50 protein-coding genes and 1 riboswitch are annotated in these 51,477 nt (G+C 71.8%); of the genes, 26 read left to right on the top strand and 24 right to left on the bottom strand.

Going from position 1 to position 51,477, the window contains the following annotated elements; all coding sequences use genetic code 11:
• Both IE321_RS22685 and IE321_RS22680 read left to right on the top strand, forming a co-directional pair.
• Positions 1-3,496: multifunctional oxoglutarate decarboxylase/oxoglutarate dehydrogenase thiamine pyrophosphate-binding subunit/dihydrolipoyllysine-residue succinyltransferase subunit (locus tag IE321_RS22685; RefSeq protein WP_190224309.1), on the top strand; the 3,496-nt coding region annotated here is incomplete at its 5' end.
• Between the two features lie 83 nt (positions 3,497-3,579).
• Complete coding sequence (locus IE321_RS22680) at positions 3,580-3,765, top strand: DUF6104 family protein (RefSeq protein WP_043224942.1); 186 nt, start codon at positions 3,580-3,582, stop codon at positions 3,763-3,765.
• 154 nt (positions 3,766-3,919) lie between these two features.
• On the opposite strand, the gene IE321_RS22675 is transcribed toward IE321_RS22680, so the two are convergent.
• Entirely contained in the window at positions 3,920-4,735 is an 816-nt protein-coding gene (locus IE321_RS22675; protein ID WP_190224308.1) for a hypothetical protein, read from the bottom strand.
• A 188-nt stretch (positions 4,736-4,923) separates the two neighbouring features.
• Here IE321_RS22675 and IE321_RS22670 point away from each other — a divergent pair, with 188 nt between their 5' ends.
• Both IE321_RS22670 and IE321_RS22665 read left to right on the top strand, forming a co-directional pair.
• A complete protein-coding gene (locus IE321_RS22670) occupies positions 4,924-5,835 on the top strand; it encodes a DUF4097 family beta strand repeat-containing protein (RefSeq protein ID WP_190224307.1) in 912 nt (303 codons plus the stop codon).
• A 1-nt stretch (position 5,836) separates the two neighbouring features.
• Positions 5,837-6,799 (top strand): PadR family transcriptional regulator, encoded by a 963-nt coding sequence (locus IE321_RS22665; protein WP_190224306.1) that lies wholly within the window; start codon positions 5,837-5,839, stop codon positions 6,797-6,799.
• A 19-nt stretch (positions 6,800-6,818) separates the two neighbouring features.
• Here the strand turns inward: IE321_RS22665 and IE321_RS22660 are convergent, their stop codons facing one another.
• From IE321_RS22660 to IE321_RS22650, 3 genes are all read right to left on the bottom strand, one after another.
• Positions 6,819-8,231 carry a cellulase family glycosylhydrolase gene (locus IE321_RS22660; protein ID WP_372470204.1) on the bottom strand — a complete coding sequence of 471 codons (1,413 nt, stop codon included), beginning with the start codon at positions 8,229-8,231 and terminating at the stop codon, positions 6,819-6,821.
• 85 nt (positions 8,232-8,316) lie between these two features.
• Positions 8,317-9,282, bottom strand: coding sequence for a zinc-binding dehydrogenase (locus tag IE321_RS22655; protein ID WP_043224948.1), 966 nt, complete (start codon positions 9,280-9,282; stop codon positions 8,317-8,319).
• Between the two features lie 182 nt (positions 9,283-9,464).
• A complete protein-coding gene (locus IE321_RS22650) occupies positions 9,465-10,676 on the bottom strand; it encodes an NAD(P)-dependent malic enzyme (RefSeq protein WP_190224305.1) in 1,212 nt (403 codons plus the stop codon).
• Between the two features lie 548 nt (positions 10,677-11,224).
• On the opposite strand from IE321_RS22650, the gene IE321_RS22645 reads away from it, so the two are divergent.
• Genes IE321_RS22645 through IE321_RS22635 form a run of 3 tightly spaced genes read left to right on the top strand, consistent with a single transcriptional unit; the run spans position 11,225 to position 13,940 of the window.
• Complete coding sequence (locus IE321_RS22645) at positions 11,225-12,184, top strand: ABC transporter substrate-binding protein (RefSeq protein ID WP_043224951.1); 960 nt, start codon at positions 11,225-11,227, stop codon at positions 12,182-12,184.
• Between the two features lie 41 nt (positions 12,185-12,225).
• The gene (locus IE321_RS22640; protein WP_043224953.1) at positions 12,226-13,176 is read left to right on the top strand and encodes an amino acid ABC transporter permease; all 951 of its coding nucleotides are present in this window, start codon (positions 12,226-12,228) and stop codon (positions 13,174-13,176) included.
• Positions 13,173-13,940, top strand: coding sequence for an amino acid ABC transporter ATP-binding protein (locus tag IE321_RS22635; protein WP_043224955.1), 768 nt, complete (start codon positions 13,173-13,175; stop codon positions 13,938-13,940). Before IE321_RS22640 ends, IE321_RS22635 begins: the two co-directional genes overlap by 4 nt.
• A 58-nt stretch (positions 13,941-13,998) precedes the next feature.
• Here IE321_RS22635 and IE321_RS22630 read toward each other — a convergent pair whose 3' ends face one another.
• Positions 13,999-14,748, bottom strand: coding sequence for a class I SAM-dependent methyltransferase (locus tag IE321_RS22630; protein ID WP_190224304.1), 750 nt, complete (start codon positions 14,746-14,748; stop codon positions 13,999-14,001).
• A gap of 115 nt (positions 14,749-14,863) precedes the next feature.
• On the opposite strand from IE321_RS22630, the gene IE321_RS22625 reads away from it, so the two are divergent.
• Positions 14,864-15,493, top strand: coding sequence for a CGNR zinc finger domain-containing protein (locus tag IE321_RS22625; RefSeq protein WP_043224957.1), 630 nt, complete (start codon positions 14,864-14,866; stop codon positions 15,491-15,493).
• On the opposite strand, the gene sodX is transcribed toward IE321_RS22625, so the two are convergent.
• Positions 15,397-15,822 (bottom strand): nickel-type superoxide dismutase maturation protease, encoded by a 426-nt coding sequence (gene sodX, locus IE321_RS42165; protein ID WP_226651352.1) that lies wholly within the window; start codon positions 15,820-15,822, stop codon positions 15,397-15,399. The genes IE321_RS22625 and sodX overlap by 97 nt on opposite strands.
• 142 nt (positions 15,823-15,964) lie before the next feature.
• Here sodX and sodN point away from each other — a divergent pair, with 142 nt between their 5' ends.
• Positions 15,965-16,360, top strand: coding sequence for a superoxide dismutase, Ni (sodN, locus tag IE321_RS22615; protein WP_030207400.1), 396 nt, complete (start codon positions 15,965-15,967; stop codon positions 16,358-16,360).
• Positions 16,361-16,419: 59 nt separating this feature from the next.
• Here the strand turns inward: sodN and IE321_RS22610 are convergent, their stop codons facing one another.
• A complete protein-coding gene (locus tag IE321_RS22610) occupies positions 16,420-17,397 on the bottom strand; it encodes a LysR family transcriptional regulator (protein WP_190224302.1) in 978 nt (325 codons plus the stop codon).
• Positions 17,398-17,586: 189 nt separating this feature from the next.
• Here IE321_RS22610 and snpA point away from each other — a divergent pair, with 189 nt between their 5' ends.
• Positions 17,587-18,246, top strand: a complete 660-nt coding sequence (gene snpA, locus IE321_RS22605) for a snapalysin (RefSeq protein ID WP_190224301.1) — start codon at positions 17,587-17,589, stop codon at positions 18,244-18,246.
• 61 nt (positions 18,247-18,307) lie between these two features.
• Here snpA and IE321_RS22600 read toward each other — a convergent pair whose 3' ends face one another.
• The 5 genes from IE321_RS22600 to IE321_RS22580 all read right to left on the bottom strand — a co-directional run bounded on the left by IE321_RS22600 (position 18,308) and on the right by IE321_RS22580 (position 22,315).
• Positions 18,308-18,724, bottom strand: a complete 417-nt coding sequence (locus IE321_RS22600) for a DUF6304 family protein (RefSeq protein ID WP_043224970.1) — start codon at positions 18,722-18,724, stop codon at positions 18,308-18,310.
• Positions 18,725-18,766: 42 nt separating this feature from the next.
• Entirely contained in the window at positions 18,767-19,021 is a 255-nt protein-coding gene (locus IE321_RS22595) for a hypothetical protein (protein ID WP_190224300.1), read from the bottom strand.
• A gap of 36 nt (positions 19,022-19,057) precedes the next feature.
• Positions 19,058-19,645, bottom strand: a complete 588-nt coding sequence (locus IE321_RS22590) for a dihydrofolate reductase family protein (protein WP_190224299.1) — start codon at positions 19,643-19,645, stop codon at positions 19,058-19,060.
• 104 nt (positions 19,646-19,749) lie between these two features.
• Positions 19,750-20,802, bottom strand: coding sequence for a family 2 encapsulin nanocompartment cargo protein polyprenyl transferase (locus tag IE321_RS22585; protein WP_043224974.1), 1,053 nt, complete (start codon positions 20,800-20,802; stop codon positions 19,750-19,752).
• Between the two features lie 100 nt (positions 20,803-20,902).
• The gene (locus tag IE321_RS22580; protein WP_190224298.1) at positions 20,903-22,315 is read right to left on the bottom strand and encodes a family 2B encapsulin nanocompartment shell protein; all 1,413 of its coding nucleotides are present in this window, start codon (positions 22,313-22,315) and stop codon (positions 20,903-20,905) included.
• A gap of 250 nt (positions 22,316-22,565) precedes the next feature.
• Between IE321_RS22580 and IE321_RS22575 the strand changes: the two genes are divergently transcribed.
• Both IE321_RS22575 and IE321_RS22570 read left to right on the top strand, forming a co-directional pair.
• Entirely contained in the window at positions 22,566-23,156 is a 591-nt protein-coding gene (locus IE321_RS22575) for an N-acetylmuramoyl-L-alanine amidase (RefSeq protein WP_043224977.1), read from the top strand.
• Between the two features lie 223 nt (positions 23,157-23,379).
• Positions 23,380-24,285, top strand: a complete 906-nt coding sequence (locus IE321_RS22570) for a 1-aminocyclopropane-1-carboxylate deaminase/D-cysteine desulfhydrase (protein WP_190224297.1) — start codon at positions 23,380-23,382, stop codon at positions 24,283-24,285.
• On the opposite strand, the gene IE321_RS22565 is transcribed toward IE321_RS22570, so the two are convergent.
• A complete protein-coding gene (locus IE321_RS22565; RefSeq protein WP_043224979.1) occupies positions 24,264-25,859 on the bottom strand; it encodes a Na+/H+ antiporter in 1,596 nt (531 codons plus the stop codon). The genes IE321_RS22570 and IE321_RS22565 overlap by 22 nt on opposite strands.
• Before the next feature lie 79 nt (positions 25,860-25,938).
• Between IE321_RS22565 and IE321_RS22560 the strand changes: the two genes are divergently transcribed.
• From IE321_RS22560 to IE321_RS22550, 3 genes are all read left to right on the top strand, one after another.
• Positions 25,939-26,199: a UBP-type zinc finger domain-containing protein gene (locus IE321_RS22560; RefSeq protein ID WP_043224980.1), complete on the top strand. Its 261-nt coding sequence runs from the start codon at positions 25,939-25,941 to the stop codon at positions 26,197-26,199.
• 308 nt (positions 26,200-26,507) lie between these two features.
• Positions 26,508-26,921, top strand: coding sequence for an ATP-binding protein (locus IE321_RS22555; RefSeq protein ID WP_043225060.1), 414 nt, complete (start codon positions 26,508-26,510; stop codon positions 26,919-26,921).
• Positions 26,918-27,973: an RNA polymerase sigma factor SigF gene (locus IE321_RS22550; protein ID WP_372470196.1), complete on the top strand. Its 1,056-nt coding sequence runs from the start codon at positions 26,918-26,920 to the stop codon at positions 27,971-27,973. The genes IE321_RS22555 and IE321_RS22550 overlap by 4 nt, the downstream gene beginning before the upstream one ends.
• Before the next feature lie 2 nt (positions 27,974-27,975).
• On the opposite strand, the gene IE321_RS22545 is transcribed toward IE321_RS22550, so the two are convergent.
• Positions 27,976-28,389 carry a hypothetical protein gene (locus IE321_RS22545; protein WP_190224296.1) on the bottom strand — a complete coding sequence of 138 codons (414 nt, stop codon included), beginning with the start codon at positions 28,387-28,389 and terminating at the stop codon, positions 27,976-27,978.
• Positions 28,390-28,559: 170 nt separating this feature from the next.
• On the opposite strand from IE321_RS22545, the gene IE321_RS22540 reads away from it, so the two are divergent.
• Both IE321_RS22540 and IE321_RS22535 read left to right on the top strand, forming a co-directional pair.
• On the top strand, positions 28,560-29,528 hold the full coding sequence (locus tag IE321_RS22540) for a diacylglycerol/lipid kinase family protein (protein WP_043224982.1): 969 nt from the start codon (positions 28,560-28,562) through the stop codon (positions 29,526-29,528).
• 318 nt (positions 29,529-29,846) lie between these two features.
• Positions 29,847-30,104: a WhiB family transcriptional regulator gene (locus IE321_RS22535; protein WP_003953983.1), complete on the top strand. Its 258-nt coding sequence runs from the start codon at positions 29,847-29,849 to the stop codon at positions 30,102-30,104.
• 180 nt (positions 30,105-30,284) lie between these two features.
• Here the strand turns inward: IE321_RS22535 and IE321_RS22530 are convergent, their stop codons facing one another.
• Both IE321_RS22530 and IE321_RS22525 read right to left on the bottom strand, forming a co-directional pair.
• Complete coding sequence (locus IE321_RS22530; protein ID WP_043224983.1) at positions 30,285-31,751, bottom strand: sensor histidine kinase; 1,467 nt, start codon at positions 31,749-31,751, stop codon at positions 30,285-30,287.
• Between the two features lie 468 nt (positions 31,752-32,219).
• Positions 32,220-32,816: a TetR/AcrR family transcriptional regulator gene (locus IE321_RS22525; protein WP_190224295.1), complete on the bottom strand. Its 597-nt coding sequence runs from the start codon at positions 32,814-32,816 to the stop codon at positions 32,220-32,222.
• 81 nt (positions 32,817-32,897) lie between these two features.
• On the opposite strand from IE321_RS22525, the gene IE321_RS22520 reads away from it, so the two are divergent.
• Together IE321_RS22520 and nagB are read left to right on the top strand one after the other, a co-directional pair.
• Complete coding sequence (locus tag IE321_RS22520) at positions 32,898-33,647, top strand: SDR family oxidoreductase (protein ID WP_190224294.1); 750 nt, start codon at positions 32,898-32,900, stop codon at positions 33,645-33,647.
• A gap of 331 nt (positions 33,648-33,978) precedes the next feature.
• Positions 33,979-34,764 (top strand): glucosamine-6-phosphate deaminase, encoded by a 786-nt coding sequence (gene nagB, locus IE321_RS22515; RefSeq protein WP_043224985.1) that lies wholly within the window; start codon positions 33,979-33,981, stop codon positions 34,762-34,764.
• Positions 34,765-34,840: 76 nt separating this feature from the next.
• Here nagB and IE321_RS22510 read toward each other — a convergent pair whose 3' ends face one another.
• The 4 genes from IE321_RS22510 to IE321_RS22495 all read right to left on the bottom strand — a co-directional run bounded on the left by IE321_RS22510 (position 34,841) and on the right by IE321_RS22495 (position 39,693).
• The gene (locus IE321_RS22510; protein WP_190224293.1) at positions 34,841-36,367 is read right to left on the bottom strand and encodes a glycoside hydrolase family 3 protein; all 1,527 of its coding nucleotides are present in this window, start codon (positions 36,365-36,367) and stop codon (positions 34,841-34,843) included.
• Positions 36,368-36,376: 9 nt separating this feature from the next.
• Entirely contained in the window at positions 36,377-37,213 is an 837-nt protein-coding gene (locus IE321_RS22505; protein WP_051842201.1) for a carbohydrate ABC transporter permease, read from the bottom strand.
• 41 nt (positions 37,214-37,254) lie between these two features.
• Positions 37,255-38,277 (bottom strand): carbohydrate ABC transporter permease, encoded by a 1,023-nt coding sequence (locus tag IE321_RS22500; protein ID WP_043224987.1) that lies wholly within the window; start codon positions 38,275-38,277, stop codon positions 37,255-37,257.
• Positions 38,278-38,403: 126 nt separating this feature from the next.
• Positions 38,404-39,693 (bottom strand): extracellular solute-binding protein, encoded by a 1,290-nt coding sequence (locus IE321_RS22495; RefSeq protein WP_043224988.1) that lies wholly within the window; start codon positions 39,691-39,693, stop codon positions 38,404-38,406.
• Positions 39,694-39,975: 282 nt separating this feature from the next.
• Between IE321_RS22495 and IE321_RS22490 the strand changes: the two genes are divergently transcribed.
• From IE321_RS22490 to IE321_RS22460, 7 genes are all read left to right on the top strand, one after another.
• Positions 39,976-40,740 carry a GntR family transcriptional regulator gene (locus tag IE321_RS22490; RefSeq protein WP_043224989.1) on the top strand — a complete coding sequence of 255 codons (765 nt, stop codon included), beginning with the start codon at positions 39,976-39,978 and terminating at the stop codon, positions 40,738-40,740.
• A 192-nt stretch (positions 40,741-40,932) separates the two neighbouring features.
• A complete protein-coding gene (locus IE321_RS22485) occupies positions 40,933-41,196 on the top strand; it encodes a DUF3311 domain-containing protein (RefSeq protein ID WP_043224991.1) in 264 nt (87 codons plus the stop codon).
• Positions 41,193-42,794: a monocarboxylate uptake permease MctP gene (gene mctP / locus IE321_RS22480; protein WP_190224292.1), complete on the top strand. Its 1,602-nt coding sequence runs from the start codon at positions 41,193-41,195 to the stop codon at positions 42,792-42,794. The genes IE321_RS22485 and mctP overlap by 4 nt, the downstream gene beginning before the upstream one ends.
• Positions 42,795-42,874: 80 nt before the next feature.
• The gene (locus IE321_RS22475) at positions 42,875-43,378 is read left to right on the top strand and encodes a GNAT family N-acetyltransferase (protein ID WP_190224291.1); all 504 of its coding nucleotides are present in this window, start codon (positions 42,875-42,877) and stop codon (positions 43,376-43,378) included.
• 89 nt (positions 43,379-43,467) lie between these two features.
• A riboswitch (cobalamin riboswitch) is annotated at positions 43,468-43,597 on the top strand.
• 131 nt (positions 43,598-43,728) lie between these two features.
• Positions 43,729-46,104, top strand: coding sequence for a ribonucleoside-diphosphate reductase subunit alpha (locus IE321_RS22470; protein WP_190224290.1), 2,376 nt, complete (start codon positions 43,729-43,731; stop codon positions 46,102-46,104).
• Entirely contained in the window at positions 46,104-47,120 is a 1,017-nt protein-coding gene (locus IE321_RS22465; protein WP_043224999.1) for a ribonucleotide-diphosphate reductase subunit beta, read from the top strand. The genes IE321_RS22470 and IE321_RS22465 overlap by 1 nt, the downstream gene beginning before the upstream one ends.
• A gap of 88 nt (positions 47,121-47,208) precedes the next feature.
• On the top strand, positions 47,209-47,352 hold the full coding sequence (locus IE321_RS22460) for a hypothetical protein (RefSeq protein WP_158983351.1): 144 nt from the start codon (positions 47,209-47,211) through the stop codon (positions 47,350-47,352).
• A gap of 60 nt (positions 47,353-47,412) precedes the next feature.
• Here the strand turns inward: IE321_RS22460 and def are convergent, their stop codons facing one another.
• The 4 genes from def to IE321_RS22440 form a co-directional block, all read right to left on the bottom strand.
• Positions 47,413-48,063: a peptide deformylase gene (gene def / locus IE321_RS22455; protein WP_043225002.1), complete on the bottom strand. Its 651-nt coding sequence runs from the start codon at positions 48,061-48,063 to the stop codon at positions 47,413-47,415.
• 66 nt (positions 48,064-48,129) lie between these two features.
• Positions 48,130-49,110 carry a tetratricopeptide repeat protein gene (locus IE321_RS22450; protein ID WP_043225003.1) on the bottom strand — a complete coding sequence of 327 codons (981 nt, stop codon included), beginning with the start codon at positions 49,108-49,110 and terminating at the stop codon, positions 48,130-48,132.
• An 80-nt stretch (positions 49,111-49,190) separates the two neighbouring features.
• A complete protein-coding gene (locus IE321_RS22445; protein ID WP_190224289.1) occupies positions 49,191-50,447 on the bottom strand; it encodes an HD-GYP domain-containing protein in 1,257 nt (418 codons plus the stop codon).
• The coding region (locus tag IE321_RS22440; protein WP_190224288.1) for an HD-GYP domain-containing protein at positions 50,444-51,477 on the bottom strand (1,034 nt) is incomplete at its 5' end. The genes IE321_RS22440 and IE321_RS22445, both read right to left, overlap by 4 nt.

Genomic DNA, 51,477 nt, shown 5'->3' with positions numbered 1-51,477 from the left:
GGCCGCTCCGGCCGCCGTGAAGCCGGCCCGGGCCGCCGCCGCTCCGGCGCCCGCCAAGTCCGGTGCAGGCACCGGCTCCACTGGAGCGGCTGGCGCCGCGCCCGCTGCTGCGGCCGCCGAGGCACCCGCCGGCCCCGAGCTGATCACGCTCCGCGGCCCGGCCGCCGCCGTCGCGAAGAACATGAACGCCTCGCTGGAGGTGCCGACGGCCACGTCCGTCCGCGCCGTCCCGGTGAAGCTGCTCTTCGACAACCGGATCGTCATCAACAACCACCTGAAGCGCGCCCGGGGCGGGAAGATCTCCTTCACCCACCTCATCGGCTACGCCATGGTGCAGGCGATCAAGGCCATGCCGTCGATGAACTACTCCTTCGCGGAGAAGGACGGCAAGCCGACCCTGGTCAAGCCGGAGCACGTGAACTTCGGCCTCGCCATCGACCTGGTGAAGCCCAACGGCGACCGCCAGCTCGTCGTCGCGGGCATCAAGAAGGCCGAGACGCTCAACTTCTTCGAGTTCTGGCAGGCGTACGAGGACATCGTCAAGCGCGCCCGCGTGGGCAAGCTGACGATGGAGGACTTCACCGGCGTCACGGTCTCCCTGACCAACCCCGGCGGCCTCGGCACCGTCCACTCCGTCCCGCGCCTGATGCCCGGACAGTCGGTCATCATGGGCGTCGGCTCGATGGACTACCCGGCGGAGTTCCAGGGCACCTCCCAGGACACCCTGAACAAGCTCGGCATCTCCAAGGTCATGACGCTGACGTCGACCTACGACCACCGGGTCATCCAGGGCGCCGCCTCCGGCGAGTTCCTGCGCGTCGTCGCCAACTTCCTCCTCGGCGAGCAGGGCTTCTACGACGACGTCTTCCAGTCGCTGCGGATCCCCTACGAGCCGGTCCGCTGGCTCAAGGACATCGACGCCTCGCACGACGACGACGTCACCAAGGCCGCCCGCGTCTTCGAGCTGATCCACTCCTACCGGGTCCGCGGCCACGTCATGGCCGACACCGACCCGCTGGAGTACAAGCAGCGCAAGCACCCCGACCTGGACATCACCGAGCACGGCCTCACCCTGTGGGACCTGGAGCGGGAGTTCGCGGTCGGCGGCTTCGCCGGCAAGTCGATGATGAAGCTCCGCGACATCCTCGGCGTGCTGCGCGACTCGTACTGCCGCACCACCGGCATCGAGTTCATGCACATCCAGGACCCGAAGCAGCGCAAGTGGATCCAGGACCGCGTCGAGCGTCCCCACGCGCGCGTGGAGCGCGAGGAGCAGCTCCGCATCCTCCGCCGGCTGAACGCGGCCGAGGCGTTCGAGACCTTCCTGCAGACGAAGTACGTCGGCCAGAAGCGCTTCTCCCTGGAGGGCGGCGAGTCCGTCATCCCGCTGCTCGACGCGGTCATCGACTCCGCCGCCGAGTCCCGCCTGGACGAGGTCGTCATCGGCATGGCCCACCGCGGCCGGCTCAACGTCCTCGCGAACATCGTGGGCAAGTCGTACGCGCAGATCTTCCGCGAGTTCGAGGGCAACCTCGACCCGAAGTCGATGCACGGCTCCGGCGACGTCAAGTACCACCTGGGCGCCGAGGGCACCTTCACCGGTCTCGACGGCGAGGAGATCAAGGTCTCCCTCGCCGCGAACCCCTCCCACCTGGAGGCGGTCGACCCGGTCCTGGAGGGCATCGTCCGCGCCAAGCAGGACGTCATCAACAAGGGCGGCACGGACTTCACCGTCCTGCCCGTCGCCCTCCACGGCGACGCGGCCTTCGCGGGCCAGGGCGTGGTGGCCGAGACCCTGAACATGTCGCAGCTGCGCGGTTACCGCACCGGCGGCACGGTCCACATCGTCATCAACAACCAGGTCGGCTTCACGGCGGCTCCCGAGTCGTCCCGCTCCTCCATGTACGCCACCGACGTGGCCCGCATGATCGAGGCGCCGATCTTCCACGTGAACGGCGACGACCCGGAGGCCGTGGTCCGCGTCGCGCGGCTCGCCTTCGAGTTCCGCCAGACGTTCAACAAGGACGTCGTGATCGACCTCATCTGCTACCGCCGCCGCGGTCACAACGAGGGCGACAACCCGTCGTTCACCAACCCGCAGATGTACAACCTGATCGACAAGAAGCGCTCGGTGCGCAAGCTCTACACCGAGTCCCTCATCGGTCGCGGCGACATCACCCTCGAAGAGGCGGAGCAGTCGCTCCAGGACTTCCAGGGACAGCTGGAGAAGGTGTTCGCGGAGGTCCGCGAGGCCACCGCCGCCCCGGCGGCGACGACGGTCCCGGACGCCCAGGCGGAGTTCCCGGTCGCCGTCACCACCGCGGTCTCCCAGGAGGTCGTGAAGCGGATCGCCGAGTCGCAGGTCAGCATCCCGGAGCGGATCACGGTCCACTCCCGCCTGATGCCGCAGATGCAGCGCCGCGCCGCCTCCATCGACGACGGCACCATCGACTGGGGCTTCGGCGAGACCCTTGCCCTCGGCTCCCTGCTGATGGAGGGCACCCCGGTCCGCCTGTCGGGCCAGGACTCCCGCCGCGGCACCTTCGGCCAGCGCCACGCGGTCCTGGTCGACCAGGAGACCGGCGAGGACTACACCCCGCTGCTCTACCTGACCGAGGACCAGGCCCACTACAACGTCTACGACTCGCTGCTCAGCGAGTACGCGGCGATGGGCTTCGAGTACGGCTACTCGCTGGCCCGCCCGGACTCCCTGGTCATCTGGGAGGCCCAGTTCGGTGACTTCGTCAACGGCGCGCAGACCGTCGTCGACGAGTTCATCTCCTCGGCCGAGCAGAAGTGGGGCCAGACCTCCGGCGTCACCCTGCTCCTGCCGCACGGCTACGAGGGCCAGGGCCCGGACCACTCGTCCGCTCGCCCGGAGCGCTTCCTCCAGATGTGCGCCCAGGACAACATGACGGTCGCCATGCCGACGCTGCCGTCGAACTACTTCCACCTGCTGCGCTGGCAGGTCCACAACCCGCACCACAAGCCGCTCATCGTCTTCACCCCGAAGTCGATGCTGCGCCTGAAGGCCGCGGCGTCCAAGGTGGAGGAGTTCACCAGCGGCGGCTTCCGCCCGGTCATCGGCGACGAGACGGTCAACCCGGCCGACGTCCGCAAGGTCGTCTTCTGCGCCGGCAAGGTCTACTACGACCTGGAGGCCGAGCGGCAGAAGCGCGGCGACACGGAGACCGCGATCATCCGTCTGGAGCGCCTGTACCCGCTGCCGGGTGCCGAGCTCCAGGCCGAGATCGCCAAGTACCCGAACGCCGCGAAGTACATCTGGGCGCAGGAGGAGCCGGCGAACCAGGGTGCGTGGCCGTTCATCGCGCTCAACCTGATCGACCACCTCGACCTGGCGGTCGGCGCGGACATCCCGGCGGGCGAGCGCCTGCGCCGGATCTCCCGTCCGCACTCCTCGTCCCCGGCGGTCGGCTCGGCCAAGCGTCACCAGGCGGAGCAGCAGCAGCTGGTCAACGAGGTCTTCGACGCCTGACGTCGGCACCTCGTGCGGAGGCCCGGCACCCCTGGTGGGGTGCCGGGCCTCCGGCCTGTCCGGGCGGGCCTATCCTGGACGGCATGTACTTCACGGACCGTGGCATCGAGGAACTGGAGAAGCGGCGCGGCGAGGAGGAGGTCACCTTCGAGTGGCTCGCCGAGCAGCTGCGGACCTTCGTCGATCTCAACCCCGACTTCGAGGTGCCGGTCGAGCGCCTCGCGACCTGGCTGGCCCGCCTCGACGACGAGGACGACGACGACGCGTAGCCGTCACCGCGCGACGCCCCCTTCCGTACGGCCGTACGGGAGGGGGCGTCGTCGCGTCCGGGGTACGGCCCCGGGGGGTGCGGGCGGTATGGCTCCGGTGCGGGGCCGCGGGGTCCGGCACCGGGCTACGGCTCCGGTGCGGGGCCCGGTGTCGTCAGTGGGCGCGGAGGCGGTCGTAGACGAGGCCGGTGGCGCCGTGGGCGACCAGGAGGGCGCCCGCGGCGGTCCAGCCGCCGCTGCGGCGGCCGAGGCCCCACAGGAGCAGCGGGAGGCCCGCGGCGAGCTGGGCGACGCCCAGGGCGCGTGCCTTGGGGCCGCGGACGTACGGGCCGAGGGGGCCCTCCTCCACGACGTCGAGCTCGGCGCGGACGGCGTCCCTCCAGCCGGGCCATTCGAGCTGCTCGGCGCCGGCCGCGAGCGCGGCCTCGCGGAGCCGGTCGGGGCGCTCGCCGGGGTCGATGCCGGTGGGCAGGGCGAGGCCGACCCGGGCGAGGACGGCGACGAGGCCGAGGAGGCGGGTGCGGGAGTCCGCCTCGGGGTCGGGCAGGGTCAGCGGCTCCAGGGCCTGGACGTCGAGGACGGGGTCGAGGGCGAGCCGTTCGGCGAGGGTCCGCATGGCCTCGTCCTCGCCGGCCGGGGTGCCGTCCGCGAGCCAGGTGTAGCCGACGGTGCGGCGGAAGCCGGCGGCGAGGGTGAGTCCGGCGCGGTCCCCGTCCCACCAGAGGGCGAGGACGGGCCAGCCGGCGGCGGAGACGGCGAGGGCGGTGGCCCAGCCGGTGACGACCCGCTCGACCGGCTCCTCGCCGCCCTGCCACGGCTTCCCCTCCGGTACGAGGACGCTCCAGTCGGCTCCGGCGGGGGCGAGGAGCAGCGGCTCCCGCAGGAGCTGGGCGGGCGGCCGGACCGTCGGGGGGTCGGCTCGGCACAGCAGCAGCGCCCCGGCGGGGCTCGGTCCGGATGTCGCGTTCATGGGCCCTACGCTAGGCCAGTTTGTCCGTGTACGGCGGTGATTGCACCGACCCTGTCAGGGTTCAATCAGGGTTGACTCCACCACACCGCGATATATCGTGAATCTCGAAGTCGCGACAGGGTGTCGCGATGTGTTGCGTCGCCGGGCGTCGCTCGACGAGAGCTTCGAGGAAACGGGAGGTCAGCACCATGACCGAGTGGTCCGTCACCGAGCCGGTGAAACTCGCGCCCGCCGACCCCGTGACACGGCTGCGCGTCCGCGTCGTGGGCGGCGCGGTGAACGTGGTGGGCACCGAGGAGAGCACGGCACGGGTGGAGATCGCGGAGATCGAGGGCCCGCCCCTGATCGTCACCCAGGAGGGCTCCACGCTGACCGTCACCTATGAGGACCTGCACTGGAAGGGTCTCCTCAAGTGGATCGACACCAGGTCCCACAAGCGGCGCGCGGTGGTGTCGGTCGCCGTCCCGGCCGGTGCCGAGGTCGAGGTGGGGGCGGTCACGGCGGACACGGTGGTCTCCGGCCTGCGGGGCCGCACCGAGGTGCGCGGGGTGACCGGCTCCACGACGCTGCTCGGGCTCTCCGGCCCGGTCCGCGCCGAGAGCGTCTCGGGCGCCCTGGAGGCCCAGTCGGTGACGGGCGCGCTGCGGGTCGTCTCGGTGACCGGTGACGTGACCGTGATCGAGGGCTCCGGCTCGGCGGTCCGCGCGGAGACCGTCAGCGGGGACATGGTGCTGGACCTGGACCCGGCTCCGGCCGGGGCGCCGCCGGCCGACATCCGGCTCACCAGCGTCTCCGGCGAGGTCGCCATCCGGCTGCCGCACCCGGCGGACGCCCGGGTCGAGGCGAGCACCACGAGCGGCGCGGTGTCGAACGCCTTCGAGGACCTGAGGGTGGGCGGCGAGTGGGGTGCCAAGTCCATCACCGGAACCCTCGGCGAGGGCAGCGGCACGCTCAGGGCGACCACGGTCTCCGGCTCGATCGCGCTCCTCCGCCGCCCCGACTCCGCCGACGCGCCCGACGCCCCTGAGGACCCCGGCGGCCCCGGGGCCGCCGGAGCCTCCGCCGATCCCTCCGCCCCCGCGCCCGGAAAGGTGCTCTGACATGTCCCCCGTCTTCGCCCACGGCCGACTCCGTCTCTACCTCCTCAAGCTGCTCGACGAGGCCCCCCGCCACGGCTACGAGGTGATCAGGCTCCTGGAGGAGCGCTTCCAGGGCCTGTACGCCCCCTCCGCCGGCACGGTCTACCCGCGGCTGGCCAAGCTGGAGGCCGAGGGGCTCGTCACCCACACCAGCGAGGGCGGCCGGAAGGTCTACTCGATCACCGACGCGGGCCGTGCCGAGCTGGCCGGCCGGGACGCCGAGCTCGACGCCCTGGAGCGGGAGATCCGGGACTCCGTCTCGGAGCTGGCCGCCGAGATCCGCGAGGACGTGCGGGGCGCGGCCGGCCGGGTGCGCAGCGAGATGCGCGCGGCGGCGAGCCGGAGCCGGACGGCGGAGGGGGGCTCCTTCGCCGAGGTCAAGGAGGAGCTGCGCAAGGCCAAGCGGGAGTGGAAGGAGCAGGCCCGCCAGGCGAAGGAGGAGGCCCGTTCGGCGACGCTCCGGGCGAGCGAGTTCCAGCGGGTCGCCCAGCAGGTGCAGGACGAGGTCCAGAACCGCTTCGCCAAGGGCGACTGGCCGCAGGCCGTCCGGGAGAGCCTGTCGGGAATCACCGCCCAGCTGGGCGACCTCGTCTCGGGCCACCCCAAGGCCCGGTCCGGCGCGGCGGACACGCCGCCGGCGGACGCGACCCCCACGGACGCGACCCCGGCGAACGTGGCCCCGATGGACGTGACCCCGCCGGACGCGGCCGGGGAGGCCGGGCTCCCCTCGTGGGCGTGGGACGGGGCCGGGTCGGGCGACCCGGCCCGGGACCTGGACCGACTGCTCGACCGCTTCCGGGACGAGGTGCGGGACGCGGCCCGCGACCACGGGGTGACGGACGCCCAGCTCACGGAGGCCCGTCACCACCTGGCCGGGGCGGCCGGCCGCATCACCGGGATGCTCCGCCCCCGCGCGGAGTCCTGAGCGGAGGCCCGCCCCAGGGTCAGTGGGCCGCCGGACCGGTCCGGGTCACCGTCACGGTGACCCGGGCGTCGGGGAGGGCGAGGACGCGGGCCTTGCCGCGGGCCCGGTCGCGCAGGACGAGCGCGCCGCGGGCCGTGACCTTCCAGTCGCCGGGCGGCAGCGCCAGCTCGGTGACGCGGGAGCCGCGGCGGCCGGCGGCGTCGTACTCCAGGCGGTAGACCCCGGTGCCCGGCTCGTACGCCGCGGAGCGCACCCGCCCGGCGACGGCCTCCGCGTACGGTTCGGCGGTCAGCTCCTTGTTGGTGCGGAAGGCGCCGGTGCCGTCCACGGCGCAGTAGCCGCCGCCGTAGCACCACTCCCAGCCGGTCCAGCCGGAGCCGTAGCGGCCGAGGGAGGCCATGGCCTCGCGGTAGAAGCGGTTCATGTTCGGGAGGGAGTTGTTGAGCGGCCCCCACTCCCCCACCACCACGGGGACCTTGTACTCCTTGGGGTAGAGGGTGACCGCCGCCTCGTAGTTCTCGATCCAGCGGGCCGAGGGGTCGTAGTCCCCGCCCACCTCCATCGCGCTGTTGTAGAAGTGCGGGGCGTAGACGACCTTCGGGTCGTCGATCCTGCCCAGCCCGGTCGGCACCCCCTCGCCGACGATCGGGGTCGGCTCGACGAAGATCCAGGAGTCCCGGTCGACCGTCCGGATCTCGTCCGCGATCCGGTTGTACATCGGGGTGATCTGCTCGCGCTCGATGCGCCGGGCGGCGGTGGCGAGGTCCTCGCCCTCGCGCAGTTCGCCCATCGGCTCGTTGATGAGGTCGTAGCCGAGGAGGGCCGGGTGGTCCTCGAAGCGGTCGGCCAGCACCCGCCACATGCGGGCCTGGGCGCGCCGCAGGTCCTCGTCCTCGTAGAGGTGGGTGAAGGCGCGCTGGACGGCGGGCTCGAAGTACTCGGAGAACCAGTCGTCGGGGTGCGGGGTGAAGGGCAGGCCGTCGGTGCGGGTCGCCCAGGCGGGGATGCCCCGGTAGTCGAAGGCGGGGCCGAAGACGTCCTGGTGGGCGTCGAGGATGACCTTGACGTCGTGGGCGGCCGCCCAGTCCAGGACCCGTTCGATCTTGCGGAGGTAGTCCCGGCTGTACTGCCCGGGGCGGGGCTCCAGGTCGTCCCAGAAGACCAGGACCCGGGCGGTGTTGAAGCCCTTGGCGCGCATGTCCCGGAAGTGCTTCTCGGTGATCGAGGAGAGGGCGGCGTCGCCGGTGTGCGCCTTGTCGCCGACGTTCCAGCCGCGCAGCGTGAGGACGCGGCCCCGGGAGTCGGTGAGGGCGGGGATGCCGTCGCCGCCGGGGGCGGCGCCGGTGCGGGCCGCGGTGGCGGTGGCGGTGGGGGCGAGGGTGGCGAGCAGGGAGGCGGCGACGGCGGTCGCCACGAGGGTGGTGCGCGACAAGCGGGACACGGGGCCTCCGGCACGGGGAAGTGAGCGTTGTTCACGTTTCACGTGCCGGAGATCCCATCAGGTCGACCGACCCGTATCAAGAGGTCGTCAGCACGATCTTTCCGAAGAGGTCGCCGGCGGCCATCTTCTCGAAGCCCTCGCGGGCCCGGTCCAGCGGCAGCACCTCGTCGATCACCGGGCGGACCCCGGTGGCCGCGCAGAAGGAGAGCAGGTCCTCCAGCTCGTCCTTGGACCCCATGGTGGAGCCGACCACCTTCAGCTCCAGGAAGAAGATCCGGGTCAGTTCGGCGTGCGGGGGGCGGTCGCCGCTGGTGGCACCGGAGATGACCAGGGTGCCGCCGGGGCGCAGGGACTTGACCGAGTGCGACCAGGTGGCGGCGCCGACGGTCTCGATGACGGCGTCCACCCGGTGCGGCAGCCGCGCCCCGGGCTCGTACGCCTCGATCGCGCCGAGCTCCACGGCCCGCTTCCGCTTGGCCTCGTCCCTGCTGGTGGCGAAGACCCGCAGACCGGCCGCCTTGCCGAGGACGATCGCGGCGGTGGCGACACCGCCGCCCGCGCCCTGGACGAGGACCGAGTCGCCGGGGCGGACGCCGGCGTTGGTGAAGAGCATCCGGTAGGCGGTCAGCCAGGCGGTGGGGAGGCAGGCGGCCTCCTCGAAGGAGAGCTCCTTCGGCTTGGGCAGCACGTTCCAGCGGGGGACGGTGACGCGCTCGGCGAAGGTGCCCTGGTAGCGCTCGGTGAGGATCGAGCGGGGCTCGTCCGGCCCGACGCCGTGGCCGGTCTGGCCGATGACGGAGTGCAGGACGACCTCGTTGCCGTCCTCGTCGATCCCTGCGGCGTCGCAGCCGAGGATCATCGGCAGCTTCTCCTCGGGCAGTCCGACCCCGCGCAGCGACCACAGGTCGTGGTGGTTGAGCGAGGCGGCCTTGACGGTGACGGTGGTCCATCCGGGACGCGCGCCGGGCTCGGGGCGTTCGCCCAACTCAAGGCCGTTCAGCGGCTGGTCACGGTCGATTCGGGCGGCGTAGGCAGCGAACATGACGCCGACCCTAGGCGTCGACGGGGACCACGCGGAACCACACGCCGGTGTGACGCGCGTCCCCTCGGCGGCCCCCGGCCGGCCCGTCGCCCCGGCAGGCCACGGGCATGCGAAAGGGCCCCGTCCGGGTCCGATGCGGCGGACTCGGGCGGGGCCCTCCGGGGGCCTTCCGCGGACCGGGGTCAGCGGCGGGCGACGCCCTCGGCGCCCGCGGCGGCGGCGACCGCGGCCGCGACGGCCGGGGCGACCCGGTCGTCGAACGGCGACGGGATGACGCAGTCGGCGGCGAGCGCGTCACCGACGACACCGGCGATGGCGTCGGCGGCGGCGATCTTCATGCCCTCGGTGATCCGGGAGGCCCGGACCTGGAGCGCGCCGGCGAAGATGCCGGGGAACGCGAGGACGTTGTTGATCTGGTTCGGGTAGTCCGAACGGCCGGTGGCCACGACCGCCGCGTACTTGTGGGCGACGTCGGGGTGGACCTCGGGGTTCGGGTTGGCCATGGCGAAGACGAAGGCGTCCTTGGCCATGGAGGCGACGGCCGCCTCGGGGACCGTGCCGCCGGAGACGCCGATGAAGACGTCGGCGCCGGCGAGGGCGGTCTCCAGGGAGCCGGACAGGCCCGCCTTGTTGGTGAGCCCGGCGATCTCGCGCTTGACGTCCGTGAGGTCCTCGCGGTCGCTGCTGACGACACCCTTGCGGTCGGCGACGCAGACGTCGCCGATGCCGGCCTCCAGGAGGAACTTGGCGATGGCCACGCCGGCCGCGCCCGCGCCGGAGATGACGGCGCGCAGGTCGCCGAGGGTCCGGCCGGTCAGCTTCGCCGCGTTCCGCAGGGCGGCGAGGGTGACGATGGCGGTGCCGTGCTGGTCGTCGTGGAAGACCGGGATGTCGAGGCGCTCCTGGAGCTTGCGCTCGATCTCGAAGCACCGCGGCGCCGAGATGTCCTCCAGGTTCACGCCGCCGAAGGACGGGGCGAGCCGGACGACGGTCTCGACGATCTCGTCGGTGTCGGTGGTCGCGAGGGCGATCGGGACGGCGTCCACGCCGCCGAACTGCTTGAAGAGGATCGCCTTGCCCTCCATGACCGGGAGGGAGGCCTCCGGGCCGATGTCGCCGAGGCCGAGCACGGCGGTGCCGTCGGTGACGACGGCCACGACCTGGGACTTCCACGTGTAGTCGTGGACCAGCTCGGGATTCTCGGCGATCGCGGTGCACACCTTGGCGACGCCGGGGGTGTACGCGAGGGACAGGTCGTCCTTGTTGCGGACGGGGACGGTGGCCTGAATGGCCATCTTGCCGCCGCGGTGGAGGGCGAAAGCCGGGTCGAAGGGCTCCTCCGGAGCTCCTTCCGTGCCGCTCTCGCTCGGGGGATTGACGATCTCCGCTGCCATTGGGATGAGACCCCTTTATGTCTGTTGTCGAGGGTTGCCGCTCCTGGTGTGGAGCGGTGGGCGGGTCCCGCGGCCGCCGTGTCGGGCAGCCGCGCGGGCGCGCCGCACAACGCGCCCTGAGCCCCGGATGAGGGGTGTAAGGATCCTTCTTACCGGACAGACGGCACCGCAGACGAGTCCGTATCCACTCGGTGACGCGACTCATACCGAGTGCTTCCGGACGCGGACGGAGAACGACTCGTCACCCGTTATCAGGAAAGATGCCGCCAGCGCCCGTTTGGCTCTGTTCGTGCCGTCCGAATGGCGAGATCGGCCGCAGATTCTTCGGTGAACGGGTAGGCCTACGAAAGATGATCCGGCCCTGATGTACCGGCCTGTCGTGGTTCGGTCGTCACCCGTTACCCGATTTTGACATCCGTGGCCGTCGGTTTGAGGCGGTCCGAATGGCAAGATGCCGTAATCACACGAGGTCGCGACACTCGAAGACGCGTACGCGACCCATTGGCAACGCCTATGGCAACTCCCTCATACGCCGGAGGATCCCGACCATGACCGCACGCTCCACGCGCTGTACGACCGCTGCCAAGACCCGCACGTCCCGTCTTGCCGCGGTCGCCGCCATCGCGGTCGCCGGCTCCGTGCTGCTGACCGCCTGCGGTGACCAGACCGACAGCGGTTCCACCAAGGAGGGCGGCACCGCCGCCAACTCCGCCCCGCTCTTCTCCAAGCTGCCCGCCGACATCCAGAAGGCCGGCGTCATCAAGGTCGGCACGGACGCCTCGTACGCGCCGATGGAGTTCACCGAGAACGGCAAGATCGTCGGTGTCGACCCCGACGTCGCCGCCGCCCTCGCCAAGCAGCTCGGCGTGAAGCTCGAGTTCACCTCGGGCACCTTCGACGGCCTGATCACCGGCCTGGAGTCCGGGCGCCACAGCCTCGTCATGTCCTCGATGACGGACAACAAGAAGCGCCAGGAGGGCCTGGACGACGACGGGAAGAAGATCGGCAAGGGCGTCGACTTCGTCGACTACTTCTCCTCCGGCGTCTCCCTGCTGGTCAAGAAGGGCAACCCGCAGGGCATCAACTCCCTCGACGACCTGTGCGGCAAGACCGTCGCCGTCCAGCGCGGCACGATCTACGAGGACACCTTCAAGGCGCAGGCCACGAAGTGCGGAGCGAACAAGCTCACGATCCAGGCGTTCGACACCGACGCCGAGGCCCAGACCCGGGTGAAGGCCGGCGGCGCGGTCGCCGACCTGAACGACTACCCGGTCGCCGCGTACATCGCGAAGACCTCCGGCGGTGGCAACGACTTCGAGGTCGTCGGCAACCAGACCGACGTCGGCCTCATGGGCATCGCCGTCTCCAAGGACGACACCCAGCTGCGCGACGCCGTCAAGGAAGCGCTCGACGCGATCATCAAGGACGGCACCTACGCCGAGGCCCTGAAGAAGTGGGACGTCGAGGACAGCGCGGTCAAGTCGGCCACGATCAACGCCGGCAAGTGACCTGCCCGCTTCCCCCCTCGCACCACTGAAGGGCAGTCGTCATGACTGACAAGCTCAGCAAGGACCCGGCCCCCACGCCGTCCGGGTCCGGCTCCCCCGCCACGCCGTACGAGGCCATCAAAGCCGTGCCCGTACGCCACTACGGCCGCTGGATCAGCGCCGTGGTGGTCGTGGTCCTCCTCGGATGGCTCGTCTACGCCTTCTCCCAGGGCAACATCATCTGGGACACGGTGTGGGACAAGCTGTTCGACTCGTCGATCATCGACGGCCTGTGGAACACGATCATCATCAGCGTCGCCTCGATGGCGCTCGGCCTGGTGCTCGGCATCGTCTTCGCCGTCATGCGCCTGTCGAAGAACCCGGTCACGGGCGCGGTGGCGTGGCTCTACATCTGGTTCTTCCGCGGCACGCCGGTCTACGTCCAGCTGCTGGTCTGGTTCAACCTGTCGCTGATCTTCGAGTACATCAACCTCGGGCCGATCTACAAGAACGAGACCGTGGACGTCATGACGCCGTTCATGGTCGCCCTCCTCGGCCTCGGCCTGAACGAGGGCGCGTACATGGCGGAGATCGTCCGCGCCGGCATCCAGTCGGTCGACGAGGGCCAGACCGAGGCGGCGCACGCGCTCGGCATGTCCCAGACGAAGACCATGCGCCGGATCGTGCTGCCGCAGGCGATGCGGGTCATCGTGCCGCCGACGGGCAACGAGTTCATCAACATGCTGAAGACCTCGTCGCTGGTCTCGGCCGTGCAGTACACCGAACTGCTCCGCGCCTCCTCGAACATCGGCAGCACCTCCAGCGCCGTGATGGAGATGCTCTTCGTGGCCTCCATCTGGTACCTGGCGCTGACCAGCGTCTTCAGCGTCGGCCAGTACTACCTGGAGCGTCGTTTCGCCCGGGGTTCGCTCCGCAGCCTGCCGCCCACCCCGTGGCAGCGGGTCAAGACGAACCTCACCACCTTCAAGCGCTCCCCGGAGGCGACGCGATGACCGGTCAGCTGATGGTCAAGGCGGAGGGCGTCCACAAGTCCTACGGCCCCGCCCACATCCTCCGGGGCATCGACCTGGAGGTCCGCAGCGGGGAGGTGTTCTGCCTGGTCGGTCCGTCCGGCTCCGGCAAGTCGACCTTCCTGCGCTGCATCAACCACCTGGAGCGCATCGACGGCGGCCGGCTCTCGGTCGACGGGGAGCTCGTCGGCTACCGCCAGAAGGGCGACAAGCTGTACGAGCTGAAGGACAGCGAGGTCGCGGCCCAGCGCCGGGACATCGGCATGGTCTTCCAGCGCTTCAACCTGTTCCCCCACATGACGGCCCTGGCCAACGTGATGGAGGCACCCGTCCAGGTGAAGGGCGAGTCCAAGGCGGTCGCCCGGGAGCGGGCCGAACGCCTGCTCGACCGGGTGGGCCTCGGCGACAAGATGGGCAACTACCCGTCCCAGCTCTCCGGCGGCCAGCAGCAGCGCGTCGCCATCGCCCGCGCGCTGGCGATGGAGCCGAAGCTGATGCTCTTCGACGAGCCCACCTCGGCGCTCGACCCGGAGCTCGTCGGTGACGTCCTGGACGTCATGCGGGACCTGGCCGAGTCGGGCATGACGATGATCGTCGTCACCCACGAGATGGGCTTCGCCCGGGAGGTCGGCGACTCGCTGGTCTTCATGGACGGCGGCGTGGTGGTCGAGTCCGGCCACCCGCGGGAGGTCCTGGGCAACCCGCAGCACGACCGGACGAAGGCGTTCCTGTCCAAGGTGCTGTAAGGCGTACGGGAAGGGGCGGTACGGGCACGGCCCGTACCGCCCCTTCCGGCGTCCCCGGCTACTTCACGGCGAGCAGCAGCGTGTCCGAGGGCGAGCACCACACCGGCCGGGCCTCGCCGAATCCGGCGGCCCGCAGGGTGTCGGCGTGCCAGCCGGCCGAGGGCATGTCGCCGTCGGCGTGGTCGCCGTAGATCTCGAAGCGGCGGGCGGTGGGTCCGGCGAGCGCGGGGTCCTTCGCGGCGAGCGCCCACCACTCGGTCCAGTCGAGGACCCCGGCGGCCTTCTCCTCGTCCATCCGGGCGTGTCGCTGGGCCCGCTCGGCGGCGTTGATGCGCGGGGTGGCCGTGTCGATCATGTGGTCGGCGTTCATGAAGACCCCGCCGTCCCGGACGAGACCGGCGACCTGCCCGTAGAGGGCGGTCAGGGGCCCGCTGTGGAGCCAGTGGAGGGCGGTGGCGGTCAGGACGGCGTCGTACGTGTCGTACGGCAGCTCCTTCGTCCATTCGGGGTCCTTGAGGTCCGCCGTCACGAAGGTGACGCGCCCGTCGCCCTCGAAGGTGCCGCGGGCGATGGCGAGCAGCGCGGGGTCGAGGTCGACGCCGGTGGAGACCGCGTCCGGGAACCTCTTGAGGAGCCTGTCCGTGATACTTCCCGTACCGCAGGCGAGGTCGAGCACGCGGGGCTTCGGCCCCACCAGTGCCTCGACCATGTCGAGCATGACGCGGAACCGCTCCTCGCGGTCCGGCATGTACCACTCCTGCTGACGGTCCCAGCTCTGCTGCCAGCCCGCCCAGTCGGTGTCGCTCATGCCCGTACCCTCCGTCGTCGACGCCACAGAAAACCCGAGAACGTAATACCCTCAGAGGGGGAACACCGGTTACCCCCTCGACGCCGACCCTAGCCCGCCACCGTAAGGACTACAAGTGGAACTGGCCTATTACTCGGATTACGCCGTGCGCCTCGTCAACACCGAGGAGCCGGCCCGCGGCAGGGACAGCCTCACCACCGTCGAAGCGGTCAAGGAACTCTTCGGCCCCGCCGGACAGATGGCCCGCCGGGTCACCGAGGCGGACCTGCCCCGCTTCCGCGCGATCCGGACCCGGCTGCGGGCGATCTTCACGGCGGCGGACGGGGGCGACCACACCGGGGCGGTCGACCTCCTGAACTCCCTGCTCCTGGAGTTCCCGGTCAGCCCGCAGATCTCCGGCCACGACCACCTCGACGACGAGGGCCGGCCCCGCTGGCACATGCACCTCGCCGACCACTCGTCGAACGCGACCGCCGGCTACGCGGCGATCTCCGCCATGGGGCTCGCCTTCCACCTGACCGAGTTCGGCGCCGACCGGCTCGGCCTCTGCCAGGCCCCGCCCTGCCGCAACGCCTACCTCGACACCTCCACCAACCGCTCCCGGCGCTACTGCTCCGACCGCTGTGCCACCCGGGCCAACGTGGCCGCCTACCGGGCCCGCAAGCGCCTGGAGGCCGAGCGGGCCGACCTCACCGGCCGCACCGCCGAGAACAGCCAGGAGAGCGCCACCCCGGCCGAGCGCTGACGCCCCGGCGTCGGCGGCCGGTACCGCGCCAGCACCCGCCCGAGCACCAGCCCGGGCGGCACGGCCCCGAAGACCCGGCTGTCGCCCTCGGCGGCCGGGTTGTCCCCGAGCACCCACCAGCCGGCGTCCCGTCGCTCGACCAGCCGCTTCACGATGAGCAGATCCTGCTGGAGCGGATGGCGCAGCACGACGACGTCCCCGGCCCGCACCCGACCGCCGTACCGCACCAGCAACCGGTCGCGGTGCAACAGCGTCGGCACCATCGACACCCCCGTCACCTCGGCGATCCCGAACGGCGCCTCGGCCGCCGCGGTAGCCTCCCGCTCCACTCCTGCTCCCCTCGTCGACTCGTACACGAGTCCCGGTCGAACCCCGGACTTTTGACCTAAGCCCCAGGGGGCGCTCGCGAAAACGCCCTTCTCACCGAGTAATCTCCCACTTGAGAAGACGATCACGAGGAAGGACGGCTCAATGCTCTCCCGCCTGTTTGCCCCCAAGGTCAAGGTCAGCGCCCACTGCGACCTCCCCTGCGGCGTGTACGACCCGGCCCAGGCCCGCATCGAGGCCGAGTCCGTCAAGGCTGTCCAGGAGAAGTACCAGGCGAACGAGGACCCGCACTTCCGGGCCCGCGCCACGGTCATCAAGGAGCAGCGCGCGGAGCTCGCCAAGCACCACGTCTCGGTGCTCTGGAGCGACTACTTCAAGGCCCCGCACTTCGAGAAGTACCCCGAGCTCAACCAGCTGGTCAACGACACCCTGAAGGCCCTCTCGGCCGCCAAGGCGTCGACCGACCCGAAGACCGGCGAGAAGGCCCTCGAGCTCATCGCCGAGATCGACCGCATCTTCTGGGAGACCAAGAAGGCCTGACCCGGCCTCCCTGCCGAAGGGGCCTCGCCGTCACGAGCGGTGGGGCCCCTTCGGCGTGTCTACGGCGGGTCGCGGTCCACCGGTGGGTCCTGGAGGAGGCAGGGGGCGGCCGTGCCGCCGGCGTGGAGCCAGGCGCGGTAGGGGGGCGAGCGGTGCGCGGCCTCGCGGTAGGCGGCGGCGAGGTCGGCGTGGAGGGGGTCCAGGGGGGTGGCGGGGCGGGCGTAGAGGAGCAGGCGGACGGCCAGGGGGTCGCCGCGGAGCGGGCGGACCGCCAGGTCCTCACGGGGGACGGAGGTCGGCTGGCAGGGGGCCACCGCCTCGCCCAGGGAGATCAGGGAGGCGGCCGTGTGGTAGTCGCCGTGCAGGAGGGGCGGGTCGATGCCGGCGGTCGCGAGGACCCGGCGCAGGCCGTCCCATTCGCCGTCCACGTTCGGGTCGACCATCCAGTGGTCGCGGGCCAGGTCCGCGAGGTCCACCACCGTCCGGGCGGCGGCCGGATGGGTGGGGGCCAGGGAGACGAACTGGGGCTCGCGGGCGACCAGGACGCGGTGGACGAGGCCGTCGGGCACCCGGAGGGGGCAGCCCTCCACCTCGTGGACGAAGGCCACGTCCAGCCGGCCGGCCGCCAGCTCCCGCAGCAGCCCGTCCGCGGAGACGTCGACGCGCAGGCCGACGTCGGTGCCGGGGAAGCGGTCGCGCAGCCGCCGCAGCCGGCCCGGCAGGGCCCGGCTGGCGGTGGAGCCCACGCGCAGGCGCGGGCCGTCGGCGCGGGCCGCCTCCGCCAGGGTCTCGGTGACGAGCGCGGCCATGTCGGCGACCAGCGGGCGGGCCCGGCTGAGGACGGAGCGGCCGAGCGGGGTGGGGCGGCAGCCGGTGCGGCCCCGGGAGAAGAGCTCGGCGCCGAGCGCGTTCTCGATGCGGCGCAGCTGGGTGGTCAGGGAGGGCTGGCTCATGCCCAGTTGCCGCGCCGCCTTGTGCAGGCTGCCGGTGTCCGCGATGGCGCAGAGCGCGCGCAGGTGTCTCACCTCCAGCTCCATGCCCTGAGCGTAGGGCGGGGTTCCGGTCCCGCACCAGACGCCCGGATGCCCCCAACTCCCATGAAAATGGAGCCTCTTGAGGTGCAGCGCGCGGGGTGATGCCGTCGCGCTATCGGGGGTTGGCATCCTTCCCCCGGCGCCCCCGGTGCCCCGAGACTCACTCCCGACCCCGATCAGGAGGAGCCCCCCATGCGACACCCCAAGGTCCTCACCCGCACCCTGACCGCCGCCCTCGGCCTCGGTCTGGCGGTCTCGCTCGGCGCCGCCGCCCCGGCCGGCGCCGCGCCCGACACCGCCGCGGACCGCGGCGCCCAGGCGTACGCCGGCTACGCCGGTTCGGCCGAGGAGGCCAAGGCGAACCAGGCGTTCTTCGACGCCGTCATGACGTCGGTGGCGAAGAAGCGGGCCGCGAACCCGAGCGCCGCGGCGGCCGTCACCGTCGTCTACAGCGCGGCCAACGCGCCCAGCTTCCGCACCCAGATCGCCCGCTCCACCCAGATATGGAACAGCTCGGTGGTGAACGTGCGGCTCGTCGAGGGGTCCAACCCGGACTTCCGCTACTACGAGGGGAACGACTCGCGGGGCTCGTACGCGAGCACCGACGGGCACGGCGGCGGCTACATCTTCCTCGACTACCGGCAGAACCAGCAGTACAACTCCACCCGCGTGACGGCCCACGAGACGGGGCACGTGCTCGGTCTCCCGGACCACTACAGCGGCCCGTGCAGCGAGCTGATGTCGGGCGGCGGTCCCGGCACGTCCTGCCAGAACGCCACCCCGAACTCCCAGGAGCGGGCCCGCGTCGACCAGTTGTGGCGCTACGGGCTCGCTTCGGCCTTCAAGGGCTGACCGGCCGCGAGGGGCCGGAGTGCGGAACGGCGGCGACGCCCCTCCCCCGGGGGCGCCGTCGTCACACGGCCGACAGGATCCGTCGGCCGAAGTCGGCGCCTTCGGGGAGCTGGCCGCGCAGCCGGGCCAGCGCCCCCTCGAAGTCGCCGCCGGCGACGACCGCCTCGAAGGCGGTGCCGCCGTAGTGCAGGGTCAGGCTGAGGTCGGCGCGCTCGCCGAGGGTGAGCAGGCAGCTGAGCGTGGCCTGTTGGGCGGCGCCGTCGGTGACGACGGGGAGCGGCAGGTCCCACTCCAGGACGCATCCGGTGAGGGCCTCCCCGCCCTCGCCGGCGGTGAGCGCGGCGAAGCTCGCGCCCGTGTACTCGATTCCCCTGACGCGGGCGGTGAGGTGCCCGCCGTCGGCCGTGATGACGAGCGCTTCCGCACCGCGGCGGTCCCGGTACCAGCCGGTCCAGACTTCTGTCGACTCCGATGACATGCGCGGACTGTAGCGGTATGACCGGCTCCGGCGCGCGGCCGGTCACCCGGTGGCCGGACTTCTCCCGTTCTCGCCGTTCTTGCCGGTGACCTGCGTGGTAGTGGCTTCCGTACCGTCGGACTCCACCGCCTCGTAGAGCGGGCAGCCGGGGTTGCGGCAGGGCTGCACCTGCCACTCGGGCACCCAGGCGCCGAGGACCTTGTGCCGGGTGGCGAGGATGGCCAGCGCGCTTCCGCAGCCCGGGCACTTCGGCACGGCCAGCGGGTCCCGCGTCGTGCGGGGCGTCTCGTCACCCATGCATCCAGGGTAGGCCGCCCCGCCGCGCGCCGCCCGCTACCGCTTCCTGGTGTACGTGCGGACCAGCACGCCGTTGTCGAAGGCGCGGACGGCGCCGAGCTCGAAGGCGCGGGGCTCGAAGCCGGCGCCGAACATCGGCATGCCGGAGCCGTACACCTCCGGGTAGGTCTTGATGATCAGCTCGTCGATCTCCTCGATGAGCTCCCCGGCGACGGTCGAGCCGCCGCAGAGCCAGATGTCGAGCCCGCCCTCCTCGGCCTTGAGTTCACGGATCCGGCCGACGAGGTCGTCGGCGATCAGCTCGACGTTCGGGTCGGGCGACTCGGTGAGCGAGCGGGTCGCGACGTACTCGCGGAGGTGGGCGTACGGGCTGGTGACGCCGGCGTCCAGGCCGAGCCGGTACGAGCCGAGGCCCTGGATCACGGTGTCGAAGCGGCGGCCCGGGGTGCCGGGCTCGATGCCGACGACCGGCCACGCGGGGGCGGCGACCGTCTCGGGGTACTGGCTCGTGAGGTACTCCAGGAACTCCCCGGTGACATAGGAGTACATGGAGGTGGCGTCGCCCTTCGGGTCGCCGATGAAGCCGTCGATGGAGCAGGCGACGAAGTAGGTGAGCTTGCGCAAACCGGGTCCTGTTTCTCTCGGGGGCGTGACCGCGAGCGCGACCACGACAGACATAGTGCTTCATCTGTAGTGGTCGCGCAAGCCCCGAAGGCGGCCCGTCTCCCTCAGCGGGTCCTTCGCGTCACGAACTCCGCCAGCGCCAGCAGGTCCCCGGCCGCCGAGAGGTCGGGCACCGCCCGCGCCAGGTGCTCGACGGCCCGGCCCATCCGGTCCGCCGCCTGGGCCTGCGCCCAGTCCCGGCCGCCGGCCCGCTCCACGGCGTCTGCGGCGGCCCGCACCGCCCGCTCGTCCAGGGCGGCCGTACGGGAGTACAGCTCGGCCAGCTCCTCGCCGGCGGCGGTGCCGGAGGTGAGCGCCGCGACGACGGGCAGCGACTTCTTGCGGGCGACGAGGTCGGCGCCGGCCGGCTTCCCGGTGCGCTCCGGGTCGCCCCAGATGCCGATCAGGTCGTCGATCAGCTGGAAGGCGAGACCGGCCTCGCGGCCGAAGGAGTCGAGCGCCGCGACCTCCTCCTCGCCCGCGCCCGCGTAGAGCGCGCCGAGGGCGCAGGAACAGCCCAGCAGGGCGCCGGTCTTGGCGGTGGCCATGGCGACGCACTCGTCCAGGGAGACCTCGCGGGGGCCGCGGGTCTCGAAGGCGCAGTCGGCCTGCTGGCCGGCACAGAGCTCGATGACGCAGGCGGCGAGGCGCGCGGTGGCCGCGGCGGAGGCGGGGTGCGGGTCCTCGGCGAGCAGCCGGAGCGCCAGGGCGTTCATGGCGTCGCCGGCCATCAGGGCATCGGGGATGCCGAAGACGGTCCAGGCGGTGGGCCGGTGACGGCGGGTCGGGTCCTCGTCCACGATGTCGTCGTGGAGCAGGGTGAAGTTGTGGGCCAGCTCGACGGCGGCGGCCGCCTTCACCGCCCGGGCCTCCTCGGCGCCGAGCGCGCGGGCGGCGGCGAGCACCAGGGCGGGGCGGATCGCCTTGCCGGCCTGGCCGGCGGCGGGCGTGCCGTCGGCGTCCTCCCAGCCGAAGTGGTACATCGCCACACGGCGTATCGAGCCCGGCAGGGTCTCGACGGTGGAGCGGATCTGGGGGTCGACGGCGGTCCTCGTCCGGTCGAGGAGCGCCACGGCGCCCGGCCCGTCGGTGACGGGGTCCGCGCTCGTCAGCGTCACGGTCTTTGTCGTCCTTCTTCGCGGCTGGTTGCGTTCACGGCTGGGGCCTCGCGCGCCGGGGCCGGCCGGGGCGGGAGTGGGGCCCCGGCCCGGCCGGAGTTCAGCGGCGGCGGTTGATCTCGACGTTCTCCAGGACGCCGAGCGCGTCGGGCACGAGGACCGCCGCGGAGTAGTAGGTCGTGACGAGGTAGGAGATGATCGCCTGCTCGTCGATGCCCATGAAGCGGACGGAGAGGCCGGGCTCCACCTCGTCGGGGAGACCGGTCTGGTGCAGGCCGATGACGCCCTGGTCGGACTCGCCGGTGCGCATGCAGATGATCGAGCTGGTGCCGGCGGCGGTCACCGGGATCTTGTCGCAGGGATAGATCGGGACCCCGCGCCAGGTCGGGATCCGGGTGCCGGCCACGTCGAGGGTCTCGGGCACCAGGCCCCGCCGGTTGAGCTCGCGGCCGAGGGCGGCGATGGTCCTCGGGTGGGCGAGGAAGAGCTTGGAGCCCCGGCTGCGGGAGAGCAGCTCGTCGAGGTCGTCGGGGCCGGGGGCGCCGTCGTGCGGCTGGATCCGCTGCCCGTAGTCGCAGTTGGCGAGCAGGCCGAACTGCCGGTTGTTGACCAGCTCGTGCTCCTGGCGCTCGCGCAGGGCCTCGACCGTGAGCCGCAGCTGGTGCTCGGTCTGGTTCATCGGGTGGTTGTAGAGGTCCGCCACGCGCGTGTGGACCTTGAGCACGGTCTGGGCGAGGCTCAGTTCGTACTCGCGCGGCGCGGCCTCGTAGTCCACGAAGGTGTGCGGGACGACGGCCTCGCCGACGTGGCCGGCGGAGAGGTCGATGGCGGCCTCGCCGTAGCTGTTGGTGGACCGCTCGGCGCGGCCCGCGATCCCGGCGAGGTGCGAGGCGAGCGAGCCTGCGCGGGCGGCCAGGGCGGTCACGTCGGCGCGGGTGAGCTCCAGGACCGTGCAGGAGGTGGCGGCGCGGGCGGTCCAGTCCCAGGTGGCGTCCTCGGCGAGGAGGGCGGCGTCGCCGAAGTAGGCGCCGTCGGCGAGGACTCCGAGCACCGCCTCGTCGCCGTAGGGACCCTCGCCGACCTGCTCGACGCGGCCGTGTGCGAGGAGGTAGACGCGGTCGGCGGGGGCGCCGGCGACCGCGATGACCTCGCCGGCGGCGATCTCGCGCTGGGCGCAGCGGGCGGCGAGTTCGCCGAGGGCGGCCTCGTCCTCGTACCCGCGCAGGGCCGGCAGCTCGCCGAGCTCGGCGGGGATCACGGCGACGCGGTCGCCGGTCTGGACGAAGGTGACGCGGCCGTCACCCACGGAGTAGCTGAGCCGCCGGTTGACCCGGTAGGCACCGCCCTTGGCCTCGACCCAGGGCAGCGTCCGCAGCAGCCAGCGGGAGGTGATCTCCTGCATCTGCGGGGCCGACTTGGTGGTCGAGGCGAGGTTCCGCGCGGCGGCGGTGCCGAGACTCTGCCGCGGGGCCTGCTCCGCGAGGACCTCGTCGCCAACCGAACCAACGGACATGGAACTCCCTCTCGTACGTCTGGTTTGCGAAAGGAAGCCTTTCAGCACGGAGCGTGCCGACGCCATTACACAATCGGGTGGGACTGTTCGGCGACCTTCGGGGCATGTCGCCCGATTTCCCTCCGGTCGGAGGAGCGCGCGCCCCGGCCCGGCTGTCCGGATCGGCTCGCACACGGTCCGAACGGATGGCGGCGGAAGAGCGGAGTCCGGTACTCCGGAAGCTCGGTCCTCCCTCTGGAAGGAGCACGCCATGGCGGTTCCGCTGTCCGCGAGCAGGATCCTCCGCGCACTGCGCGACGAGGGCCTGACGGTCGTCGAGGTCGGCGACTGGTCCACCCACAACAGGAACCACAAGGGCCCCTGGGGCCCGGTGCACGGGGTGATGGTCCACCACACCGTCACCCGGGGCACCGCGCACACCGTCCGCGTCTGCCGCGACGGCTACGAGGGGCTGCCGGGCCCGCTGTGCCACGGCGTGATCGCCAAGGACGGCACGGTCCACCTGGTCGGCCACGGGCGCGCCAACCACGCCGGGCTCGGCGACGACGAGGTGCTGCGGGCCGTGATCGCCGAGCGGCGGCTGCCGGTCGACGACGAGGCCACCACGGACGGCAACCGGCACTTCTACGGCTTCGAGTGCGAGAACCTCGGCGACGGCGTGGACCCCTGGCCGAAGGTCCAGCTGGAGGCGATCGCGAAGGCGTCGGCGGCGCTCTGCCGGGCGCACGGCTGGACCCACCGCTCGGTCATCGGCCACCGCGAGTGGCAGCCGGGCAAGGTGGACCCCCGCGGCTTCACCATGGCGTCGATGCGCGAGCGCGTCGCCGACCTGCTGCGCTGAGGACCGGCCCCCGCGCGCGTGGCCACGGAGCCGGCGCCTGCGCCACGCGCGCGGGGGAACGGTCCCGGGCACGCGCGCGTGGGCGTGGGAACAACCCGGGCCACCACGAGCGGACCCGGGACCCGCCCTGGGCAAGCGCCCGTGGGCGTGGGACGGATCGGGGCCACGCGCGCGTGGCGGCACCCGGCTCCCCCGCGCGCGGGTGGCCCGCGAGAATGGGCGGGTGCACACGGACGACCTCTCCCCCCTGCGGCCCCGGCTCCCCTCGCCCCTGGAGCCGGTGGAGGACGAGCGGTTCGCCCGGCGCGGGCTGACGCTGCTGCTGAAGCGGGACGACCTGATCCACCCCGACCTGCCCGGCAACAAGTGGCGCAAGCTCGCGCCCAACCTCCGCGCGGCGGCCGGGCGTCCCGTGCTGACCTTCGGGGGCGCGTACTCCAACCACCTGCGGGCCACCGCGGCCGCCGGGCGCCTGCTGGGCTTCCCCACGATCGGGGTGGTCCGCGGCGACGAGCTGGCCGGGCGGCCGCTGAACCCCTCGCTGGCGCGGTGCGCGGCGGACGGCATGCGGCTGGAGTTCGTGGACCGGGCCACGTACCGGGCGAAGCACGAGCCGGCGGTGCTCGCCGCGCTGCTCGGCCGGGCCCCGGAGGGGACGTACGTCGTGCCCGAGGGCGGCAGCAACGCCCTCGCGGCGGAGGGGTGCGCGGCGCTGGGGCGGGAGCTGGAGGGGCGGGCGGACGTCGCCGCGGTGGCCTGCGGCACCGGCGGCACGCTGGCGGGCCTGGCGGCCGGTTTCGGCGGCCGGACGCTGGGGGTGCCGGTCCTGAAGGGCGGATTCCTCGGCGGGGAGGTGCGGGGCCTCCAGGAGGCCGCCTTCGGCGGCCCGCGCGGCGACTGGTGGCTGGACGAGCGTTTTCACTGCGGCGGCTACGGCCGGACGACCCCGGAGCTGGACGCGTTCGCACAGGACTTCGAGGCGCGGCATGGACTCGCCATCGAGCGGCTCTATGTCGCCAAAATGCTCCTCGCACTGGTGTCCCTCGCGGAGGCGGACTCCTTCGCCCCGGGGAGCGTGGTCGCGGCGGTGATCACCGGGTCCCGCGATCAGTCCGTCTCCTCGCGGTAGGCGGCGGCCTCCTCCAGGTCGAGCCGGCGCAGCAGGCTCCGCATCATCTCGTCGTCGATCCGGCGCTCGTCGCGGAGCCGGACGAAGACCTCGCGCTCGGCCTCGATCATCTCGCGGGAGAGCCGGCGGTAGGTGTCGTCGGCGGTCTCGCCGGTGAGGTCGTTGACCGCGCCGAGCCGCTCCCAGACGCTGTTGCGGCGGCGCTCCAGGACGGTGCGGAGGCGTTCGGCGAGGGGGCCGGGGAGGGCGTTGCGCTCGTCGGCGAGGAGGGCGTCGAGGCGCGCCTCCGCGGCCCGGGACGCCTCGCTCTGGGCCTGCGCCTCGGCCAGCGTCTCCTGGTAGCGGTCGCGGCCGGGGAGCTTCAGGGCGCGGATCAGCGGCGGCAGGGTGAGGCCCTGGACGACGAGGGTGCCGATGACGGTGGTGAAGGTGAGGAAGAGGACGAGGTTGCGGGCGGGGAACTCGACGCCGTCGGTGACGACCGGGATGGAGAAGGCGATGGCGAGGGAGACCACCCCGCGCATGCCGGCCCAGCCGACGACGACGGGCGCCTTCCAGTCGACGCCGGGCTCGCGCTCCCGGACCCGGGCGGAGAGCCAGCGGGGCAGGAAGGTGGCCGGGAAGACCCAGACGAAGCGGACCACGACGACGAAGACGAAGACCCCGAAGGCGTACCAGAGGGCCTCCCCGATGCCGTACTGGCCGAGCCCCTGGACGACGTAGGGCAGCTGGAGGCCGATCAGCGCGAAGACGGCGGACTCCAGGACGAAGGCGACCATCTTCCACACCGCCTCCTCCTGGAGGCGGGTGGCGAAGTCGACCTTCCACGCCTTGTGGCCGAGGAAGAGGCCGACCACGACGACGGCGAGCACACCGGAGGCGTGGACCTCCTCGGCCGCCGCGTAGGCGATGAAGGGGATGAGGAGGGAGAGGGTGTTCTGGAGGAGCGGTTCGGTGAGCCGGGTCCGCATCCAGTGGATCGGCACCATGAGGACCAGGCCGACGCCGATGCCGCCGAGCGCGGCGAGCGCGAACTCGCCGAGGCCGCCGGCCCAGCTGATCCCCTCGCCGACGGCGGCGGCGAGGGCGACCTTGTAGGCGGTGATCGCGGTCGCGTCGTTCACCAGGGACTCGCCCTGGAGGATCGTGGTGATCCGGTGGGGCAGGCCGAGCCGGCGGGCGATGGCGGTGGCGGCCACCGCGTCCGGCGGGGCGATCACGGCGCCGAGGACGAGGGCCGCGGTCAGCGGCAGGTCGGGGACGAGGACGTACGCGAGCCAGCCGACGGCCACGGTGGCGAAGAGGACGTACCCGACGGAGAGCAGCGCGACGGGCCGGATGTTGGCCCGCAGGTCCAGGTAGGAGGACTCGACGGCGGCCGTGTAGAGCAGCGGCGGCAGGATCAGCGGCAGCACGACGTGCGGGTCGAGGGTGTAGTCGGGGACCCCGGGGACGTACGAGGCGATCAGGCCGACCGCGACGAGGAGGAGCGGGGCCGGTACGGGGGTGCGGCGGGCCAGTCCCGCCACCGCCGCGCTCGCCGCCACCAGTGCCACCAGCCGCAGTGCGTCCATGCCGCCCCTCCACCGTCCCGTCTCTCGCCGTACGTCTCGCCCGCCCGGTCCGGGGCGTCCGCCACGTACCCTGGCCATCATGATCGAGTGCCCGCACGTAGCAGAAATGCCGCGCCCCGAGCCGGCCCCGCTCCACGAGACCTGCCCCGAGTGTCTGGCCGACGGGACGAACCCGGTGCAGCTGCGGCTCTGCCTGACCTGCGGGCACGTGGGCTGCTGCGACTCCTCGCGGGGGCGGCACGCCACCGGGCACTTCGGCGCGACCGGCCATCCGGTGATGCGGACCTTCGAGCCGGGCGAGGCCTGGCGCTGGTGCTTCCTGGACGAGTCGCTGGTCTGAGGCGGCCGCCGTCGCCGGGACCGGGGAGGTCTCTTCGGGCGCGGGGCGGTTCGACGGGTGTGCCGTTGGGTACGTCACCCCTCCGCCGGTCGCCGCTCCTTTTTGGCCTCCGCACACCCCTGGCCACCGTCCGCACCCATGGGCCTACCATGAGTGACGGGCCCGGATCGGGGGCCCGGGGGCTTGCGGCGACACGGCAGGATGGATCGCGATAGCGTCACGGCGGACCGCGCAGCCCTGCGTGACCCGCCCGGTCCGGGGGCCTTCCCCCGGGCCCCGAATGAGCTTGTGCCACCTTGGAGGTGAGGGTGTCCCAGATCGCAGGCGAGCCCGGGACCCAGGACTTCGTGGAAGTCCGGCTGCCCGCTGCGGGTGCCTATCTGTCCGTGCTGCGTACGGCCACGGCCGGTCTCGCGGCGCGCTTGGACTTCACCCTCGACGAGATCGAGGACTTGCGGATCGCGGTGGACGAGGCCTGCGCGATCCTGCTCCAGCAGGCGGTGCCCGGCTCGGTGCTGAGCTGCGTCTTCCGGCTGGTGGGCGACTCCCTCGACGTGACCGTGTCCGCGCCGACGACGGACGGCCGCGCCCCCGAGCGGGACACCTTCGCCTGGACGGTGCTGTCGGCGCTGGCCGGGAAGGTGGAGTCCTCGGTCGCGGAGGACAACACGGTCTCGATCAGCCTGTACAAACAGCGCGGCGCGGGGCCAGGCCCGGCGTGAGGAGCGGGGACGCGACGGCCGGCATCCCTGGGCAGCAGGCACGGCCGCATGAGGTCGCTACGGAGCAGCAGGCGGACCAGATGAGCGAGCACGAGCAGCAGCACGACGAGGCTCCCCCGGCGGCGGCCCCGGCCCCTTCGGCCCCGGCCGCCGAGAGCACGGCGCAATCCCTTGAGGCACAGGCCGCCGAGGCACTGGCCGCGGAGGCGCGGGACGCCGAGGCGGCGGAGCACGAGACGGCGGACGGCGGGGCCTCGGAGACGGCGGGGGCCGGTGCGGTCACGCACGGTCACCATGCGCAGGACCGCAGCGGCGCCCGCGCGCTCTTCGTGGAGCTGCGGTCGCTGCCGGAGGGCTCCCCGGAGAAGGCCGAGCTGCGCAACCGGCTGGTCCGGATGCACCTGCCGCTCGTCGAGCACCTGGCGCGGCGCTTCCGCAACCGCGGCGAGCCGCTGGACGACCTGACGCAGGTGGCGACGATCGGCCTGATCAAGTCGGTCGACCGCTTCGACCCGGAGCGGGGCGTGGAGTTCTCCACGTACGCGACGCCGACGGTGGTCGGCGAGATCAAGCGGCACTTCCGCGACAAGGGCTGGGCGGTCCGGGTGCCGCGCCGGCTCCAGGAGCTGCGGCTGTCGCTGACGACGGCGACGGCGGAGCTGTCCCAGCAGCACGGGCGCTCGCCGACCGTGCACGAGCTGGCCGAGCGCCTGGGGATCTCCGAGGAGGAGGTCCTGGAGGGCCTGGAGTCGGCGAACGCCTACTCGACGCTCTCCCTGGACGTGCCGGACACCGACGACGAGTCGCCGGCGGTCGCGGACACCCTGGGCGCCGAGGACGAGGCCCTGGAGGGGGTCGAGTACCGGGAGTCGCTCAAGCCGCTCCTGGAGGACCTGCCGCCCCGGGAGAAGCGGATCCTGCTGCTCCGGTTCTTCGGGAACATGACCCAGTCGCAGATCGCGCAGGAGGTCGGCATCTCGCAGATGCACGTCTCCCGGCTGCTCGCCAGGACCCTGGCGCAGCTGCGGGAGAAGCTCCTCGTGGAGGAGTGAGGTCAGCTCTCCTGGCCGGGGCGCCGGATGCCGAGCGCCTCGGTCGTGGCCGGGTTCACCAGGAGGACGAGCCCGGTCACGGCGAGCACGGCGAGCACGATGCCGTACGGGATCACGCCCTCGGACTGGAGCATCTGCCAGGCGACCGGCAGGGCGAGGATCTGGGTGATGACGGCCGGGCCGCGGCTCCAGGAGCGCATCCGCCACAGGCCGCGGGCGGCGGCGAGCGGGATCAGTCCGAGTGCGAGCAGCGTCACACCGCCGGTCACCCCGCCGGTGAGGTCCCCGCCGCCGTCGGCCAGCGTCCGCACCAGCATGTAGACGCCTCCGGCGAGGAGCCCGAGGGCCTCGACGAGGGCCACGCCCGCGGCGGCGGCCAGGCGGGTCGGGCGGGGGGTCTGCTCCGTACTGCTCATGGAGGGCAGCGTAACGGGGACGGCCGCGGGGCCGGTGTCTGGACCCGGGCCGCACCGGCCGGCCTGCCTTCGGGTCCGGGGTCCGGGACGGGCGGCGGCCGCCCCGGTCGGGGTGTCCGGGGTTCGGGCGGGACTGGGATCGGTACCACCGGGTAGGTACGCTGGCGGTCATGCGCGCACTTCTCGTGGTCAACCCGGCAGCCACCACCACCAGTGCCCGCACCCGTGACGTGCTGATCCACGCGCTGGCGAGCGAGATGAAGCTGGAGGCCGTCAGCACCGAGTACCGGGGGCACGCGCGGGACCTCGGCCGGCGGGCCGCCGAGTCGGGGGAGATCGACCTGGTCGTGGCCCTCGGCGGCGACGGCACGGTGAACGAGGTCGTGAACGGGCTGCTGCACGGCGGCCCCGACCCGGACCGGCTGCCGGGCCTCGCGGTCGTGCCGGGCGGCTCGACGAACGTCTTCGCCCGCGCGCTGGGACTGCCGAACGACGCCGTGGAGGCGACCGGCGCCCTGCTGGACGCGCTGCGGGAGCGGAGCGCCCGGACGGTGAGCCTGGGGCTCGCCTCGGGGACGCCGGGCACCCCGGACGAGGAGGTGCCGGCGCGCTGGTTCACCTTCTGCGCCGGACTCGGCTTCGACGCCGGCGTGGTCGGCCGGGTCGAACAGCAGCGCGAGCGCGGCAAGCGGTCCACGCACGCGCTCTATCTGCGCCAGGTGCTCCGCCAGTTCCTGGAGGAACCGCACCGCCGGCACGGGACGATCACCCTGGAGCGGCCCGGCGCCGAGCCGGTGGAGGACCTGGTCCTCTCCATAATCTGCAACACCTCCCCCTGGACCTACCTGGGCAATCGCCCGGTGTACGCGTCCCCGGAGGCGTCCTTCGAGACCGCGCTCGACGTGCTCGGACTGAGCCGGCTGTCGACCCCGGCGGTGGCCCGGTACGCCACCCAGCTGCTCACTTCCAGCCCCGAAAGGGGCCCTCGCGGCAAGCACGCCGTGACCCTGCACGACCTGACCGACTTCACCTTGCATTCGAAGGTGCCCCTCCCCCTCCAGATGGACGGAGACCACCTCGGACTGCGTACGAGCGTGACGTTCACAGGCGTACGCCGTGCACTGCGTGTGATTGTGTGAGTGGAAGGGCCGAAAGTCCTTGCACTCGAACGTTTAGGCGCGCATCCACCCCTTAGAAGTACGGCTGTGACCTAGCCGACACCGAGGAATCAAAAAAAACTTTCCGGAAGGGGTTGCATCCGCTGCCGAGGTTTGCGAGTCTCTTCTTGGCGATCGGGACGGCCCGCAAGACCGGCCTCCACTGAGAGCCAGAACCCCTCCTCAAACCAAGGACCACACCGGTTCATCCGGCAGTCGGCCCTTCACTTGTTGAGGGATTCGTGAAAGCGTTCACATTCACAAGCAACTTGCACGTAATAACCAAGAGAGGTAGCAGCCATGGACTGGCGTCACAACGCCGTTTGTCGTGAGGAAGACCCCGAGCTGTTCTTCCCCATCGGCAACACCGGTCCTGCGCTGCTGCAGATCGAGGAAGCCAAGGCCGTCTGCCGCCGCTGCCCCGTCATGGAGCAGTGCCTGCAGTGGGCGCTCGAGTCCGGCCAGGACTCCGGCGTCTGGGGTGGCCTCAGCGAGGACGAGCGCCGCGCGATGAAGCGCCGCGCCGCCCGCAACCGGGCGCGCAACGCCAGCGCCTGAGCCACCTGCACAGCCTGAGGCACGCGGCGCGTACACCGCGTACGCATTCACCGCCCCCGAGCCGCAGCGCGCAGCAGTAAGCATTACGCAGTACCCAACAGCATTCGAGCCCCGGACCGATTCACTTCGGTCCGGGGCTCGCTGCTGTGCGTCACCACCCCGGGGGGTGGTGACACGAGGTCACTTCTGCGGGCGCACCGGGATGTCCAGGACCACCTTGGTGCCGCCCTCGCTGCCGGGCCGCATGTCGAAGGTGCCGCCCAACTCGCCTTCCACCAGGGTCCGTACGATCTGGAGGCCGAGGTTGCCGGCCGTCTGCGGGTCGAAGCCCTCGGGCAGGCCGCGACCGTCGTCCCGGACGGTGATGAGGAGCCGGGCGTCCGGGCGGGGCTCGCCGCGGACCGCGCTGACCTCGACCGTGCCGTGCTCGCCGGGGGCGAAGGCGTGCTCCAGGGCGTTCTGCAGGATCTCGGTGAGGACCATGGAGAGCGGGGTGGCGACCTCGGCGTCCAGGATGCCGAAGCGGCCGTTGCGCCGGCAGGTCACCTTGCCCGGGGAGATCTCGGCGACCATCGCGATGACCCGGTCGGCGATCTCGTCGAACTCCACCCGCTCGTCCAGGTTCTGGGACAGCGTCTCGTGGACGATGGCGATCGAACCGACGCGCCGGACCGCCTCGTTGAGCGCCTCGCGGCCGCGGTCGGAGTCCATCCGGCGGGCCTGGAGGCGCAACAGGGCGGCGACCGTCTGGAGGTTGTTCTTCACCCGGTGGTGGATCTCCCGGATGGTGGCGTCCTTGGTGATCAACTCACGCTCGCGGCGACGCAGTTCGGTGACGTCCCGGAGCAGCACCAGGGAACCGATCCGGCTGCCCTTGGGCTTGAGCGGGATGGACCGCAGCTGGATGACCCCGCCGCTGCCCTCCACCTCGAAGTTCCGGGGGGCGTAGCCGGAGGCCAGTTTGACCAGGGCCTCGTCCACCGGGCCGCGGGAGGGGGCCAGTTCGGCGGTGATCTGGCCGAGGTGCTGGCCGACCAGGTCGGCGGCGAGGCCGAGCCGGTGGTAGGCGGAGAGGGCGTTGGGCGAGGCGTACTGGACCATGCCGTCGGCGTCCAGGCGGACCAGGCCGTCACCGGCCCGCGGCAGCGAGTCCATGTCGGACTGCTCGCCGGGGTAGGGGAAGGTGCCGGCCGCGATCATCTGGGCGAGGTCCGAGGCCGACTGGAGGTAGGTGAGCTCCAGTCGGGAGGGGGTGCGGACGGTCAGCAGGTTGGTGTTCCGGGCGATCACGCCGAGGACCCGGCCCTCGCGGCGCACGGGGATGGACTCGACCCGGACCGGGACCTCCTCGCGCCACTCGGGGTCGCCCTCGCGGACGATCCGGCCCTCGTCGAGGGCGGCGTCCAGGAGCGGCCGGCGGCCCCGCGGGACCAGGTGGCCGACCATGTCGTCCTGGTAGGAGGTGGGGCCGGTGTTGGGCCGCATCTGGGCGACGGAGACGTACCGGGTGCCGTCGAGGGTGGGGACCCACAGGACGAGGTCGGCGAAGGAGAGGTCGGAGAGCAGCTGCCACTCCGACACCAGCAGGTGCAGCCACTCCAGGTCGGAGTCGCTCAGGGCGGTGTGCTGGCGGACGAGGTCGTTCATGGAGGGCACGGTGCGAGCGTACCCGCGGAATTAACGGCTGGTGAACCTGGCTCTTCGGGGCCGCGTGTTGGAGGATGGGCCCGGAAACACCGCGTTCAGGTGGATGGACAGACAAGAATGGTCTAGTCCACAATGGGACGCATCGAACTCCACACAGCCTCCATCCTCCCCGCACAGGAGGATGGACGAGGTACCCGGCGCTCTCTGCCCTGACTGCGCCGAGACCTCCCCACACGGCCGAGGGTCCGCACACCCCCGGCCGGGCACACCCGGGCTGCGGTGCCGGGCGGGTTGAGGGTCCCGCCGGGCGCCGCGGCCCGCGGTCTTTTCCGGGGCGGTGCGTGGTCCCTTACCGGGGTGGTGCGTGATCCCTTCCCAGAGTGGCGCGTGACCCTTCTTCGGCGCGGTGCGTGATCCCCTCCGGCGCGGTACGTGATCCCTTCCGGGCCTCGCGCCGGGCCTCCGCGATCAGGCCGGGGGCCAGGCGAGCATCGCCGCCTCCGCCACCGCCGCCAGCTCCCGCTCCGTCGCCCCGTCGCGGGCCTGCTGGGACATGCCCTGGAGCACGGCCCCGCTGAGGCGGGCCAGCACGCGGGGATCGGTGGCGGCCGGCAGCTCGCCGGACTCCACGTCCGCGCGGATCCGGTCCTCGATGGCGGCCAGGTTGGCGTTGCGCCGGGAGCGGAGGGCCTCCTCCACCTCCGGGGTGGAGCAGTTGACCGCCGCCGAGATCACCAGGCAGCCCGGGGGGTGGCCGGACTCCGTGTAGTGGCGGGCCGCCTCGCGGAGCATCCGCGCGACGCCGGCACGGGCCGTCGGCTCCTCCGTGAAGGCGCGGGTGCCGAAGGCGCCGTGCGAGAGCACGTACTCCGCGACGACCTCCTCGAAGAGCGTCCTCTTGTCGCCGAAGGCCGCGTAGAGGCTCGGGGCGCTGATGCCCATGACCCGGGTCAGGTCGGAGACGGAGGTGGTCTCGTAGCCCCGCTCCCAGAAGGCCATCGTCGCCTGCTCCAGGGCCGTGGGCCGGTCGAAGGAGCGGGGGCGGCCGCGCTGTTTCGTCGCCATGGGGTGAATTCTATAGCGCGCGTTACGGATCGTGGGGTACGGTCTTTCTGTAACGACCACTAGGAAATGGGGGGCGGCGTCATGGGCGTGCTCACGGGGAAGACGGCACTGGTGACGGGCGCGAGCCGGGGCATCGGGCGGGGGATCGCCGAGCGGCTGGGCCGGGACGGCGCGCGGGTCGCGGTGCACTACGGGGCGAACGAGGCGGCGGCGAAGGAGACGGTCGCGGCGATCGAGGCGGCGGGCGGCGAGGCGTTCGCGATCGGGCAGGAGCTGGGGGTGCCGGGGGACGCGGCGGCGCTCTGGGCGGCCTTCGACGCGCGGGCGGACGGGCTGGACATCCTGGTGAACAACGCCGGCATCGGCGCCGCGCGCTCCTTCGGGACGATCGACGAGGCGGAGTTCGACCGGGTGTTCGCGGTGAACACGAAGGCGCCGTTCTTCCTCGCCCGACTGGGGGCGGATCGCCTGCGGGACGGCGGCCGGATCGTCAACGTGTCGACGGGGCTGAGCCGGACGGCGCTGATGCCGGACCTGATCGCCTACTCGATGTCCAAGGGGGCCCTGGACGTCTTCACCCGCGACCTGTCGAAGGTGCTGGGCCCGCGCGGGATCACGGTCAACTCGGTGGCGCCCGGGATCGTGGCCACGGACAACACGGCATGGCTGGAGGGTGACGAGGAGGCCCGCGCGCGGGCGGCGGCGTACTCGGCCCTGGGCGGGATCGGGAGCACGGCCGAGATAGCCGACGTGGTGGCCTTCCTGGTCTCGGACGACGCGCGCTGGGTGACGGGGACCTGGATCGACGCCACGGGAGGCTCGCTGACCTGACGGCCGGGGCGACCGGGGCGACCGGTGCTGCTGATGCGACCTGTGCGGACGACGCGACCGGTGCGGACGGAGCCTCCGGTGCGGACTGGACGGACGGGGCGGGCGGAGGCGGACGGAGGCAGATGGGGGGGCGGACCCGATCGGCGGCCGCGGGGTGGGGTTCGAGTGGCTGGGGGGTGGCGTGCGGCCGACGATGGAGGGGCCGGGAGGCGCGGGCCGTCCGGGGTGCGGAACGGCATGAGGAGGCGGGCCTTCCTCTGCTAGATTTGGCTTTGATTGGTCTATACCACATGGCCCCTCCCCAGCCCCTCACCAGATCGGCAGGCACAGCGTGGAAGTTGTCATCGTCAAGGACGCCAAGGCGGGCGGAGAGCTCATCGCGGACGGCATCGCCGACCTCCTGCGCCGCAAGCCCGACGCGCTGCTCGGCGTGGCCACGGGCTCGACCCCGATCCCGATCTACGACGCCCTGACCGCCCAGGTCCGGGCCGGCTCCGTGGACGCCTCGCGGGCCCGCATCGCCCAGCTGGACGAGTACGTCGGCCTGCCCGCCGGGCACCCGGAGTCGTACCGCTCGACCGTCCTGCGCCAGGTCGTGGAGCCGCTCGGGCTGCCCGCCGACCACTTCATGGGCCCCGACGGCTCGGCCGAGGACGTGCAGGCGGCCTGCGAGGCGTACGACAAGGCCCTGGTCGACGCCGGCGGCGTGGACCTCCAGATCCTCGGCATCGGCACCGACGGGCACATCGGCTTCAACGAGCCGTGCTCCTCGCTCGCCTCCCGCACCCGGATCAAGACGCTCACCGAGCAGACCCGGGTGGACAACGCCCGCTTCTTCGACGACGACATCGACCAGGTCCCGCACCACGTCATCACCCAGGGCATCGGCACCATCCTGGAGGCCCGCCACCTGGTGCTGCTCGCCACCGGCGAGGGCAAGGCCGAGGCCGTCGCGCAGACCGTGGAGGGCCCCGTCGCGGCGCTCGTGCCGGCCTCCGCGCTCCAGCTCCACCCGCACGCCACCGTGGTCGTGGACGAGGCCGCCGCCTCCAAGCTGAAGCTCGCCGACTACTTCCGCCACACCTACGCCAGCAAGCCCTCCTGGCAGGGCATCTGATCCCCGGACCGCCCACCGGCACACGGAAGGGGCCCGGCACCTGGTTCAGGTGCCGGGCCCCTTCGCGTACGTGCCGTCAGGCGCCGGTGCCGACCACGGCCTCGGCCGCGGCGCGGCCGCAGACCCGGGCGGCGCCGTGGGTCGCGATGTGCAGGGCACCCCGCGGCTCCGCCTCGTTGAGCCCCATCTCGACGACCACGGTGTCCGGGCGGACGGCCACCAGGCCGTCCAGGGCCGCGGTCATCCACGGGTGCCGGTGGAGGTCGCGGACGACCGCGACGATCCGCTTCTCCCCCGCCGCCGCGAGCACGGACTCGACCGTGGCCTCGGCGTCGAAGGAGCCCGAACCGGTGCCCGGCAGCAGCCGGTCCAGCTCGGCGGCGACGCCCCACGGGGTCTCGTCGCCGACGGCGAAGTTCGCCACCGGGGTGAAGGACGCGACGAACGGGGCGCTCGACACCGGGGTGTAGAGCCCCGCCCCCTTGGTGATCCGCAGGGCCCTGCGGGCCGCCACGAGTCCGATGTCGGCGCCGGGCGCGGTCCCCTCCTGCACTGCCGCGCCCGGCACCGAACCAGCCCCCCTCGCCCGGTGCGCCTGGGTCCAGGCCGCCAGGGCGCGCACGCGCGCCGCGGCGTCGGCCAGCCGCTCCTCGGGCAGTTCACCGGTCCGTACCGCGTCGACGAGCGCGTCGCGCAGCCGCAGTACGGTGTCCTCGTCGCACAGCCCGCCGCCGACGCAGATGGCGTCGGCGCCCGCGGCGATGGCGAGGACCGATCCGCGCTCGATGCCGTACGTCGCCGCGACGGCCTGCATCTCCATGCCGTCCGTGACGATCAGCCCGTCGAAGCCCAGCTCCTGGCGCAGCAGACCGGTGAGGATCTGCGGGCTCAGGGTGGCCGGACGTTCGGTGTCGAGCGCGGAGAGCAGGATATGTGCACTCATGACCGCTTTGGTACCCGCGGAGATGGCCGCACGGAAAGGCACCAGCTCACGGGCGTGCAGTGTGGCGAGGTCCACATCGATCCGGGGCAGCGCGTCGTGGGAGTCCACGTTGGTGTCGCCGTGCCCGGGGAAGTGCTTGGTGCAGGCCGCGACCCCGACGGCCTGGAGGCCGTCGACGTACGCCACGGTGTGACGGGCGACCAGGTCCGGGTCGGGTCCGAAGGAGCGGACCCCGATGACCGGGTTCTCGGCGTTGGAGTTCACGTCGGCCGAGGGGGCCCAGTTGAGGTCGATCCCGCAGGCGACGAGCCGGCGGCCGAGCTCGCGGGCGACGGCCCGGGTCAGCTCGACGTCGTCGACCCGGCCCAGGGCGTAGTTGCCCGGGAAGGACGAGCCCTCGTTGACCTCGAGGCGGGTGACGTCGCCGCCCTCCTCGTCGATGGCGACGAGGACGTCCTCCCGCTCGGCGCGGAGCTGGGCGGTGAGGCGGGCGAGCTGCTCGGGGCCGGCGACGTTCCGGCCGAAGAGGCCGACGGACGACAGGCCCTCGCCGATCCGGCGGAGCAGCCAGTCGGGTGCGGTGGTGCCGACGAAGCCGGGCTGGAGCACCGTGAGCGCGTCACGGGTCAGGGTGTCCGAGCCGTGTACGAGTGTGGTCATGGGGCGCCGTTATCCCTTCACCGCGCCGGCGGTCATGCCGCCGACGGCCTTGCGCTGGAGGAAGAGGAAGACGATGAGCACCGGGAGGGCGAAGAGCGTCGAGGCGGCCATGGTGGCGCCCCAGTCGTCGCCGAACGCGGTCTGGAACTGGGTGAGCCAGAGCGTCAGGGTCTGGTTCGTCTTGTCCTTGTTGAGCACGAGGACCATCGCGAACTCGTTCCAGGCCGTGATGAAGCCGAAGAGCGAGGTGGACATCAGGCCCGGGGCGAGCAGCGGGAAGATGACCTTGCGGAAGGCCTGGCCGCGGGTGCAGCCGTCGATCTGGGCGGCCTCCTCCAGCTCGACCGGGACGGCGGCGATGAAGCCGCGCAGGGTCCAGATGGTGAAGGGCAGGACCATCACGAAGTAGATCGCGGTGAGCAGCGGGATGCTGTTCAGCATGTCGTTGTCGCGGGCGATCATGTACATCGCGATGACCATGACCTCCCAGGGGGCCATCTGGGCCATCATCACGATGAGGACGATGCCCTTGCGGCCCTTGAACTTCATGCGGGCGATCGCGAAGCTCGCGGCGAGGGCGACGACCAGGGCCAGGAGGACGGCGCCGACCGTGACGATCAGGCTGTTGGTGACGTACGTCCAGAACAGGTCGACGCCGGTGGCCGTGCCGTAGTTCTCGAAGGTCGGGGTGAAGAAGAAGACCGGGTCCTTGCTGAGGATCTCGCTCTGCGGCTTCAGCGAGGACGAGAACATCCAGTAGACCGGGAAGACGAAGATCACGGCCAGGACGATCGCGGCGGCGTTCTTGGCGACGGCGCCGACGGTCAGCGGCTTGCGGGTGCGCAGCTTCTGCGGAGCCGGCGCCTGGGGGGTCTGTGCGGTGGTGCTCACTGCTCGTCCTCCTGCTTCAGGATCAGGCGGAAGTAGAAGGACATGGCCACGAGGAGCATCACGATGGTGAGGATCGAGATGGCCGCCGCGACGCCGTAGTGCTGCTGGCTCATGCCTTCGATGTACGCGAAGACGGGAAGGGTCTCGGTGGCGCGGTCGGGGCCGCCCTGGTTCATGGCGTAGACCTGGGTGAACGCCTTGAAGACCCAGATGATCTCCAGGAACGTGGTGATCATGAAGAACGGCTTCAGGTTCGGGAAGACCACGGACCAGAAGGTCCGCCAGCCGTTCGCGCCGTCCATGCGGGCCGCCTCGTACAGCTCGGTGCCCACGGTGGTGAGGCCGGCGTACATGTTGAGGGCCACGAAGGGGACGGAGCCCCAGACCACCAGGGCCGTGATGATCACGAAGGTGGAGAAGCCGGTCTCGAACCAGTTGTGCTGCTCGTAGCCGGAGAAGCCGAGCGTCCGCATCAGCCAGTTGGCGACGCCGAACTGCTCGTCGAAGAGCCACTGGAAGACCGTGACGGAGGCGACGATCGGCATGGCCCAGGCGAAGGCGAGGGCCAGGGAGAGCACCAGCCGCATCTTCTTGCCGAGGCGGTTGAGGAGCAGGCCGATGCCGGTGCCGATGGCCATGATCAGGGCCACGTTGGCGGCGGTGAAGGCGACCGAGCGCAGGACGACGGTCCAGAACTCGGAGTTGCCCAGCAGCTCCGTGTAGTTGTCGAAGCCGATCCAGGGGGTCTCGCGGCGGATCAGCTCACGCCGGTTGACCGACTGGAAGGAGAGGATCAGGTTGCTGATCAGGGGGTAGAGCAGCAGCACCGCCATGGACAGCAGGGCGGGCGTGACGAGCAGGTACGGCAGTAGCCCACCAGGCAGCGAACGTCTGCCGCGCGAGGGCTGAAGGGCTTCCTTCGCGCCGGAAGGGGGTGGCGGAGTCTGCGACTTCCCTGCCGCCCTCCCGGGCGCGTCCTGGGAACCGGCGGTCGCCGTCCCCTGGGAGTCCACGGTCATGGTCTTCTTCCTCGCGGTTCTGGGGCTCCCGCGCCCACCGGGGCGCGGCCCGGGGGAGCGGGCCGCAATCACTGCAACGCCCAGGTGGCGTGGCCGGGGGGAACCGGCCACGCCACCGGGGTGGGGTTACTGCTGGTTGATGCGCTCGGCGATGACCTTGTCGGCCTCTTCGCCGGCCTTCTGCGGGTCCTCGCCCTTCAGGACCTTGGTCATGTAGCCCTTGATCGGGTTGGGCTCGGTCTCGACGTTGGCCCAGCCACCCGTGATCGGGGTGATGCGACCGACCTCGGCGACCTTCACCATGGCCTCGGCGAAGGAGCCGGCCTCAGGGGTGACCTGCGCGGAGGTGTCGACGGGGATGATGCCGCCCTTGTTGGCGGTGCCGTACGACTCGAGCTGCTTCTTGTTGGTGACGAAGGCCAGCCACTCCTTCGCCAGCTCCTGGTTCTTGGAGCGCTCGGCGACGGCGAGGTTGGAGCCGCCGAAGAAGACGGAGCCCGGCTTGTCGGCGGTCTTGCCCGGGATCGGGAAGTAGCCGAAGTCGGACTTGCCGCCGGCCTTCTCGATGGCCGCGATCGCGCCGCCGGCCTCCCAGCCGAGGCCGATCCAGGACGCGACGCCACCCTTGGGGACGACGTCGACGGACTGCTGCGGGGTCGCCTCGTCCTTGTCCTTCGGAGCGGTCGAGTAGGACTGCAGCTCCTTGTAGAAGTTCATGGCGGCGGCGGCCTGCGGGGTGGCCAGGCCACCCTTCCACTTGTCGCCGTCCTTGACCGCGAGCTCGCCGCCCTCGTCCCACAGGAAGCCGGCGAGGACGTACCAGCTCTGGCCCGGGAGGTAGATGGGCTGCGACTTGGCGTCGGCGGCCTTGAGCTTCTTCAGGCCGTCGATCCACTCGCCGCGGGTCTTCGGCGGGGTGACGCCGGCCTTCTTATAGGCGGCCTTGTCGTAGATCACGACGCGGCTGGCGGCCCACCACGGAGCGGCGTAGAGCTTGCCGTCCAGCTCGGCCGAGGGCAGCATGCCCTTGCTCCAGTTGTTGTAACCGAGCTTGTCCTTGTCGCCCGAGAGGTCGGCGAGACCGCCGGTGACGGCGTAACCCGTGGTCTGGGTGTTGCCGAGCTCCAGGACGTCCGGCGGGGTGTCCTCGGAGAGCGCCGTGGTGACCTTGGTCTGGATGTCGGTCCACTGCTGGACCTCGACGTTGACCTTGGTGCCGGGGTGGGCGGCCTCGAACTCCTTGTTGACGCCGTCGATCCACTCCTTGGGAGCGGAACCGTCCATGACCCAGACGGTGAGCGACTTGTTGCCGCCCTCGGCCTTGTCCTTCTTGTCACCGCTGTCGGAACCGCCACACGCAGCGATAGAGACCATCATGCCCGCGACGCCGATCGCCGCGATGAGCTTGCGCTTCACGCCACCCTCCTCAGGGATGCCTGCAACCCCTGCCCACCGCGCGAAGACATACGTCAGGTAGTGCTCGTGGGGCTGGGACCTGGTCTTTAATGGTTTAGACCAGTACCCGGAGCTTGGCCTAGACCTTTGGGGGTGTCAAGGGTGTATAAGAAGGGCAGTCGCGTCCGTTATCGGACCGACACCTGAGGGAGGCCGACGACCCGTGACCGGTCCGTGCCACCATGTGAGCCGCGACAGACGGAGGAGCCGGTGACGGCAGCAGCACAGTCGGGAAGGCAGGCCATGGCGACGGAGGCGGGCAGCACGGAGACAGAGGGCGGGCCGGCGACCCGCACCGCGCGCGTGCCCAAGTACTACCGGCTGAAAAGGCACCTCCTCGACATGACGGAGACCCTTCCGCCCGGCACCCCGGTGCCGCCCGAGCGGACGCTCGCGGCCGAGTTCGACACCTCGCGCACCACCGTGCGCCAGGCCCTCCAGGAACTGGTCGTCGAGGGCCGGCTGGAGCGCATCCAGGGCAAGGGCACCTTCGTGGCGAAGCCGAAGGTCTCCCAGTCCCTGCAACTCACCTCGTACACCGAGGACATGCGCGCACAGGGCCTCGAACCCACCTCGCAGCTCCTCGACATCGGCTACGTGACGGCCGACGACACCCTCGCCGGGCTGCTCGACATCACGGCCGGCGGCCGGGTGCTGCGCATCGAGCGCCTCCGCCTGGCGAACGGCGAGCCGATGGCGATCGAGACCACCCACCTTTCGGCCAAACGCTTCCCGGCGCTGCGCCGCTCGCTGGTCAAGTACACCTCTCTGTACACCGCGCTGGCCGAGGTCTACGACGTGCACCTCGCCGAGGCCGAGGAGACCATCGAGACCTCGCTCGCGACCCCGCGCGAGGCCGGACTGCTCGGCACCGACGTCGGTCTGCCGATGCTGATGCTCTCCCGGCACTCCCTGGACGCCCAGGGCGAGCCCGTCGAGTGGGTGCGCTCGGTCTACCGCGGCGACCGCTACAAGTTCGTCGCGAGGCTCCAGCGGCCCAACGGCTGAAAATCGATCTGAACCCGTACCCCGGCGCATCCGTGCGATGTGTCGGGGTACGTCTTTTCTCCGGGGCATCGGCAGGCACCGAGACCCAGCCGAGACCAGTCCGTTATTCGGACAAGGGTTTCCCGGAGAGTGGACGGTCCCCTAAATTTCCTCGGCATCAGCCGGCGATCAGCGAGGGGACGTCATTTCGCCATGTCAGAAACCACCACCGGGAAACCACCGGTCGTCACACCGCTCAGGGTCGTCATCGCGCTCTGTCTGATCGCCCCGTTCGTGGCGATGCTCTGGGTCGGTTCGTACGCGAAGGTCGACCCGCTGCTCGCCGGCATCCCGTTCTTCTACTGGTACCAGATGCTGTGGGTGCTGGTCTCGACCCTGCTCACCGTCATCGCGTACAAGCTCTGGCAGCGCGACCAGCGCGCCCGCCGCGTCCGTGAGGGTGGTGAGGAGCGATGAAGGACGTCAACGTCGTCGCGCTCTGCGTGTTCGTGTTCTTCTTCCTGGCCGTCACGGTGATGGGCTTCCTCGCCGCGAAGTGGCGCAAGGCGGAGAACGAGAACAGCCTCGACGAATGGGGCCTGGGCGGCCGCTCGTTCGGCACCTGGGTCACCTGGTTCCTGCTCGGCGGCGACCTCTACACCGCGTACACCTTCGTCGCCGTCCCGGCGGCCATCTACGCGGCGGGCGCGGCCGGCTTCTTCGCCGTCCCGTACACCATCCTGGTCTACCCGCTGATCTTCACCTTCCTGCCGCGCCTGTGGTCCGTCTCGCACAAGCACGGGTACGTGACCACCTCCGACTTCGTCCGCGGCCGCTTCGGCTCCAAGGGCCTGTCGCTCGCGGTGGCGGTCACCGGCATCCTCGCCACCATGCCGTACATCGCGCTCCAGCTCGTCGGCATCCAGGCCGTGCTGGACGTGATGGGCGTCGGCGGCGGCGAGGACACCCACTGGTTCATCAAGGACCTGCCGCTGCTCATCGCCTTCGGCGTGCTCGCCGCGTACACCTACTCCTCGGGCCTGCGCGCCCCCGCGCTCATCGCCTTCGTCAAGGACACCCTGATCTACATCGTCATCGCGGTGGCGATCATCTACATCCCGATCAAGCTGGGCGGCTTCGACGCCATCTTCGACGCGGCGAACGAGAAGTTCACCGCCAACAAGGTGGGCGGGCTCGTGCCGGCCGAGGCCGGTCAGTGGACGTACGCGACGCTCGCGCTCGGCTCGGCGCTCGCGCTCTTCATGTACCCGCACTCCATCACGGCGACCCTGTCGTCGAAGAGCCGCGAGGTCATCCGCCGCAACACCACGATCCTGCCGCTCTACTCGCTGATGCTGGGCCTGCTCGCGCTGCTCGGCTTCATGGCGATCGCCGCCGGCATCAAGGTCCAGAACGGCCAGCTCGCCATCCCGCAGCTCTTCGAGGACATGTTCCCCGCCTGGTTCGCGGGCATCGCCTTCGCCGCCATCGGCATCGGCGCCCTCGTCCCGGCCGCGATCATGTCGATCGCCGCGGCCAACCTCTTCACCCGCAACATCTACAAGGACTTCATCAAGCCCGAGGCGACCCCCGAGCAGGAGACCAAGGTCTCCAAGCTGGTCTCCCTCCTGGTGAAGGTCGGCGCGCTCGTCTTCGTCCTCACCATGGACAAGACCGTCGCCATCAACTTCCAGCTCCTCGGCGGCATCTGGATCCTCCAGACCTTCCCGGCCCTGGTCGGCGGCCTCTTCACCCGCTGGTTCCACCGCTGGGCGCTGCTCGGCGGCTGGGCGGTCGGCATGGCGTACGGCACGATCGCCGCGTACAACGTGTCGACGCCGAAGCAGGCGCACTTCGCCGGCTCCTCCGCCGAGATCCCCGGCATCGGCGAGATCGGCTACATCGGCCTCACCGCCTTCCTGCTCAACCTCGCGGTGACGGTGGTCCTCACCTTCGTCCTCAAGGCCCTCAAGGCCCCCGAGGGCGTCGACGAGACCGCGCCGTCGGACTACACGGCCGACGCCGGCGACGCCGGTGTCCGCCCCCTGCCGAAGGTCGGCGCCGACACCCACTGAGCCGTCCACGCACGGATCGAGGGCCCGGGGCGGCGGAAAACCCCGGGCCCTCGCCCTGTCCACCGGGCAGACTGCCGGGCATGGACTTCGTGATCAGGGACGTACGGCCGGAGGAGCACGAGGAGGTGGGCGAGCTCACCGCCCGCGCCTACCTCGACGACGGGCACCTCACCTTCGGCGAGGACGACGACTACCTGCCGGTGATGAAGGACGTCGCCCGGCGGGCCGTCGAGGCGGAGGTGCTGGTCGCCGTGGACGCCGGCGGGACGCTGCTCGGCGCGGTCACCTTCACGGCGGGCGGCGGCGCGTGGGCGGACATCGCCCGGCCCGGCGAGGCCGAGTTCCGGCTGCTCGCCGTGGCGCGCGCGGCGCGCGGCCGGGGCGTCGGAGAGGCGCTGGTACGGGCCTGCGTCGACCGGGCCCACACCCTCGACGGGTGCGCGCGGCTGGTGCTGTCCACCCAGGACCGGATGACCACCGCCCACCGGATCTACCGGCGCATCGGCTTCACGCGGCTGCCCGAGCGGGACTGGAGCCCGGTCCCGGGCCTGTCCCCGCTGTGGGCGTTCACCCTGGAACTCTGACACCCCCGCCCCCTCCTCGCCCCGACTCCCGTTTGGCTCACACCCACGAGCGACACAACATGTGGGGGGTTCCGAGATCGGAGCCCCCCACATGTATGCTCATCCTCGCTGTCGCCGCAGGGGAATCCGGTGCGAATCCGGAACTGTCCCGCAACGGTGTACTTCGTGCGCTTTCGCACGAAGAGGAGTCCGAGGACCTGCCGACGGCGCGCCCGGTCCGTCCGTTCCGGGTGCCGAAGACGTCCGGGCCTCGCGGAATGGGCCGGTGGACGCGGGCGCTTCCGTGCGTACGGATGCCCGTCCGCCCCTCCCCCGCCGTGGCCCCGGGCCGAGCGAGGGAGAGCCCCCACGTGACCATCGCGCCTGCGGGTCCGTCAGCCGCCGAGGCCGCCGCGATCGAGAGCGACGGCCCCGGGACCGTACTGCTGCGGACCCTGACCGACCTCACCGCCGACCTCACCGACACCGACCCCGGACGGGTCGCCGCCGCCGCGCTGCGCGGCCGGCACGCCGGTTCGGACGAGGCGGAGCTGCGCGAACTGGCCACCGAGGCCGCGGCCGGACTCATCTCCGAGGACCCCGCCTACTCCCGCCTCGCCGCCCGTCTGCTCACCCTCACCATCGGCGAGGAGGCGGCCTCGCAGGGCGCCGTCTCCTTCTCCGCCTCGGTCGCCACCGGCCACCGCGAGGGCCTGATCGCCGACCGCACCGCGGCCTTCACGACGCTCCACGCGGACCGGCTCGACGCGCTGGTCGACCCGGCCGCCGACGACCGCTTCGGCTACTTCGGCCTGCGGACGCTCTACTCCCGCTACCTGCTGCGCCACCCGATCACCCGCAAGGTGATCGAGACCCCGCAGCACTTCATGCTCCGGGTGGCCTGCGGCCTCGCCGAGGACGACTCGACGCGCGCGCTCGACGAGGTCGCGGCGCTGTACGGGCTGATGAGCCGGCTCGACTACCTGCCCTCCTCCCCCACGCTCTTCAACTCCGGCACCCGCCACCCGCAGATGTCCTCCTGCTACCTGCTGGACTCCCCGCAGGACGAGCTGGACTCGATCTACGACCGCTACCACCAGGTGGCGCGGCTGTCGAAGCACGCGGGCGGCATCGGGCTCTCGTACTCCCGGATCCGCTCGCGCGGTTCGCTGATCCGCGGCACCAACGGGCACTCCAACGGCATCGTGCCGTTCCTGAAGACGCTGGACGCCTCGGTCGCCGCCGTGAACCAGGGCGGCCGCCGCAAGGGCGCCGCCGCCGTCTACCTGGAGACCTGGCACGCGGACATCGAGGAGTTCCTGGAGCTCCGCGACAACACCGGCGAGGACGCCCGCCGCACCCACAACCTGAACCTCGCCCACTGGATCCCGGACGAGTTCATGCGCCGGGTGAACGCCGACGCCGAGTGGTCGCTCTTCTCCCCCGCCGACGTGCCCGAGCTGGTCGACCTGTGGGGCGAGGAGTTCGACGCCGCCTACCGCGCGGCCGAGGCCAGGGGCCTGGCCCGCCGCACGATGCCGGCCCGCGACCTGTACGGCCGGATGATGCGGACCCTGGCGCAGACCGGCAACGGCTGGATGACCTTCAAGGACGCCTCCAACCGCACGGCCAACCAGACCGCCGAGCCCGGCACGGTCGTCCACTCCTCCAACCTGTGCACCGAGATCATCGAGGTCACGAACGACGGCGAGACGGCCGTCTGCAACCTCGGCTCGGTCAACCTCGGCGCGTTCGTGGCCGACGGGGACATCGACTGGGAGCGGCTCGACGCGACCGTCCGCACCGCGGTCACCTTCCTCGACCGGGTCGTCGACATCAACTTCTACCCGACCGAGCAGGCCGGCCGCTCCAACGCGAAGTGGCGCCCGGTCGGCCTGGGCGCGATGGGCCTCCAGGACGTCTTCTTCAAGCTGCGGCTGCCCTTCGACTCCGCCGCGGCCCGGGCGCTGTCCACCCGGATCGCCGAGCGGATCATGCTCGCCGCGTACGAGGCGTCCGCCGACCTCGCCGAGCGCAACGGCCCGCTGCCCGCCTGGGAGAAGACCCGCACCGCCCGGGGCGTGCTCCACCCGGACCACTACGGCGTCGAGCTGAACTGGCCGGAGCGCTGGGCGGCCCTGCGCGAGCGGATCGCGTCGACCGGCATGCGCAACAGCCTCCTCCTCGCCATCGCGCCGACCGCGACGATCGCGTCGATCGCCGGCGTGTACGAGTGCATCGAGCCGCAGGTCTCCAACCTCTTCAAGCGCGAGACGCTCTCCGGCGAGTTCCTCCAGGTCAACTCGTACCTGGTCGCCGAGCTGAAGGAGCTCGGCGTGTGGGACGCGCAGACCCGCGAGGCGCTGCGCGAGTCCAACGGCTCGGTGCAGGACTTCACCTGGGTGCCGGCCGAGGTCCGCGACCTCTACCGCACGGCGTGGGAGATCCCGCAGCGCGGTCTGATCGACATGGCGGCGGACCGCACGCCGTTCCTCGACCAGTCGCAGTCGCTGAACCTGTTCCTGGAGACGCCGACCATCGGCAAGCTGTCGTCGATGTACGCGTACGCCTGGAAGCGGGGCCTGAAGACGACGTACTACCTGCGCTCGCGCCCGGCGACCCGGATCGCCCGCGCCGCGTCCGCGTCCGCGTCCGCCGCCGCCCCGATCCCCGTCCAGCAGGCCGCCGACCCCGACGCGGTCGCCTGCTCCCTGGAAAACCCCGAGTCCTGCGAGGCCTGCCAGTAATGAGCACCACCGGAAACAAGAACCTCCTGGACCCGGGCTTCGAGCTCACCCTCCGCCCGATGCGCTACCCGGACTTCTACGAGCGCTACCGGGACGCCATCAAGAACACCTGGACCGTGGAGGAGGTCGACCTCCACTCGGACGTCGCCGACCTCGCCAAGCTCACCCCCGGCGAGCAGCACATGATCGGCCGGCTGGTGGCGTTCTTCGCGACGGGCGACTCGATCGTCGCGAACAACCTGGTCCTGACGCTCTACAAGCACATCAACTCCCCGGAGGCGCGGCTGTACCTGTCGCGCCAGCTCTTCGAGGAGGCCGTGCACGTCCAGTTCTACCTGACCCTCCTGGACACCTACCTGCCCGACCCGGACGACCGGGCGGCGGCCTTCGCGGCGGTCGAGAACATCCCGTCCATCCGTGAGAAGGCGCAGTTCTGCTTCCGCTGGATGGACTCGGTCGAGAAGATCGACCGCCTGGAGACGCAGGCGGACCGTCGCCGCTTCCTGCTCAACCTGATCTGCTTCGCCGCCTGCATCGAGGGCCTGTTCTTCTACGGCGCCTTCGCCTACGTGTACTGGTTCCGCTCCCGCGGCCTGCTGCACGGCCTGGCGACCGGCACCAACTGGGTCTTCCGCGACGAGACCATGCACATGAACTTCGCCTTCGAGGTCGTGGACACGGTCCGCAAGGAGGAGCCGGAGCTCTTCGACGACGAACTGCGCGAGCAGGTCACGGCCATGCTCAGGGAGGCCGTCGAGGCGGAGCTCCAGTTCGGCCGCGACCTGTGCGGCGACGGCCTGCCCGGCATGAACACCGAGTCCATGCGCGAGTACCTCCAGTGCGTCGCCGACCAGCGCCTGGTCCGCCTCGGCTTCGCGCCGGTCTACGGCTCCGAGAACCCCTTCTCCTTCATGGAGCTCCAGGGCGTCCAGGAACTCACCAACTTCTTCGAGCGCCGCCCCTCCGCCTACCAGGTGGCGGTCGAGGGCACGGTCGACCTGGACGAGGACTTCTGACCTCCGGATGTGGAGGTTTCGGCCGGGGCGCGGGGACTGGCCTAGAGTTGATCTTGTAAATCGTCACACCACTTCACGGGGGATATCCATGACCCGCAAGGCCCGCGCCCTCACCACCGCCGTCCTCACGCTCCTGCTGGTCGGCGGCGCCGCCGCCACCGCCTCGGCGGGCGACATGAGCTGGCAGTCCGTGCCCGTCACCGTCCTCGGCGACGACATGGGCTGGCAGTAGGACGTACGCCGAAGGGCCCCGCACCACACGGTGCGGGGCCCTTCGGCGTAGGCGCGGAGGTCAGTCGTTGGCGACGACCGGGTAGCGCGGGGTGCCCTCTTCCATCTGGCGCAGGGCGTCCTTGCGGTCGCGCTTGGAGAGCTTGTCGATGTAGAGGAAGCCGTAGAGGTGGTCCGTCTCGTGCTGCAGGCAGCGGGCGAAGTAGCCGGTGCCGCGGACCTTGATCGGGTTGCCGAGGAGGTCCTGGCCGTGGACCTCGGCGAAGTCCGGGCGGGCCAGCTCCGCGTAGGCGGTGGGGACCGAGAGGCAGCCCTCGTTGGAGTCGTCGAGGTGGCGGCGGTCGGCCGGGAGCTCCTGGAGCACCGGGTTGACCACGTGGCCGGTGTGGCGGACGCCCTCGTCGTCGGGGCAGTCGTAGACGAAGACCTTGAGGTCGACGCCGATCTGGTTGGCGGCGAGGCCGACGCCCTCGGCCGTCTTCTGGCTGGCGAACATGTCGTCGACCAGGGCGGCCAGTTCGGGACCGAAGTCGGTCACGTCCTTGCACTCGCGGTGCAGCACCGGGTTGCCGACGACCGTGATCGGGCGGGAGGTGCCCCGCTCGCGGTGCGCGAGCTCACGCGCCTCGCTCTCCTCCGTGTCCACGATGTAGCCGTCGTCGTCCAGGGCGTAGCCCGTGAAGATCTGCTCGCCCGACTCCTGCTGCGCCATGTGCCGCCGCGCCTTCCTGAAAACCCGATTCCGTCGGGGACAGCCTACGGGGCCGGGACGGACGGCTCAGCAGACCTCTTCGAGATCGCGCCATTCGCGGCTGTCCGGACTGTCCGCGACCCAGCCGTCGAGGAGCCCGCGCACCAGGTCGGCCGGGGCGGCGATGCCGCACTCGCGCTCGGGCACCCACAGCTCGCCGGGCGAGCGGTGGCCGAGCGGTCCGGGGTGGCCGGGCTCGCTGTGGTCGTGCGGGTCGACGTGGTCGCCCTCGCCCTCGGCGCTGGGCATGGTCGACTCCGAGCAGGCGCGACAGAGGAGCCGTACCGACGAGGACCAGTCCTCTGCGGCGAAGCCCGCCTCGGCGGCGAGCTGCTCCAGAGCGTCCCGGTCGGCCTCGGTGGCGGCCTCCAGGAGGACGACCCAGGTGGGGACGGGCGAGGGGGCCCACAGCTCGATCTCGTCGAAGACCGGGTAGGAGGGTCCGGCGGTGGTGGTGCGCTCGCCGTTCGGCACGCCGTCGTGGAGGACGACCTCGCCCCAGCGGCGGCCGGAGGACGGCAGCGGGATGGAGAGGACCTCGATGCGGGCCGGGTCGAGCCGGCGGCCCCAGACGACCTCGGCCTCGCCCTCGGGCGAGAGGCGGACGGCGGCGCTGCCCAGCTCCATCCCGGCGGGCTCGCCGGTGGCGGAGGAGGCGCCGGGGACCTTGAGGCCGTACGCCTGCCAGGCGCGGCGGGCCAGCGGCCAGTCCTGGAGGGCGGTGGCGGCGATGCCGACGTTCCACCAGTCGGGGGCGCCGGTCTCCCTGTCGAGCAGGGCCACGGCGCGCAGTCCGGCGGCGCGGGCCTGCTCCCAGTCGTGCCGGAACTTGTGCAGCAGGGCCAGGTTGAACCAGGACTCGGAGAGCCAGGGCTCCAGATCGGCCGCCCGGGTGAGCAGCGCGCCCGCGTCCTCGTACCGTCCGTCGCCGATCAGCGTGAACGCGCGGTCGGTGGCCTGCCGCCACGAGGCGGAGGGCCGATGCCGTACCTTCCCGAAGATCCTCACGATTCCCGCCTGCCCGGTCGCTTCACCCTCTTGTTCGCATCCAACCATGCCGGGTCGGACGCGCGCTCATTACCCATGGGTTACCCCGTGGGGACCGAGGTCACCCCCGGGGCCGTGCCGCGGGCCAGGACCCTGGCCAGGCAGGCGACGACCTCGGGGTGGTAGTCCCGCGCGGTGCCGAGCCGGAGCGTCTCCAGGGCCTCCAGGGCGGCGCCCGCCCCCTCCCCGGCCAGGTCGTCGTAGGCGTTCACCGCGCGGACGATGCGGGCCGCCGTGGGCTGCTCGCGGTACGGGTCGGCCTGCCGCTCGACGACCTGGGCGACGGCCGGGGGGACGCCGGTCATCCGCACCACCTCGCCGCCGAGGAGGGCGATCCGGCGCTGGTCCTCGGCGGGCAGCAGCGCGGTGGCGCCGCCGGCGACGGGGTCGACGAGGGAGAGCTGTCCGATGTCGTGCATGAGCGCCGCGTACTCCAGGACGGTCAGCTCGGCGCCGCCGAGGCCGAGCTCGCGGCCGACGGCGGTGGAGAGGGCGGCCACCCGGCGGGCGTGGCCGGGCGGGGTGCAGCCGGCGATCTCGGTCGCCCGGGCGAGGGAGGCGATGGTCTGCCGGTTGACGGTGCGGACGGCCGCGTACCGCCGGTACGAGACCTGGGTGAGCAGCAGCGGCACGGCGAGGACGGGCAGCGCCCAGAGGCCGGCGGCGGCGACGCCGAGGGCCATGACGACGCCGGTGGCGCAGACGGCGGAGCCGATGCCGAGGAGGGCGCGCAGTTCGTCGCGGAGGAGGGGGCCGTACGGGTAGGCGGTGCGGGCGCGGAGCAGCAGGGCGGCGAGGACGGCGTCGCAGAGGCCGGTGAGGCCGAGGACGAGGAGGAGGAAGAGGGTGTAGGGGGCGCCGGTGCCGAGGTGGCCGGTGACGGCGCCGGCGTTGTAGAGCGGCTGGAAGCAGAGGGCGGCGAAGCCGACGGTGAGGACCCGGCGGGCGAGGTGGTCGGGGTCGGGGCCCCGGCCGCGGGCGATGTGGGGCACGATCCCGGCGAGCCCGCCGGCGCAGACGACGGCGACGATCTGGAGGACGCCGTGGGTGGTGGCGGTTCCGGCGTCGTGGCCGAGCAGGGCGTAGGCGAGGGCTCCGGCGGCGGCGAGCGGGGCGGGTTCCCGTTCGCCGGGGTGGGCGCCCCAGCGGGCGAGTTCGCCGAGCGCGATGAGGGTGCCGAAGGCGAGGGCGTTGCCGGGTTCGGCGAGCCCGTGCCAGAGGGTGGCGGCGAATCCGGCCGCGCCGAGGAGGAGGGCGGCGGCGCGGACGGCGCCGATGGTGACCGCACCGGGTCTCATGCGGGCTCCTCGGTCCTGGCCGCGAGCGGGCCGGGGGCGCGGGGCGCGGGGACCTGCGGACCGGGTTCGTCGGCGGTGACGGCGGTCTGCCAGCCGTGGTGGGCGAGGGCGCGGACGAGCGCGGCGACCATCCGGGGGTCGAACTGGCTGCCGGCGCACCGCTCCAGTTCGGCGAGGGCGGTGGAGACGGGCCGGGCGCGGCTGTAGGAGCGGGTGGAGGTCATGGCGTCGAAGGCGTCGGCGACGGCGACGACCCGGGCGCACTCGGGGATCTCCTCGCCGCGAAGGCCGTAGGGGTAGCCGCTGCCGTCGACGCGTTCGTGGTGGTGGAGGACGGCGTCGCGGGCCTCGCCGAGGAAGCCGATGCCGCGGATCATCTCGTGGCCGTACTCGGGGTGGAGTTCGATGATCCGGCGCTCCTCGGGGGTGAGCGGGCCGTCCTTGCGCAGGACGCGGGTGGGGACGCCGAGCTTGCCGACGTCGTGGAGGATGCCGGCGAAGCGGACGACGTCGAGCCGGTCGCCGGCCATGCCGAGCTCACGGGCGATCAGGACGGAGGCGCGGCCGACGCGTTCGCTGTGGCCGCGGGTGTAGCTGTCCTTGATGTCGACGGCCTGGACGAGGGCGCGGATGGTGGCCTGGTGGGCGGCGCGCTCGTGGTGGTACTGGGCGAAGACCCAGCAGGAGAGGTACATGGGCAGCAGGACGAGCAGGGCGGCGGCGGGGCCGTGGGCGCCGCGCCACAGGACGCCCATCATGAGTCCGGCGAGGCCGTGGACGAGGTGGGGGGCGAGGGCGCGGCCGAGGAGTCCGCGCCAGGCGGTGTGGAGCGGGAGCCCGTCGGCGGTGGCGCGGACGCCGCCGTCGAGGGCGGTGAGGGCCAGGCAGAAGACGAGGGCGGCGCCGGCGGCGGGCAGGAGCGCCGCGGGGAAGTCGGGGGCGGTGAGGACGGCGCCGTCGCCGAGGGCGGCGGCGCCGAGGGCGGTGGCCCAGGTGGCGAGGGCGGGGGCGGCGGCGCGCCAGGCGCGGC

The sequence above is a fragment of the Streptomyces hydrogenans genome, assembly GCF_014656075.1.
Classification (GTDB): Bacteria; Actinomycetota; Actinomycetes; order Streptomycetales; family Streptomycetaceae; genus Streptomyces; species Streptomyces hydrogenans.
This window is presented reverse-complemented; position numbering and strand designations above follow the sequence as displayed.

Coding starts and splice junctions, on each gene's coding strand:
- IE321_RS22540 (WP_043224982.1), top strand. CDS start 28,560: ATGCGCGCACTTCTCGTGGTCAACCCGGCAGCCACCACCACCAGTGCC.
- IE321_RS22485 (WP_043224991.1), top strand. CDS start 40,933: ATGTCAGAAACCACCACCGGGAAACCACCGGTCGTCACACCGCTCAGG.
- IE321_RS22655 (WP_043224948.1), bottom strand. CDS start 9,282: ATGTTCGCTGCCTACGCCGCCCGAATCGACCGTGACCAGCCGCTGAAC.
- IE321_RS22525 (WP_190224295.1), bottom strand. CDS start 32,816: ATGGCGACGAAACAGCGCGGCCGCCCCCGCTCCTTCGACCGGCCCACG.
- IE321_RS22465 (WP_043224999.1), top strand. CDS start 46,104: ATGAGCACCACCGGAAACAAGAACCTCCTGGACCCGGGCTTCGAGCTC.
- IE321_RS22610 (WP_190224302.1), bottom strand. CDS start 17,397: ATGGAGCTGGAGGTGAGACACCTGCGCGCGCTCTGCGCCATCGCGGAC.
- IE321_RS22575 (WP_043224977.1), top strand. CDS start 22,566: ATGGCGGTTCCGCTGTCCGCGAGCAGGATCCTCCGCGCACTGCGCGAC.
- IE321_RS22635 (WP_043224955.1), top strand. CDS start 13,173: ATGACCGGTCAGCTGATGGTCAAGGCGGAGGGCGTCCACAAGTCCTAC.
- IE321_RS22675 (WP_190224308.1), bottom strand. CDS start 4,735: ATGAACGCGACATCCGGACCGAGCCCCGCCGGGGCGCTGCTGCTGTGC.
- IE321_RS22545 (WP_190224296.1), bottom strand. CDS start 28,389: ATGAGCAGTACGGAGCAGACCCCCCGCCCGACCCGCCTGGCCGCCGCC.
- IE321_RS22665 (WP_190224306.1), top strand. CDS start 5,837: ATGTCCCCCGTCTTCGCCCACGGCCGACTCCGTCTCTACCTCCTCAAG.
- IE321_RS22530 (WP_043224983.1), bottom strand. CDS start 31,751: ATGAACGACCTCGTCCGCCAGCACACCGCCCTGAGCGACTCCGACCTG.
- IE321_RS22445 (WP_190224289.1), bottom strand. CDS start 50,447: ATGAGACCCGGTGCGGTCACCATCGGCGCCGTCCGCGCCGCCGCCCTC.
- IE321_RS22650 (WP_190224305.1), bottom strand. CDS start 10,676: ATGGCAGCGGAGATCGTCAATCCCCCGAGCGAGAGCGGCACGGAAGGA.
- IE321_RS22600 (WP_043224970.1), bottom strand. CDS start 18,724: ATGTCATCGGAGTCGACAGAAGTCTGGACCGGCTGGTACCGGGACCGC.
- IE321_RS22560 (WP_043224980.1), top strand. CDS start 25,939: ATGATCGAGTGCCCGCACGTAGCAGAAATGCCGCGCCCCGAGCCGGCC.
- IE321_RS22640 (WP_043224953.1), top strand. CDS start 12,226: ATGACTGACAAGCTCAGCAAGGACCCGGCCCCCACGCCGTCCGGGTCC.
- IE321_RS22535 (WP_003953983.1), top strand. CDS start 29,847: ATGGACTGGCGTCACAACGCCGTTTGTCGTGAGGAAGACCCCGAGCTG.
- IE321_RS22475 (WP_190224291.1), top strand. CDS start 42,875: ATGGACTTCGTGATCAGGGACGTACGGCCGGAGGAGCACGAGGAGGTG.
- IE321_RS22460 (WP_158983351.1), top strand. CDS start 47,209: ATGACCCGCAAGGCCCGCGCCCTCACCACCGCCGTCCTCACGCTCCTG.
- IE321_RS22520 (WP_190224294.1), top strand. CDS start 32,898: ATGGGCGTGCTCACGGGGAAGACGGCACTGGTGACGGGCGCGAGCCGG.
- IE321_RS22565 (WP_043224979.1), bottom strand. CDS start 25,859: ATGGACGCACTGCGGCTGGTGGCACTGGTGGCGGCGAGCGCGGCGGTG.
- IE321_RS22580 (WP_190224298.1), bottom strand. CDS start 22,315: ATGTCCGTTGGTTCGGTTGGCGACGAGGTCCTCGCGGAGCAGGCCCCG.
- IE321_RS22630 (WP_190224304.1), bottom strand. CDS start 14,748: ATGAGCGACACCGACTGGGCGGGCTGGCAGCAGAGCTGGGACCGTCAG.
- IE321_RS22670 (WP_190224307.1), top strand. CDS start 4,924: ATGACCGAGTGGTCCGTCACCGAGCCGGTGAAACTCGCGCCCGCCGAC.
- IE321_RS22680 (WP_043224942.1), top strand. CDS start 3,580: ATGTACTTCACGGACCGTGGCATCGAGGAACTGGAGAAGCGGCGCGGC.
- snpA (WP_190224301.1), top strand. CDS start 17,587: ATGCGACACCCCAAGGTCCTCACCCGCACCCTGACCGCCGCCCTCGGC.
- IE321_RS22645 (WP_043224951.1), top strand. CDS start 11,225: ATGACCGCACGCTCCACGCGCTGTACGACCGCTGCCAAGACCCGCACG.
- mctP (WP_190224292.1), top strand. CDS start 41,193: ATGAAGGACGTCAACGTCGTCGCGCTCTGCGTGTTCGTGTTCTTCTTC.
- IE321_RS22510 (WP_190224293.1), bottom strand. CDS start 36,367: ATGACCACACTCGTACACGGCTCGGACACCCTGACCCGTGACGCGCTC.
- IE321_RS22595 (WP_190224300.1), bottom strand. CDS start 19,021: ATGGGTGACGAGACGCCCCGCACGACGCGGGACCCGCTGGCCGTGCCG.
- sodN (WP_030207400.1), top strand. CDS start 15,965: ATGCTCTCCCGCCTGTTTGCCCCCAAGGTCAAGGTCAGCGCCCACTGC.
- def (WP_043225002.1), bottom strand. CDS start 48,063: ATGGCGCAGCAGGAGTCGGGCGAGCAGATCTTCACGGGCTACGCCCTG.
- IE321_RS22490 (WP_043224989.1), top strand. CDS start 39,976: ATGGCGACGGAGGCGGGCAGCACGGAGACAGAGGGCGGGCCGGCGACC.
- IE321_RS22500 (WP_043224987.1), bottom strand. CDS start 38,277: ATGACCGTGGACTCCCAGGGGACGGCGACCGCCGGTTCCCAGGACGCG.